This window comes from Streptomyces sp. NPDC046759 (assembly GCF_040645475.1).
Taxonomy (GTDB): Bacteria; Actinomycetota; Actinomycetes; order Streptomycetales; family Streptomycetaceae; genus Streptomyces.
The window spans coordinates 223,950-271,612 of record NZ_JBEYYJ010000008.1 but is presented as its reverse complement, the minus strand read 5'-3'; the positions used below and the strand labels follow the sequence as shown (position 1 = coordinate 271,612).

Genomic DNA, 47,663 nt, shown 5'->3' with positions numbered 1-47,663 from the left:
TTCGTCGCTGCGGTTCTCGCCGGTACGGCCGGAGTCGCCGGCGCTCAAGCCGCTCCTCAGACGGTCAAGGCCGCGCCGAGCGTGGTACGGGACGCGGACCAGGCGAACGTGGACCAGGGCGGCGGCGCTGATCAGGCGAACGTGGACCAGGGCGGGGGCGGCGCCGATCAGGCGAACGTGGACCAGGGCGGCGGCGGCGCCGATCAGGCCAACGTGGACCAGGGCGGCGGCGACGCCAACCAGGCCAACGTCAACCAGGGCGCGGGCGACGCCAACCAGGCCAACGTCAACCAGGCCGGCGACGGCAAGACCAACCAGGCCAACGTGAACCAGGGCGGGGGCGACGCCAACCAGGCCAACGTCAACCAGGGCGACGGCAAGGTCAACCAGGCGAACGTCAACCAGGGCGACGGCAAGGTCAACCAGGCCAACATCAACCAGACCAATGTCAACCAGACCAACAACATCAACCAGACCAACGTGAACCAGGGCGGCGACGGCGCCAACCAGGCGAACGTCAACCAGGGTGGCGGCGGGGCCGATCAGGCCAACGTCAACCAGGGTGGCGGCAAGGTCAACCAGGCCAACGTCCACCAGGGCGGCAAGGTCAAGAAGGGCAAGAAGGCCAAGAAGGGCAAGGTCAAGCAGGTGAACGTGAACCAGGGTGGCGGCAAGGTCAACCAGGCCAACGTCAACCAGGGCGGCGGCAAGGTCAACCAGGCCAACGTCAACCAGGGCGGCGGCAAGGTCAACCAGGCCAACGTCAACCAGGGCGGCGGCAAGGTCAATCAGACCAACGTCAACCAGTAGCAGTCACGCCCCGGGCCGGGAGGCTGAACCGGCACCCGTGCCGACCGGCCTCGACGACGGAACCCGCCACACGACCGTGGCGGGTTCCGTCGTCCTGCCGTGCCGTACCGGACAGCTCCGCCGGCGCGATATACGAGACGTGAATCCGCCGCCGAAACCGTCCATGGAAATTTCAGGGACGGAATTCCGTCGGAAGCTGCCGTCAGGTGCACCCCGACGTGGCCACGAAGATGATCGCGCCAGGATCTCCCGATCACCGGCCCGCCATCGGCCACCACCTCGCGGACGTCGGATCTCAGCCGGCGGCACCACCCGCCGAGACAGCATCCACAACTCATCCGGCACCAGACGCTCCACCAGGTCCGCCACGCCCTCACCAACGATCAGAAGACGGACCAAACAGACCAAAGGGAACGTCGTCGAGCCGCCCGCGCCGCGAGAGCCCCCGGGTGAGTACACGTCGCGCCGGGCGCCTGCCACGCCTGTGCCCCACGGCTCGCGGTGGCGCACAGGCGGCATGCTGACATCTCGCCGATGCAACCCTGGACCGTCTTTCCTGTCGCTCACTGCGGCCCTGCACATGGATGAGCTGGCCCCGGATGCGCCGAGGACACCCTCAAAGCGCTGGGGGAGTGGAGCGATATTCGTGGTACGCGGTCGCCGGGCGCGACGGCAACGCCCGGCTGTGTCTTGCTGGTTGCGGCGGGCCGACGCGTAGGGTGCCGGGATGATCACGATGCCAGAGGAGTTCGTACAGAGCACCGTCGACCGCGAGGGGGAGGCCGGAGCGGCGTGGCTCGCCGAGTTGCCCGGGATCGTGGACGACTTGCTGGGGCGCTGGGAGTGTGTGCCGGACGGCGAGGTCATGCACGGGGGCGTCGGCGTCATCGTGCCGGTACGGCGGCGGGCTGAGGGGAGCGCCGTGCTGAAGGTGTCGTTTCCGCATCCCGGCAACGTCCATGAGCCGGATGCGTTCGTCGCGTGGGGCGGACGCGGAGCCGTCCTGCTGCATGAGCGCGACGACGAGCGGTTCGCGATGCTGCTGGAGCGGGTTCAGCCGTCGACCCTTGCGGAGGTCGAGGACGACGACGAGGTGGTGACGATCGCCGGGCGGCTCAGTCGCCGCCTGGCCATCCCCGCACCGCCCGGTCTGCCCCGGCTGCGTGAGCAAGCGGACGCCTGGGAGGAGCAACTGCGCAACAGCGCTGAGGAGCTGACGCATGCGCTGTCGCGTCAGGTGCTCGATGCCGCCGTGGCGACCGTCCGGGAGCTGGGCCGGGCCCAGCCGGACACCCTCGTCCATGGTGACCTCCACGCCCGGAACATCCTGCGTGCCGACCGCGAGCCATGGCTGGCCGTCGACCCCAAGGGGTACGTGGGAGATCCCGCCTACGACGGCGGCACACTGCTGAAGTCCCGGGCGCTGACGCTCCTCGGATCGGATGACGTGGGAAAGGCTGTCCATCGCGTCGTGGACGTCTTCACCGAGGCCGCGGAACTCGACCGTGAACGCGTGCGACGGTGGGCCCAGTTCCATGCCGTCCAGGCCGCGCTCTGGGGTCGCCGCCACGGTTTCCGCATCGCCCGCAGCGGACCACGGCTGGACTGGCTCACTGAATTCGCCGACCACCTTGCGCAGTTGCTCACCGAACACTCGTAGAGCGTGATGGAGCTGGGCGGGTTCGGTGGGTGGAGGCATGCGGACGTATGCGCAACCCGGCGGACCCCGCTGGCCAGTTGGGTGGACAGACTGGTGAACGCTTCCTGCTCAGTAGGCTCCATCGGCACCGCGAGGAGCTCGACACCCGCGGACGGCACCTGAGTCCGGGCCGGCGGGTCCTGCTCGCTCGCCCACCTCGGCAGTGGCCACCCTCATGCCCAGTACGAGGCCGGCTTCGGCATCGGGACCACGGCCGGACACCGGCCGCCGCCGCGAAGGCTGCCCCGCCGGTGTGAGCGGGCGGCGGCGCCGACACGCAGCAGCGGTGGCTGCGGCGGCCCGCCGTCGGACCTGCCACGGGGCTAGTGTCTGTCCGGCCGTGGTCGCCGCGGACCTGGCGGGCGCCGGACTGACCCTGGCCACCGCCGAGAAGGTCACGCTGGGAGGTGTTGCGGAGTCGGCCGCCTCCGTCGCCACCGGGTTCCTCACCGGCACGCCGGTGAGCGCCGCCGTGGCGGCCCGCGAAGACGCGCGGGCCCTCGAGGCCGCCGTCACGGAGGCGATGACGGACCGCCTCGGCAGCGGCCCGGTGACGGCGCGGATGAGCGCGACCGTCTACGCAGCGCGTCACCAGGCATGGCTCTCCCGGGCTGGTGGGAACGGCCACCGGACCGAGGGGGGAGACGCAGCGGATGGACAGCCGTGTCCGGGTGCTGACGCGTGAGGCGGAGCGGCGATCCCTCCAGGAAGCAAGAGGCTCGGTCACGGCACAGCAGCGGTGCCGGTGGTGTTGTGGGCGATGACGGCATCGATGAGCCGGCCGCCCGGCCAGTCCATGCCGATGACGCCGGTGTGACCCGGGTTCGTGTGCAGGTGGTCGAGCAGTCGCTGGTTCATGCCCTGTTTGCCGCCGTAACCGTTGGCCACTTGGGTGTAGGTGGCGCCGAAGGGCGGACAGCTGGCGGAGAGCCCGGTGCCTCCGAGGATGTTGGTCGTATCGGCCGCGATCTGCTGAAGGCTCGCCGTGACCAGCGACCACCTGGTGTCCAGGTTGCACTCGGTCCACGGGATGAAGGGGGTGGAAAGCCACTGGGAGAGCCCGAACCCGTCGTACACCTGCCCCCTGGGGCCGCTGAAGCCGGTGAGCACGACATGGCCGCGCACTTGGCCCAGGGTGGGGGTGTCGGCCGTGCTGGTGCCGGTCACCGTGGGCGCGTAGAACAGGCCCGGGTAGCGCGCCAGGTAGCTGTCGAAGATGCGGATGCGGTCGGCGCTCGTGGCGTCGGGTGGGTCGTCGACGCACTTACCGATCTGCGGGCCGCCGGTACCACCCTCAGTGGTGTCGCCGTCGCACTCGCCGTGCAGGCTCATGAGCACGGTCTCGCCCGGATGGGCGGTGAGGAAGGCCCGCGCCTTGGTGAGGACGTCGTCGAGGTTGGCGTTCTGGTAGACGTTCGTGTGGTGGATGGCGAACGCGGTGTCGTCGTTGACGATGCGGACGCGGATGTCGATGGAGCGGATGCCCGCATTCAGCTGCGCGGTCAGGGTGTCCCCGCTGTCCCCGTGGTTCTCCTGGGTTTGGTAGTACCACGGTGCGAGCGCGCCGTGGACGGCCATGGTGTCGTGGGTCCCGGGGATCGACATCCGTCCCAGACCTGTCGAGTCGGGGAGCCGGCCCATCCAATCCGGGTTGCTCGCGCCGGTGAGACTGTTGAACGCCGGCGTCGACGGCCCCGGCCACCAGGGCAGGTCGAAGGCCGACGCCGGCACCGAGGCGGCGAACAGACTCAGGGTCATGACGAGTCCACCGAGCACGGAGATCGTGCCTGCGGACGGCCGGAGCGTGTGAGGGGCGGGTCGGCTGTGCCGTGCCAGAAGGTACATGCCTGAGGGACCTCCCGTAGCTGTGGGTTGCCATGCACATGCCACCTCCATGTGGCCGAGAAAGCATTCCCCACGCTGCATCGATAGGCAAGACATGCGCGGCGTCTCCGCAACACGAGCCGATTCCACCATGAGGTTGCAGATCGGTCAGGTAGAGCGGCATGCACCGTTCAGCGAGTGACCCCGGGTGGCTCACCCGGCCTGCCCGTGGCCGGTGAAGAAGGCCACGAGGCTGTGCGGGGCGTTGCCGTCGAGGCACAACGTGTGGATGCGGTACGCCTCGTCGGCAGCGGCGGCGCTGCGGGGGAACAAGGCCTCCTCGTAGAGGGTGAGTGCAGCCTCGATGTCGTCAGGGTGCGCAGCGAGGGCGTTGCCGAGTTCGGCGCCGTCGTACATGGCCAGATTGGCTCCCTCGCCGGAGGGACACATCAGGTGGGCGGCGTCACCGAGCAACGTCACGCCGGGTGCGCGGTTCCAGCGGTGTTCGATCGGCAGGGCATGGACGGTGCGCAGGACCGGGGCGGTCTCGCCGTCCGTGATCAGGGCGGTGAGCGCCGGGGCCCAGCCGTGGAACTCCGCGGCGACGCGGGCCGTGGCCGTGCCGACGTCGGTGAAGTCGATGCCGTCCGTCCACTCCTGCGGTTTGTTCAGCGTCACGTACGTGTGCAGGACGCCGTCCGGCTCACGGTGGGCGGAGATCCCCTTGCCGGGGGCGAGGGCGAACAGTGAGCCCTTGCCTACGGCCTGGGCGCTGGCCGGGTGGCGGGTGTCGCTGTCGAACAGATAGGTCTCGATCAAGGACGTTCCGACGTACTCGGGCTTTGCGTCGGACAGCAGCGGACGGACCCGCGACCATGCTCCGTCCGCGCCGACCAGCAGGCTGGTCGTCACGGTCACCCCGTCCGCGAACGACACCTCGTGCCGGCCGCCACCGAGGGGCCGGCACGAGGTGACCTTGCGGCCCCACTGGATCGTGTCGGCGGGCAGCGAGTCGAGCAGGATCCGTCGGAGGGCCCCACGGGGCACCTCGGGACGCCCGCCGGTCCCGTCGTCGGGCTCGTCCAGCAGGACCGTTCCGTCCTTGTCGAGCACCCGCGTCGCCTCGGCGCCCTTGTGGATGATGTCGAGGAACTCGTCGAACAGTCCGGCCGCCTTGAGCGCGAGCTGCCCGTTGTGGTCGTGGATGTCGAGCAGGCCGCCCTGGGTGCGAGACGTCGGCGACGTTTCCGCCTCGTAGACCGTCGCCGGGATCCCGTGGACGTGGAGGACACGCGCAAGCGTCAGTCCACCGAGTCCGGCGCCGATGATCGTGACGGGAGTGGTCATGTGCTTCCTTCCTGATGGCGGAACGGTGGCGACCGCTGGGCGGACGGCCGGGCAGGCGCCCGGCGGGGCTCTGGAACGCCGTTCCATCACCAGCCTGGAACGGCGTTCCATGCCTTGTCAAGGTGGAACGATGTTCCAAGCCGTCCTAGGATCGGGGAATGGCACCCAGCACACGTCGTGCGGACCGACGGCAGGAACCGCTCTCCCGGGAGCGCATCGTCGGCGCCGCCGTCGAACTCCTCGACACGGTGGGCGAAGGCGGTCTCACGTTCCGTGCACTGTCCGAGCGCCTGGCGACCGGCCCAGGCGCGATCTACTGGCATGTCACGGGCAAAGCGGAACTGCTGGCTGCCGCCACCGACGCTGTCGTCGCCACCATCCCGGGCGGCGACAGCGACGCGACGCCGCAGGAAGCGATCCGCGCCCTCGCGCTCGGCGTGTTCGATGCGATCGACGCCCACCCATGGGTCGGCACGCAGCTCGCCCGGACACCGGGGCAGTCGCCGATGCTGCGGATCTTCGAACGCATCGGACGCCACGTCCAGGCGCTCCGAGTGCCCGAAGCCGCCCAGTTCACCGCAGCGTCCGCGCTGATGAGCTACGTCCTCGGCGTGGCGGGCCAGAACGCCGCCAACACCCGGACGCTCCAGCCGAACACGGACCGGACCGAGTTCCTCGACGCCGTGGCGACCGCATGGACAGAGCTCGACCCCGACCAGTACCCGTTCACTCGTAACGTCGCCGACCAACTGCGCAACCACGACGACAGAGCGGAGTTCCTCGCCGGCATAGACCTCATCCTCACCGGAATCACCGCTGGCCGGCAGTCGACCGGCTGACGCCGGACAGTCCCGGCGGGCATCTCTCGGCCGCCGCTACCTGCGCAACCGGTTGTCGCAATAAATCCCCGCGGGCGCGGGGGACGAGCCTGCCCAAAGGGTCCGGCGAGCGGCCAGTTCCTGTTCGGCACCTCCTGCGAGCCGACGCCTGCGGGCCGTGGACCTGCCGGCGGGACACAGGGCTCCGGCTGTCGTACGACGGGGTCTCGGCACGGCCTGCGGACGGAACCCCCGGCCCAAGATCAGGTGGACCGTTTCGGCGCACTGCCGCTGCTGAGCCAAGCGTGACGCGACGTCCTCGCCGGCCAGGGACAGGAGGCCCCCCACCCGCAGGCGGAGGGCCACTGTCCGTCGTGCTGCCCGCGCGGGCTTTTGCTGGGCGCCGAGGCCGCCCCCCCGTGGCCACGGTCATCGTCGGTGTGCTCGAGTGGTGGTGCGCTCCCGTCCATGCCCGATGGGCCACTCCCACTGCGATGACCGTGGGTCCGCCCGGCGGTATCGTCGCGCCGTCTGATCGTGTCAGCGGCAGTTGACCCACTTGTCGGAGCGAATCGCGATGGCGCTCCTGCCGCTGGGCGCTGTGCCCTTGGCGCCGCGCTCGACGGTGTAGGAGTCTCCGGCGTAGTTCTTCCCGCTGTAGATGGTCACGTCACAGCTCTGGCCGTGGTTGTAGTACGACAGCACGTGGCCGTTGAAGACGGAGTACTGCGTCAGGTCGCTGTTGTCGTACTGGACTTTCTGCATCCGACCCGTGTAGTTCCGGCCGGACCACACGCAGAACCATCCGCTCGGACAATCCGCGGCCGCCTTGATCGCGGGCTTGGCCGAACTGCCTGCCCTGCTCGGCGTATTGTCGCCGACGGCGACGGCGACACCGCTGGCGGCGCTGCTCAGAAGGGCGAGTGAGGCGATGCCGATGCCGATGAGCTTGCGGGTCGTGGTGAATGCCATGTGAGTTCCCCCTGCACGTGGCGGTTGAGCGAGGCGGGTCCCGCTGGCCCCTCCGAGCTGCGGGACCGCGTCCTCGCGTCTGCTTGGTCGACGGGTCATATCCTCGTCATTCGGGCATTTGAAAGTCATTGACTGCCAGCGCAGAAATCGTTGACTTTCCGCGCATGCTCACGGCTCGGACACCTGGAAGCTCGCGGCCGGTGGGCCGGTGGGCCGGTGGGCCGGTGGCCGGTTGACGGCGGAGCGACTTGTCACCCTATGCGGCATCCTGCTACTCCGGTGCTGATGGCGGGGCTGGAGCTTGCTGGAGCGACCGGGGGCGATCGTGATCGAGATGCGCAGCACGGACTTGCCGGTCGCCGATCGATTCGACTGGTGGTGTGCGTGCACCGCTGAGGACCTCGTACCGACACGGATCACCAGGCGGCGGAGCAACGACTTTCCAGCGTCCGTGAGAATGATGCGGTTGGGACAGGTCCAGGTCACGGCGCTCGAGTTCCCGGCGTTGCGGTCGGTGCGCACCGACCGCCTCATCCGGCAGAGCGACCCGGAGCTGTGGATGCTGGCCTACATCAGCGGGGGAGCGCTGGCCCTGGAGCAAGGGCGCCGAGGCACGTCACTGCGCACCGGCGACCTTGTGCTGTACGACACCTCCCGCCCGTTCGATTCTCTCTCCGACGTGGCCGACGGTCTGTCACGGACGATTCTGCTGCATCTGCCGCGGTGTGCGCTGCCCATCCGAGAGCAGCGGTTACGGGACCTCACCGCGCGGCGCATGTCATCGGACAGCGGTCCGGCGGCGTTGCTGGCCGTGTTCCTGCGAGGACTGATGGACCAGGCAGCCGTCCTGACGGAAGCACACAAGGCGTGCGTGGCACCGGCTGCCTTGGACCTGGCCGCCGCTTGCCTGGCGGATGCGGTGGGAGCACCGGAGAAGCTACCGGCCGAGACGCAGCAGGCCGTTCTTGTACGGGCGGTGAAGAGGTTCATCCTCAGCAACCTCGCTGACAGCGGACTGTCGCCTGCCGGGATAGCCGCAGCGCACCACATCTCGGTGCGCCATCTGCACTCGCTCTTCCAGCGCCATGAGGACGCCACCGTCGCCGCCTTCATCCGGGAGGAGCGGTTGCGGCGGTCCCGGGCAGAGCTGGCGGACGTTCGTACGGCAGGCGAGAGTGTCCAGTGCATCGGGGCACGGTGGGGCTTCCACGACGCGGCCGTCTTCAACCGAGCGTTCAAGAAGCGGTATGGGATCACTCCGGGGGCGTACCGAGAAAGCCTGCGGAGCAACTGATTGGCGGATCCGAGGCGGTGCCCACGACAGCGCGGGAATTGCCTGGTGTGCTGACACTGCACAACAACCTGTCTCTGCCCGCCACCGAGCGCTTCGGCTGGTTCTGTGGCCTCGTGGCTCACGACTTGGCGCCGCACGTCATCACCCCGGATCACGCTGGTGACTTCGCCCGAGTGCGCCGCACGTCGGGGGCGGTGGGTGCACCCCGCCCTCCTCGCATCTGCCGTACGGCTGACACTCGTTGCGGTTGGGGAGCACCCAGGCCAGGGCACGCTCGCCCCGCGCCCGATCGAAGTCCTTCCTGTTGAGCCCCAATCGCCATGCGTACGCGGCACCACGAACGCCCGTGTCAGCGCTTGCGCGCCTGGCCCTCGACGGTGGCGGCCGTGCCGCCGTGAAGATGGTCGGCGAGTTCTTCGGTACTGGGGGGCCGAGGCAGGGTGCGCGAGCGGTCGGGGCGTAGCCCGTCGAGGAAGACGCCGAGGTGGCGGGCGGTCAGCGTGGTGGCCTGCTCGTGCGGGAGGTGGGGCAGCGGGCGGCACAGCAGCGCGGCGGTGATGATCAGGTCCACTGCCGTGACGTCCGCGCGGACCGCATGGTGCCGGCGCCCCTCGGCCAGGATCTCCTCCAGCGCGGCGGCGATGTCATGTTGCAGTTCGCGTGCCTCGGGGTCGTCGGTCTGCGGCCCGCCGATCAAGGGCAGGACCAGCAGGTGGCGGCTGTCGATCATGCTCCGCAGGAACGACTCGACGGCCGCGATCGGATCGGCCTGAGCCGTCTTCGCCGCCGACCGGGCCGCGTCCAGGGCGATGCCGAACCCCTCGATGACGACCGCCGCGATCAGCGCGTCACGGTTGGCGAAGCGCCGGTAGAGGGTGGCGATGTTCACGCCCGCCCGACGGGCGATCTCCTCCAGCGGCACGGCGGTCCCCGATTCCAGGAAGGCACCGCGGGCGGCGCTGAGGATCTGGGCGCGGTTGCGCGCTGCGTCCGTGCGCAGCCGCGATGCCGGGCGCCCTCCGGCTGGTCTGGCGGACACCGATTCACCTCTGCTCTCGTCCGGGCCTGCGCACCGAGACTACGTCACACCCACGTAACTGAAGGGTTTCCTGCGCTTAGTGTTAGCCTCGGCGTGTCGCCCTGCACAGCGGACGCGCCACGGTCCCACTCAGGCACTGCCCGGAGTCGCCGAGCGGATGCAGGTGCCCGGTGATGGCTCGATTCACCAGTGGAAGGAGCTCAGTCATGAGTGCGAGGAGCTCAGTCATGGGGGCAGTGCACTGTTCGGGCTTCCAGGAAAGGGCCGAAGGCGCCGCCGTCGTCATCGGCCACCGGGGCGATGAGCAGGCGGCACGGGACCCGTCACGATGCGCGAGGGCGAGCACTTCGACGCGCTGGAGAACGCCGCCCCGGGCGAACGGCACCGCATCTCCGCCATCAACACCCGCGGCCGGCTGTTCCCGGCTGAGCAGGCCGCCGCCCGCCGGATGCCGGCGGCAGGGTGGTGTGCGGAACGCGGAACGCGGAACGCGGATCCGGCTACCGGCACTCGCGTCCCGGCGACACCATGCCGCTGCCCCAGTGGATCGAAGGCCATGGCGCCCTCGGTCTCCGCGCTTCGACATGGCAGAACGCCACCGGGCACCCCCTCCTCGACTCCGCTGACGCCGGCCACATCACCGGCCGTCGCCCCTCGACGGCGACTACTCCCCCCGACCTCATCCTCGGCACGGAGACCGGCACCGATGCCCATCCATCCCGGTCTCCACGCCCCATCCTCGACAAGAAAGTGCCATGTCCTCCCAGAACCCCCAGGCGGCCCTCGAAGAGCCGAGCCGGCCCCGCCACCGCGCAGACGATCAGCCCCACCATCTGGACGACACCGAGCACGGCATACCGGCCCCGGTTCTGGCCGCCGGCGCTCCAAGCCGCAAGGCCATCACCGTTCCTGTGGTCACCTCATTGATCGTCGGCGCCGCTTTCATCGCCGTGTTCCTCGCGGCCTTCCACGCCCCCACCTCCCACCGCCTGCCCCTGGGCATAGCCGGTCCTGATACGACCGCGGCCCGCATCGAACTAGCGGTCAACGACCTCGACGGCCAGGCGATGAGCTTCCACCGGTACCCGGACGCGGCAGCCGCCCGCGCCGCCATCGCGCACGACGAAGTCCCCGCCGCCCTGGTCACCGACGCACACCGACACCTGAAGCTGATGGTGGCCGGCGCCCAGGGCCCCTCCGCCATCGGGTCGATCCAGGCCACCGTCGCTGCCGCACTCGGCCATCCCATTCCCGTCAGCGACACGGTGCCGCTGACCCAGCACGACTCCCGCGGGCTGTCGATCTTCTACTCGTGCTTCGGCGTCGTACTCGCCGGCTACCTCTTCGCCGTGTCCTCGTACCAGCTCGCTCCCCGCATGCCTCTGGCCGCGCGTATCACCAGCATGGCCGCCTTCTCCGCCGCCTCCGGCCTGGTCGTCGCGTCCATAGCCTGTCTCGCCCTCGGCGCGATCCCGGCTGCCTTCGCCACCACCGCGGCCGTTACTGCCTTGCTCGCCTTCTCTCTGGCTGCCTCCGCCGGCCTGATCATGCGCACCTGCGGACCCGCGGGAATCCCCCTGGCCTCCATAGCGCTGCTGATCCTCGGCAACGCATCCAGCGGAGGCATCCTCCCCCCGCAGTACCTGCCCGCATGGCTGACCCCCCTCGCCTACGGCATGCCACCCGGCATCGCCGTCCGTGCCCTGCGTGGAGCGTCCTACTTCCACTCCGCACACCTTGCGACCGGATACACACTGCTCGCCTGCTGGACCGTCGCCTGCCTCACCGCCCAGTACGCACTGGACCGCGCTGCCCGTAGCCGCACCCGGTCCAAGGCCACGATGCCGGGGCTGGCCCAAGCGAGCGCGTGAGCAGCGAGTGTGACGGCCGCCGCCACGCTTCAGCAGGTGAGGGTCCGCCTCGTGCGTGGCGGGATGTCGAGGTCACAGTCGGAGACGTGAGGCCGAGGTAACGGGCCGACATGTCAGGCCAAGGCGAGGGGCCGAGGCGCCGGGCCGAGGCGAGAAGCCAACGCTCGTACCCGGCGATCGAGGCCACGGGGCAGGCAGAGCAGTTCACCGCCGCCTCCTGGAATCCCTCAACGCCGAGGCGTCAGTTGGCCGCGGTGAGGGCGAGCGCGGCGAGGATGAGAGCGTAGGCGGCCACGGTCAGGGCAGTCCGGGCCATGCGCGCGCCGCGTACCCGCTTCCGTGGAGGTGGGGCGAAGCAACAGCAGGCCTTCGGCGGATGCCAGTCGGGAGAGTCCAGCCAGTAGGAGCCCAGGAGCCGGGCATGACCGGGGAATCGGGCTTCGTCGTCCACACGAGGGCCAACGCGGCTCGGATTGGCGGGTTGCGGACGTGAGCGCGGACGGCATAGGACCGTGACCTTGCATAGCCGTCGGGCACCTGCCGGCAGGCGAGAACCCGTCGCCTCGTGACTCCGTCTACGTGTCAGCCATCACGTCACGGTTCCGGGGGCTGGCGCATGTCCAGATAGCAGCGCAGGCGGACTCCCGACTGTCCGGGAATGCGGATGGTGCGTTCCAGGGCGGTCGTTGCCCACATCGCGGCCAGGGCGGCGTGGAAGGCGAAGGCGGTCTGGTCGTCGGCGGCCGTGATGTCGACGACGACCAGACCCGGCTGGGACACGTGGACCCCGTTGATGACTTCCATGCCCGTCACGACGCCGAGCCGTACCTTGCGGTTGGTGCCCGTAAAGGAGTTCACCCGTGCGGCGCAGAGAATCAGTGGACCGGCGGTCACGTCTGTGAGGCGGCGGGCACTACTGCGCGGCACACGCCGCGGTTGACCATCTGGGTGTGGCGTGCGACCACCGGGCGCGCGCTCTTGGCCAGGGACTTCACGAGCGGGTTGGTGCCCGAGGCGATCTCCTTGTCGATGAGCGCGAGGGTCTGCGCATGGGCCGGGTACTGAGCCTTGAGCCACGCGGCATCGTACGCGGCCGTCCCGGCGAGGGACTTGAGGGCGGCGGTCTGCTTCAGTTGCGCATCCGTCTGCCCGGACGGCAGTGCCACGCCGAGTCTTGCCGCGGTCTTGACGACACCGGCATCAAGGGCGTGGTGGTCGCGGATGAACTCGGCGGCGACACGCCTGACGCAGGCGGTGGCCGCGGCGCTCTGAGCTTGCTGGCTGGTCGCGATCTCCCACAGGTTGCCCTGGTGGGCCGCGGTCAGGAGCTGCTTGTCCAGGGTGGAGACCCCATACGGTGAGGGTGACGACGAAGCAGCGAGAGCCGGGAGCGATGGCACGCCCAGCAGACACAAGGTGGCGGCGCAGACGGCGGCGGAACGGGCACGGGATCGAGTCGTGTTCATGAGTCCTCCACAGGTCGAACGTGCAAGCCCCGATGAAAACCCCATCCACATTGCTTGAATGGTGACGTAATCGCTCGAATGGTGATGAGCCGTACCTATGCCATGGTCAACCCGGCCGAGTGGCTCGGCAACTTTCGTGCGGGTCGGCTGACGAAGTCGGCAGACCATGCCGGTGGTGAGAAGAACGGACACCCGGGGCGGGGGACTCCGCGGGGGACAGGGTGCCCGTGCAACCATGCGCATCACGCAAGGTCAGAGCTCACGGAAGCGTGCTGACCAGCAAGAGCCCGTGGGGGCGGCGTCTCGGCGCGCGGTCGGCGTGGCGATCGCGGATCCTGGGAGCATGACCGTGCAGGTCGTCGTCTACCCGCCCGCCGGGGACGGCGGTCGCCGTGTCCGTGTCGGCGATCGTTTCGTCGGCATGGCCTACACACTGCTCGACGTGGCCGAGTTCCTGCAGCGGGCCGGTGTCGACGGCGTCGAGCCGGAGGACGTGGCGGCCGCCGACTGGGTGGAGTGGCGAGGTGATGGGCCGGGTGCCTGGGAGCACTGACGACCTGTCATGTGTCAGGGAGGCCACCAGCCGGTCCGCGTGATGCACTGCGTCCTCCCGGCTGGTCGACGGACTCCTCCGGGGCACTGCCGCGTTCCCGCGTGCAGCGGTCCCGGCAGACGGGGCCTCAGGAGCACGGCCGCCGCAGCGGCCATAGCGGCCACCAAGACGGAAGTCCGTGTCCGTCGACGGTTGGCAGCCGACGCCGTGTGCGGCAGGTCGGCTACCACGGAAGCTTGCGCTCATTAATACGTTTCCGTACTATCCGAAAGCGTGAAGTCCGAATCCGTATCACCTGACCGGTCGCTGCTGCTGACCTTGCAGCGGGCTACCCATGCCACCTTGCAGCTGATCGCCGCCGAGCTCGTCGATCTCGATCTGACCGCCTCCGAAATCAACGCACTGGCCAACCTCGCTGACGGCGACGGCCGTACCGTGTCTCAGCTGGGCGCTGCTGTCGGCACGCGCCCCACCACACTCACCGGCGTGCTGGACCGGTTGGAGCGACGTGGTCACATCACCCGGAGCACGCGGGCCGGTGACCGCCGCTCGGTACTGATCCAGCTCACCGAGTCCGGACGCTCCACAGCTGCCCTGATCAGGCAGACGCTGGCTGACCTTGAGAGCCGCGCGTTGGCCGGACTGCCTGCCGAAGCGGTCGCCGGCTTCTACACCGTGCTGGATGCGTTGATCAAGGAGGGGGCATGAGCACCGGCGAACACGACGCGAATGCGCAGGCTTCGGAGTTCACGGAGCTGATGGCGGAGGCGATGGCCACGGCCGAGCGGTTCGGACACCGCCAGCACGTTCACCTGACCTGGCTGGCCGTTCGGCGCTACGGCACCGACGCCGCGGGGGACCTGATCAGCGACGGTATCCAGCGCACCGCCCGCTACGCAGGCGTCCCGCAGAAGTACAACGCCACCGTCAGCCGTGCCTGGGTCGAGCTGGTGGGCCACCACGCGGGCCGGCCGGACACCGCCGACTTCGACGCCTTCGCCGACCAGCACCCCGCGTTGCTCGACAAGAAGCTGCTCACTCGCTTCTACCGGCCCTCAACGCTGGCCGGCGCCCCGGCCAGGACCGGCTGGGTCGAGCCCGACCTCGCGCCGTTCCCCTGGCAGCACACCGACGGGCGGGGCTGAACGTCGTCGCCGCCTTACCTGGGACCGGGGACGAGTGCGCCCACGGCGCCGGCTCGGCCAGCTGTTGACCAGGTGTAGGGTGCCATACTTCGCCGCGTCCCGGTCGGCCGATGAGGGTCGACCGGGACGTCGGGCTCAGGCGAGGTCGAACCGGTCGAGATTCATCACCTTGTTCCACGCCGCCACGAAGTCACGTACGAACTTCTCTCCCGCGTCCTGGGACGCGTAGACCTCCGAGACGGCTCGGAGCTGGGAGTGCGAACCGAAGATCAGGTCGACGGCGGTGGCGGTCCACTTGACCTCGTCCGTGGCGCGAGCCCGGCCTTCGTACACGTTCTCGTCCGTAGCCGACGCTTTCCACTCCGTGCCCATGTCGAGCAGGTTGACGAAGAAGTCATTGGTCAACATTCCCGGACGGTGGGTCATGACACCATGGGGGGACCCCTTGAAGCCGGTGTTCAGGACCCGCATGCCACCGATCAGGACCGCCATCTCGGGAGCGGTCAGCGTGAGCAGGTTGGCGCGGTCGAGCATGAGGGTCTCCGGCGACAGCTTCTCGCCCGCCGGAAGGTAGTTGCGGAAAGCATCCGCCTTGGGCTCCAGCACGGCGAACGACGCCGTGTCGGTCTGCTCCTGCGAGGCGTCCGTACGGCCCGGTGCGAACGGAACCGTGATGTCGTGCCCGGCGTTCCTCGCGGCCTGCTCGACGGCCGCGCACCCGCCGAGGACGATCAGGTCGGCGAGGGAGACCCGCGTTCCGTCGGTCTGGGAGAGTGCGAAGTCCTGCTGGATCCGCTCGAGCGTAGCCAGTACCTCGGTCACCTCGGGGAGGTCGTTGAGCTCCCAGTCCTTCTGCGGCGCGAGCCGGATGCGTGCTCCGTTCGCCCCGCCCCGCTTGTCGGTACCGCGGAAGCTTGCCGCCGACGCCCATGCGGTGGTGACCAGCTGGGAGATGGAAAGGCCCGAAGCGAGGATGCTGCCCTTGAGGGCAGCGATGTCCTCGTCCCCGACCAGTTTGTGATCGACGTCGGGAACAGGGTCCTGCCACAGCTGCGGCTCGGGAATCCACGGGCCGAGGTAACGCGACACGGGCCCCATGTCGCGGTGGAGCAGTTTGTACCACGCCTTGGCGAACGCCACCGCGAGCTCGTCCGGGTTCTCGTGAAACCTCTTCGTGATCGGGCCGTAGATCGGGTCCACCTTCAGGGCGAGGTCCGTCGTCAGCATCATGGGGGCGTGCCGCTTCGACGGATCATGGGCGTCGGGGACGGTGTTCCTGGCTGCGGGATCCGAGGGAGTCCACTGATGGGCCCCGGCGGGGCTGCTCGTCAGCTCCCACTCATACCCGTACAGATTGTCCAGATACCCGTTGTCCCACGTGGTCGGCCGGGTGGTCCAGGCGCCCTCCAGGCCACTGGTGAGCGCGTCGGGGCCCGCGCCACTGCCGTATGTGTTCCGCCAGCCGAGGCCCTGCTGCTCGATGGGGGCGGCCTCCGGTTCCGGGCCGATATAAGTGGGTTCGACCGCGCCATGACACTTGCCGAAGGTGTGGCCGCCGACGATGAGTGCGACCGTCTCCTCGTCATTCATCGCCATGCGGGCGAACGTCTCCCGAACGTCCCCGGCGGCAGCCAACGGGTCCGGGTTTCCGTTGGGCCCCTCCGGATTGACGTAGATCAGTCCCATCTGTACAGCGGCGAAAGGACCGGTGAGTTCCCTGTCTCCGCTGTAGCGCTCATCCCCGAGCCATGTGTCCTCGGGCCCCCAGAAGATCTCCTCGGGTTCCCAGATGTCCTCTCGCCCGAAACCGAACCCGAACGTCTTGAACCCCATGGATTCCATGGCACAGTTTCCGGCGAAGACCAGCAGATCGGCCCAGGAGATTTTTCGGCCGTATTTCTGTTTGACCGGCCAAAGCAGACGGCGCGCCTTGTCCAGGCTCGCGTTGTCCGGCCAGCTGTTGAGGGGGGCGAAGCGCTGTGCGCCGCTGCCGCCACCGCCGCGGCCGTCGGCGATGCGGTACGTCCCCGCGGCATGCCAGCTCATCCGGATGAAGAGCGGCCCGTAATGACCGTAGTCGGCAGGCCACCAGTCCTGTGATGTCGTCATCACCTCGAAGACGTCACGCTTCAGCGCGTCGACGTCGAGGGTCGCGAACTCTTTCGCGTAGTCGAAGTCCTCGTCCATCGGGTTCGCTCGGGGCGAGTGCTGGTGGAGAACCTGAAGGTCCAGCTGATTGGGCCACCAGTCCCGGTTCGTCCTCGGCCGCCGAGTTGGTGTGGGCGTCGGTGAAGGGATTGCAGGATTCTCGCTCTCACTGCCGGACATGCCCGTCCTTCTTCCTGTCTCGGTGTTCTCTCTGGTTCTCTCTGTCGGCTGTCGCTCTTGACGGCGTTGGTTTTGCTGGCCGAGCACATCGACCCGCACCATCAGCGCACCATGGCGCCCACCGGCTGGAAAATGCGCTGTGCCGCGTCCGTATGGTCGCGCACCGCAGACCACACTTCTATGAAACACGCAGAGCACCCCGGCATGACAGATGTGAGAGAAGGGGTGGCCTTTCTGCTCCCGTGCCGACTGCCGGCGCAAGCCGAATCGAATACGACAGCGCCGGATTCGCCGAACGAGCTGGCTGGTGGTGACCATAAGACGTGGCACGCCTCGATCGGTGGGCGAGCGATCGCCGGTCGCGCTCCGGATCGGGAAGATGGCGGAAGCTCACGCAATGTTCCTGATCCGGTGCGTTGCGTTGTGTTGTGTTGCGCTGGAATACCGCCGTCGTCGTGACGCGGGGAGCCTTCCGCGCCGTGCCGCGGAAGGGGACGGCGGCATCCCGTCATGGTGCGACACCGCCGCCCGCCCTCCGGCCAGCCCTGACCCTTGCTTCACCTATCGAGAATCGATAGATTCCCATCGTAGCTCGATGGAAGGATGGGTCATGGGAAAGCTGACAGTGCGCGCGCTGCGAGCCGTGCTCGTGGTGGTGCTCACCGGCACCGTGTTCGTACAGGCGTTGATGGTGTGGGCGTTGGTCAGCGGGAACGACCCGGAGGACGGGTCGCTCCCGCTGACCCCGCTGCGCGTGATCACGATCTTGGGCATCGGGACGGCCCAGGTCGCCATGGTCTGTGTGTGGCGACTGGTGACGATGGTGCGACGCGGAACCGTGTTCTCCCACGCCGCCTTCCGGTACGTGGACGTCATCATCGGCGCGATCGTTGCGGCTGCTCTCATGTGGTTCTCGGTCACGGCCCTGAATGCGTCCGGCCAGCGGGACGACCCGGGCGTCACCCTCATCATGGGCGGGATTGGCGTGGCCATCCTGGGAGTCGCGCTCATCGTGCTCGTGCTGCGGATGCTGCTCGCCCAGGCTGTCGCCCGCGACGTCGAAGCGGCGCAGATGCAGGCCGAGCTGGACGAGGTGATCTGATGCCGATCGCCGTCGACATCGACGTGATGCTGGCCAGGCGGAAGATGTCCGTGGGCGAACTCGCGGACCGCGTAGGGATCACGCCCGCCAACCTCGCGGTACTGAAGAACGGTCGTGCCAAGGCGGTGCGCTTTGCGACGCTCGCCGCGCTCTGCGAGGTGCTCGAGTGCCAGCCGGGCGACCTGCTTCGCTGGGAGGCCGAGGACACCGCGCGCGAATGAACCGTGCCTGCCGACGACGCTCATCGCCGATCCCGCTTCCTTTGCCGAACTCCGCGAGCATCCGGGAGCCGTCCCCGTCCCTGCTGGCGGTGGGTGAGCGGATCAACGACGCCCCGCCGTACGTCCTGGAGCGTCTCGGCGTACGGCCCGATCCGCTGTCCCCATCCGCGACTGGCTAGTCTTCCGAGCCGGCAGCCGACGGCGGTACCTCGACGACGAAGAACAGGAAATTGGGTTTGGTCGAAAGGTCGTGGAAGCCGTCGGGGAACAGTTCACGGGCGGCCGGCTCGGGCTGCGGCTCGCTGATGAAGGCAAGGCGGAAGCCGGCGGTGGTGAAGGCGTCGATCATCGCGTGCAACGGCCTGCGCCAGAACTTCATCGGGACGGACCGCCCGTTGACGATCCAGTCGAATGTATAGCTGGTCGTCGCGAAATAGTCGGGCCGGGGATCCTCGATGGTGTAGGCCACGAAAGGGTGGTCCACCGAAGCGATCAGCCGGCCGCCGGGCCTGAGCACTCGCCGTATCTCGGCCAGCGTCGGCCCCCAGTCCTCCAGATAGTGCAGGACCAGCGACGCGACCACGTCGTCGAACGCACCGTCGGCGAACGGCAGACGGTCACTCAGGTCGACCTGGTGCAGGGCCACGCCGTCGCCGAGCCGCCGCTTGGCCAACGCCAGCATCCCGGCGCTGGCGTCGATGCCGGTGACGGCGGCACCGCGGTCGCGCAGTGCAGCGGACAGGGGCCCGGAGCCGCAGCCGGCGTCCAGGATTCGGCGGCCGGCCACGTCTCCGGCGAGGGTCAGCATCGCGGGCCGCGCGTAGTACGCGTTCACGAGGTTGTCCTCGGTCTCCGCCGAGTACTCCTCGGCGAAGCTGTCGTAGTCATTCGCCCGGACCGGATCTGCAGACTGGGCGAAGCCTTCGGGCACGTCGGTTACGCGTTCCATCATTGTCGCAGCCTAGTTGTCACGTGATCCGCCGGTCAGGCGTCAACTGTATTGATCACGAGCACCGTTGACGCCGACCGGGCGGTTCGTCACGGTGTCGGGGAAGGTCAGCGTGCGCGGAACGGTGGGCCGTCCGCTCCGATCGGTGGGCCATGAGGCTGAGCAGTCCAAGGAGCGAAACGCGGTGGAGCGTTGCATCGAGGAGATTCGAGCGTGGCAGGGCCTGGGTTCCCGGATGCCGACGTAGCCCACCGCCCGAACGGCGCCGCTCTCCGGAAGTTCCTGAAGGGCGTCCAGGGTCGCCTGCCACTCGGGAACGGCGAACTCCACCACGCGGGCGCTGTAACGAACGACGATCGGCCCTTCCGGCTCGCCCGCCCTCTGCCCCTTGCGCAGCGCGGCGATCTCCTGCTCGTCGTGCGCGGTGCGCGCTCCCGGCGACACCCACGTCAATCGCCGGCCGTGGCGGGAAGGGGGAGCACCCACGTCGATACGGCTTTCATGGGTCTCACCTCCTCGGGCGGCGTATCAGGTCCTCGGGCGGCGTATCAGGGCCAACTGCAAGCTACGAGCCCGAGCACCATCCCGGCCCGTCCCTGTTCCCCGCCATGTGATCACGGCTCCAGTCAGGTCCTAGGCGCGGCGGACGGTGACGCCGCCGATCAGACCCCAGGCGTCGATCCGCACCGTCGGGCCGCCCGGCTCGCTCGGGCCGTCGTCCTTCACTCCTCCCAGGCGCAGCCCGTGAACCTCCACCCGTACATCGCCGGCGACCTTGAGGCTCACGCCGCCGATCAAGCTCAGCTTGGTGATGCGCAGCTCGGCGCCGTCCGGGATGTCGATGTCCGTCAGGTCGATGTCGGCGCCGCCGATGAGGGACGCGGTGACGGTTCGCTCGTGGAGGGTGGAGCCCGCCAAGCGGTGACCACCGATCAGGCTCACCTTGACGTCGGTCTTCTGCGCACCTTTTCCGTTGCTCTTCGTCATGAGAAGTACCGTACGGCCGACGGCGCATGGGCCCCAGTGCCCGTCGTCCGGCGTTGCGCATGACAACTGTCATGCCGTTGAATCCGCTGGCCGACCTGACGTACGTATCCGGTGATGGCTGCTGGTCGCCTGGCTGCTGGGCTTCGTCGTCCGACCCGCGGGCAGCGGCGGCCGCAGGGACCGCTGGTACCGCTGGCAGGCGAAGGCGCCTGAGTGCGAGGAGCACATCACGCCTGACGTGGGAGTGGGGTCCGGCCGAAGCACGGCCGGGCCCCACACGCCTGAGAAAGCACCCCTTTGAGGTGGGTGGGAGAGATCGCTCGTCGTCCCAGCCTGGGCGCTGCTCAGTCGCGCCGGACGGAGAACAGGCGCGCCACCACAGCGAGCACCACCCCGACTGCGAGGAGGTACAGGCCAAGACGTTCTTCGGGTACGGCCGGGGACCACACACGCGTCGTCGTGAGCGTATTCTTGCTGCCCGTACCGGTCATGTCCGCGTCGGGATCGGCGAAGGGCCGGAGCGAGGGACCCGTGACGTTCCATCACTTCACCGGTTCGCCCCGTGGCTGCCTGGGTGCCCCGGCGTATTCCTCACTGATGGTCTCCGGAAGGGCCGAGACGAGTCCTCGTTCGACCGCCTCGTCCCCAGTCCGTTCTGGAGAAGGGCAAGACCCGGCCTGCCGTGTCCGCAGCCGTCGACTCTGTCGCTCGCGGGGTGCCGGGACGTCGGCTCTCCTAGACGGGGCGGGTGCTTCCAAGGCGTCAGAGCATGAGCAGCAGCCGCGTGTTCGGGACGAGCTTGCGGTTCACGCTGGTGCTCTGCACGAAGATCGTGAACCCGTCGTTGTGGTCCGGCCTTACGCGCACTTCGACGTCCGGCAGGCCGAGCAGGGCTCGGGCCTCGGGCCCCGTGTACACCCGGTCGGTCTTCTTCTCGAGCACCGCAATCTGCTTCCGCGCCTGGATCTTCTCCGACTTGCTCAGCTGGTAGAAGGCACCGCCGGTACGGTAGGTGTGCCCGCATGCTATGACCCAGTCCCGGATCGCCGCCTCGCGATCGACGGGGATGAGGTGGTACTGCGACGAGTCCACCGGGGTGAGGCCGGCCGCCTTGATGGTGTCCTTGTTGACCGCCTCTGCACCCATGGAGAACACCGCCCGCGATCCCCGGATGCCCTGGGTGCGGCCCACCATGAACTTTTCGGTCGCCTGCTGGATGACCTGGCCGGCCTCCTGCAGACCCTGTGTGCTCGTGGCGTCCCAGATGGCGATGTTGTCCTTCGGGAAACCGCACTGCATGGCCTCGCGCTTGCCCATCTGGTCCGGCACAAGGACGGCCAGCGTCCAGTTGTCCTGCTGCGTCGCGATCATGCCGGCGACGGCGTCGACCAGTTCACGCGGATCCCTGGCAGGGGCATCCGGGCAGCGATGACTTGCGTTCTCCTGCCCGTCGGTGAGCACGAACGTCAGGAAGCTGTGGTCGCCGTACAGTTGAGCCGTCTGTGCCAGCTCCCGCTGTGACTTCAAAGCGGCCGCCAGCAGGGCCGTCATTCCACCCACCCGGTACAGCTGCTTCAGCGACGGCATGCGCAGTACGTCCTTGTCGTAGATGACGCACTCCACCTTGTCTGCGAAGACGTACACCGTGACGCGGGTTTCCTGGTCCAGTTCCCTCGATCGGCGGGCGAGATATGCAATCTGCTGGTCGGCGACCTCGACGACCTTGCGGCTCAGATGCTGCATCGACGAACTGGCGTCCAGCACTAGAGCAACGTGGTTGATGTAGTTCTGGTTTCCGGACATGACAGCTCCCCCTCGTTCCGACTCGATGCTCCTACCGTCTCACGCACCACTGACAATCGATCTTGGCTCCCACTCCCACTCCCACTCCCACTCGTAGTCGTAGTCGTAGCCGCGGTCCGCGAACCGCCGCCCTGGCCGGTGACGTGGCCGGCCGTGCGGCCCGGGGATGAGTGGCATCGTGTCCAGCAGGGGCATGACCTGCGCGACATCGGGGCGATTCCCGCTTGGCAGTGATACGGCCAGAAGAGAGCCGTGCCGGTCGGCGATCAGGTGGTGCTTGGCGCCGGACAGGGGTCGCCCGACGGGCGAAGGTCAGGTGTGGGCCCCCTCCGGCGCTCGGACGAGCCGTCGATCCGGGCGTCGTCCGTGTCCAGCAGACCGGCCACCGCAGCTCAGCCAGCAGTACGTCCTGCGGCTGCGGCCAGACGCCGGCCTCGGTCCAGTCCCGCAGGTGCCGCCAGGCCGTCACGCCAGTGCAGCCGACCTGTTCCGCGGGGAGCGTCGCGTCAGCTCACACCATTGCACGGCACGTGAACCCGGCATCGCCACGCGCCTGCCGCGTTTGAGCGGTTCACCGACCTGAACCGGCACGGCATCGTGCTCGCGACGGAGGCCGCCCGAACACACCGGCACGACCGCGCACTACAAGGTGTCTGGCGACGTTGGGCGAGGGGTTGGCGGCACGAGCGCCTCGTTTCGAAGCCGTCAGTGAGAGAGGTCCATGGGAGACGCCCCCCACCTCGCCGGCTCGCGGACGCTCAGTCGAGGCAGAACTCGTTGCCCTCGATGTCCTGCATCACGATGCACGACTCGTTGTCGTCATCGGCAGGCAGCAGTCGCAGGCGTACCGCGCCGAGCGCGACCAGGCGTGCGCATTCCGCCTCGAGCGTGGCGAGGCGCTCGTCACCCACGAGCCCGGTGCCGACCCTCACGTCGAGATGCAGCCGGTTCTTGACGACCTTGCCTTCGGGAACGCGCTGAAAGAACAGTCGCGGGCCCACACCCGTGGGATCACTGCAGGCGAACCATGAACCCTGCTCCTCAGGGGGCAGGGAGCGGTTGAAATCGTCCCACGTGGCAAACCCCTCCGGTGGGGGTGGTGCGACGTGGCCCAGCACCTCACACCAGAAGCGAGCGACGCGCTCGGGTTCCGCACAGTCGAAGGTGACTTGGAACTGCTTGGTCGACGACATCGGCGCACCATATCAGGGGTCCTGCTTACTCATCTCCCGGTGTGGATCCGCACGTTGGCGGGAGGGCGGCGGCCTGCTGGTTCCGTCTCTCGGGACGTCATCGTCGTGTCCAGATGAAGACGGAGGTCAGGTGGAGTCATGCGCGCTGATCTCGTGAGCGCTGATCTCCTGACGGTGCGGATTGCCGAAGACCGAGCCGGGCCGATCGACGGGACAGGTCTAGGCGCTCGGCGCACCAGGTGGAGCAGTGAATTTGGCGAGGCTGCGGAGATAGGACAAGCCGGGGTGGCCGGAGAGCCGTGTCTCGCCGACCACGGCGAACCCCGAGCGGGTCAGTACGGCCCGTGAGGCCGCGTTGTCGAGCCTGGCCGCGGCGCGCAGGACGGTCAGCCCGTACCTGTTGGCGGCAAGGCCGCAGATCTCCCGCACGGCCCAGGTCGCCAGTCCCCGGCCCGCGGCACGCCGGGCGATCCGGTATCCGAGTGCGGCGCCGCCGTCCATGACATCGACGAGGTTGATCCGACCCACCACCTGGCCTTCGGTGTCGACCAGCACATGGAAGAAGCAGATACCGGCACCCTGCTCGGCCAGCAGGGCGCGGTGCCGCTCGTCGAACCGGGCGAAGTAGTCGTCCCCACGGTCAGGGACGGACGCGGCGAAGTAGGCCCGGTTCTGCTGCTCGAAGGCGAGTAGTGCGGGTGCGTGATCGGGGCGGAGCAGCTGTATCTCGGGCATGGACCGGACTATAGGCAAGCGGCTGGGGGTGCGGCGGCCGTTCGCATCCGGCCGTCCGGCAGGACGGCCCCAGGAGGACCTCCGCGTGCCGCAGGAGGGCCCCGGAGGGCCGGACAGATGCCTGCTGATTCGTGTAAACCATAACGATCTCGGCCAAGCTCTTGTGCGCCCGCGGATCCCGCCTAGCCTCCGGCCATGGCATTTCTTTCAAGTCGCCGCAGACGAGTCCGCCTCGCTCCGGAACTCGACGACCAGGAGCTGGGCAAGCTGCTGAAGTCACTCGTGGCGACCACCAGGACCGGTACCATCGCGACCACGGACCTGTGTGTGGCGCAGATGTCCCGCGTCCTGGAGCAGGACCCGGGCGACTGGGACCGCCGGACGCATCGCATGGACGTCCTGGCGGGATACCTCGCCGGTTCGCATCTGCCGCGGGCCTGGGCCACGCGCGAGCCCCGCAGCGCCAACGCACTCGTCCTGCATGCCTGGACCCAAGTCGCACAGGGCCGCCTCCAGGGGCACCTGGAAGACCCCGCCGGGGCCGTCGACAGCTGTCTGCGCGCTGCCGAGCTCGCCCCGGCAGACCCCACTCCCTGGGTGGCCCTCCTCGGCGTGGCACGCCTGGAGCGCCGCGAGCAGAGCCAGGTCTTCGGGGTGTGGAACGAGGTGCTCGCTCGTGATCGCTGGAACCGCGAGGCCTATGTGAACATGCTGGGCTACCTGAGCCCGGGAGAGGGCGGCTCACGCCTCCAGGTCCTGGACTTCGTGGACTCACTGCGCGCCCGCATGCCCGCCAACGCACCATGTGCGGCGATCGAACTCACCGCCCAGGTCCACCAGTACCACGCCATCCTCGACCGCGGCGGGGTCGAGGCGCTGGTCGCACGGAGCCACTGGTCCCAGCTGATGGCCGCGCAGGCCCTGGACCGCGCGGCGCACACATGGGGCCAGCCCGGGTTCCTCCGCCACGCCAAGGCGCTCGCGGACCTCAATCTCCTCGCTTACGCCCTGATGGCGGCCGAACGCCGCGCCGAGGCGGGTTCCGTCTTCGAGGTGATCGGCGGCGTCGTCACCGCCTGGCCCTGGCGGACCGGCGGTGACCCGGTGACCGAGTTCGACCAGATGCGACAGAGAGCCACTGCGGGCCAGTGAGTTGAGTACTCGCTTCTGACGCATCGTCCCTGCAGCTCGGTCGGTCGGCGGCGAGAGGAGGACGACCGCGGGGCGGGAGCAGCCCTGTCCGCAACCCGGTGACACCCGTCGGTGCGGCCCGGCACGTTGGGACGGCCGCACCTCATTCCGCGGTGTCGGACCCGGACTCCTCGCCGCTCGGCGCCGCCGGTGCGGACGCGCCGGCGAGGGTGTAGAAGACGGACGAGCCCTGCTTGGTGCGCTGGGCACTGTTGCGGGCCACCAGGTTCTCCAGGGTGGTGCGGACGACCTTCGTCTGGATCTCCCGGTCGGGATGTGCCGTGCCGAGCGCCTCGGTGACCTCCGCGGCGGAGCGGGGCTCCTGCTGTTCCGCGAGATGGCGCCGGACGAGTTCGATCAGCGTGGGCCGGCCCGGCTCGCCGCTTGTCTTCCCCGTGACAGCCTGGGCCGCAACAGCCTTCGCCGTCGCAAGCTTCTTCGGCGCGGACTTGGTGGCGGCCGGCTTCCTGGCGGGCTGATTCCTGCGCTCGGACGGCTCCGCGGACGCCTTCTTCGCCGTCCGGCGCGTTCCGGGGACGGGCGTGTTCTTGTCCCGGGGTGCGGGCACCACGGCGACCTCGGTGGTTGCGGGCGAACCGACGGAGGGCGCGACGCCGAGCGCCTGCTGCATGTTCACCAGGACGGTCTGGTCGTGCTGCAGGGCAGCCAACTGTTCCTGCAGCGCGTCGATTTCCGCGGTGATGCGTTCCTGTTCCTTGACGTTGTGCTCGAGGTCGTTGGTCACCTGGCTGACATATTGCGACGTCAACTCGGTGACGGGTGTGGTGGGCTCGGACATCTGTGGCTCCAATCGTGGCGGTGACGCGCTCCTTTGCCTCCGGTTGCGGCAGGCCGGGAGCGGGAGTTGTGGGGCGAGTTCCCCGGCGGTTCGACGGTTCGGCGGATGGGTGGATCAGCGGTTCGGTGGATCGGCGGATCCGCGGTTGAGGAATCGACGGATCCATGAGGTTTCGGAGGTGTAGGAGGTGCGTGCCGCCGAAGTCCCTGACACAGGGATGATACGGATGGGCCGGCCGGTTTACACCGAGTGAATCCTGTGCGTTGTGCGGTGATACCCCCTTCCTTGTCATGTCTTCATGTCGAATAAGCGGTGGGCGGGAGGAGTTGAGGCCAGGCAGAATGCCGCCGTGGGATCCTTCATTTCGTACGACGGCGTCGAACTCGCCTACCGTGTCTTCGGGGACGGTGCCCCTGTGGTGTGTCTGCCCGGTGGGCCACAGCAGTCGACGTATCTGGGCGAGCTGGGCGGACTGTCCACGCACCGGAAACTGATCCTGCTGGATCTTCCTGGCACCGGGCGGTCGGCCATCCCTCAGGACCTGTCCCGCTGCCGCTGTGACCGGCTCGTCGACGACGTGGAAGCCCTGCGCCTGCATCTGGGTCTGGAGCGCATGGACCTCCTGGCGCACTGCGCCGGAGCCAATCTGGCCGTGCAGTACCTGAGCCGCCACCCCGACCGCATCGCACGGCTCGTGCTCGTCACACCGAGCGTCAGGGCGGTCAGCCTGACCATCACCGACCGGCTCCGGCGCGAGACCGTACTGCCCCGTCGGCGCGAGACGTGGTTCCCGGCGGCGTTCGCGGCACTGGAGGCGATCGGAGCGGGAGCGGCCACGAGCGAGGACTTCCGCGCCATCGCGCCCTTCTCCTACGGCCGTTGGGACGAGGTGGCCCAGGCGCACAAGGCCGCCGAGGACGAGCAGGTGAACCGGGACGTCGTAGCCGCGTTCGGTGCCGAGGGCGCGTTCGATCCCGAGGCCACCCGCGCCGCGCTCGCCCGCTTCGGGGCACCGGTGCTGCTGCTCGCCGGTGAGGTCGATCCGGGCGCTCCGCCGCCCGCCATGGCGGAGTTCGCCGCCCTGTTCCCGGACGCCGAACTCGTCGTACAGCCCGCGGCCGGACACTTCCCCTGGCTGGACGACGCCGACCGGTTCGTGTCGACCACCGTCGCGTTCCTGCGGGAAGCGGCCGCGTCCGCGCCCTGAAGCCACCGATCCCCGGGCCGGTGGGTCCGGCGGGCTACCATCGCGATCACGGCTGCGCAAAGGTCACACCATGTGCCTCGCACACGGCCACGATCTCCCTGGTCCGCCGCAGGATCTCCGGGGAGGCAGCGGCGTAGTCGAAGGACGCTCCCTCGGCGGGACGGGGCGTGGCGAGCAGGCCGGAGTCGAGGATCGAAGCGGCGGGCACGGCCACCTCGCGTTCGATGGAGGCCGCCGGCAGGTGGCGGCAACCAATCTCGCCCTGAGCGCAGTTCCGGCGGCGCCGGATGCCCCTCGCCCACCGCGTCCTCGACGACTCGTCCGCGTCGTGGGAACAACAGGTCCAGGCGTGCCACGCCCAGCCGTGCGAGGAAGTCCTCGCCACTGCGCAGGACGCCGTCGCGCGAGAAGTCCACACACCGCGGTGCGTGGCGGGCACAGGGAACGGCTCGTCCTGGCGCCCGGCCGGGTGCTGCTCCACGCGGAGCCGCCCGACCTCGGTCGGGAGCGTGTACCCCCTTCCGGGCACGACCGGAGGAACCCGTCGGTCCGCCGCTCGGAGTGTCCGATGCCGTGGCGGGCGGTGTGTCGAAGCAGCGAATGCCGTAACTCCGGCTCGTCGCAGGTGCGTTCGCGGCGGACTCGTCGCCCGGCGGCGCGCCGGGGCCACTGCGAGGGCCGCCGCCGAAGCCCGGCTCCGTGACCTCCTCCGCGCTGCGCCTTCCCCTGCCCGCGCACAGGGAACTGCCGCCGGCGAGCGCTGCGGAGCCGCGGGCGGCCGTCCCCGCCGTCCTGCCGGTGCAGCGGTGCCGGGACGAGCGGAACCGACCGGAGGACCTCTCGGGCCTCATGCCGAGCCGCCATGAGGCCCTCCGGCGCCGAGCAGCTCGGGCCGGACCTACGAAACGACGCCGGTGGACCGGTCCTGCGCCGGCAGCGGGTGCTCGTGAAGCCACGTCAGGACCTGTCCCGCGTGCTCGTTCGGCGGGAAGACCGGGTAGAAGACGTGCTCGATCACACCGTCCCGCAGGACGAGCGTCAGACGCTTGAAGAGGCGCATTCCCTCGACCTCGAACGTGGGCAGGCCGAGCGTGTCGGCCAGGCCGAGGGCCGGGTCGGAGAGCATGCCGAAGGGCAGCCCGAGGCGTTCCACGACCTCGCGTTGATAGTCGGTGTCCTGGCTGGACAGTCCGTAGACACGGCCGGCGCCGGCTTCGAGGAGGTCGTGGAAGTGGTCACGGAAGCCGCAGGACTCGGGTGTGCAGCCGCGGGCGCCGGGAATCGAGTTCCAGCCCTCCGGCAGGTCGGTTCCGGGTCGGCCGGTCAGCGGGTAGACGTACACGACCGTGCGACGGGGCCCGAGCTGGTCCAGGCGGACCTCCCGCCCCGCGGTGTCCAGCAGGGTGAGGCCCGGCACCTGCATGCCTGGCAGATGGTCCGCCGCGCCGTCGTCCGCGGGGACGGGCAGGTCCGTCGGCAGCGTCAGATAATCCATGACTCCTGTGCCTCTCTCGTTGCGCGGTACGACGCCGCTGCCCCGGTGGGCGGCGGTGTTCAGGCGGGCGATCAGCGTCGCGCGGCGGGCGGTCAGGGCCTCGATACGTCCGGTGAGTTCGTCGATGGCCTCGCGGTAGCTCGCGAGCGAGGCCGGACAGTCGTCCGCGTACGCGCGTCCGGCCGCCAGGCACTCCAGGAACGGCCTGGTGCGCTCGACGGGGATACCCAGCCGGTGGAGCGCCCTGATCTCCCGCACCAGGTGTACGTCGTCCTCGTCGTAGTCCCGGTAGCCGTTGGCGAGGCGCCCGGGTGTGACCAGCCCCAGCGACTCGTAGTACCGAACCGCTTTCGCCGTCGCACCGGCCTGCCGCGCCAGCTCACCGATTTTCATGCCGCTCACCTCGCTCACACGCTAAACCTTGCCCTCGGGGGCAGGGTCAAGGCGTTCCCGGCACGGTGAGGGCGGGAGCACTGCGGGATGCGCATCCGCTAGCGGCGCCGGGCCCGCAGCAGCTGGACGATCACAGGGTCTGCCGGATCGGGTCCGGTGAGGAGGGCGACCTCCTCCACCTCGAAGCCCTGGGCAGACAGCAGGTCCTCCCACAGCTGCGGGGACAGGCACCACATCTGTGTCGGGATGGGTTCCTCGTCACGCAGCCGGATGTACTCCCGGCGCGGCGCCACCACCCCGGACGGCCCCTGCCCGTCGGCATCGGTGTGCAGGGCCGAGAAGACGAGCGGTGCGCCGGGGAGCAGGCCGTTGCGAAGCGCCGGAAGCAGATGGGCCGGGTCGATGCAGGCGAGAGTGCGCAGTGCGCAGGCGGCTTCGTACGGCTCCGTCCTCCGCAGATGTTCGGCGACGTCCGCGCACACGAAGCGGACACCGGGCTCGTCCCCGTGATCGCCGACGGCACGCCGGTGCTGGGTGGAAGACAGGTCGACGCCGTCGACACGCGCACCGTGTGCGCGGGCCAGGTGGACCGCGTGATGGCCGGGCCCGGACCCGATGTCGAGGATCCGCCTGCCCCGGATGTCTCCGAGGACTTCGGTACCCGGGCCGACCCCGGGCCAGAACCCCCAGTCGATGCGGTCGGGTACCGGCGGGGAGTAGCCGCGCTCGAGCTGCCGTTGGCCGTAGACGGTCCAGGCCGGTACGTCGGGCGGGTGTGCCGTCACGGTCGGTCCTCCGGTGGGGATGCGGCCGCGTGTTCGGCGCGGGTCTCGCGCACGGCGTGGCACAGGGTGGCGAGCGCCTGCTCGCACCGGGCCCGGGGCACGACGTGACGATCGACGCGAGACGGGGGGTGTGCCGCCGACGCGTGCCCTGCTGTCGTGCATCAGGTGTGGGCCATGGGGCTTGAGGACTTCAGGAGGAGGCGCGGGCGAGGTTCCGCAGGACCTCCATCGCCCGCTCGGTGTCCTCGTACGGCACGAACAGGTGGTCGTGGTGGAAGCCGGCGACGACGTTGCAGCTCAGGTCCGCGTCGGCGAGGGCACGGGAGAAGGCGGCGGTCAGTCCGACAGCGGCCAGTGCCGAGTGGACCCGCAAGGTGATCCACCCGGCCACATAGTCGTACGCCATCCCCGCCGCGTCCGCCTCGGCCTGCGGCACGACGAGGGTCAGACCCTCCTGCTCGGCCACGGTCACCACCGGGGTGACACCGGACGGCACGCCGCCCTCCGCCATGGTGAAGACATAACGCCCCGGATTCAGCTCCGGACGCATACCGCTGAGCAATGTCTGCAGATCAGTCTCGCCGGTCACGGTTCCCACCCTACGGGCCGGCCGTCCGCTCGTCCCGCAGGTGAGAGGTCGCGGTCGTGGCGTCGCCGGCCCTCGCTCCTCCGCGACCGGTTCGACCGGCGGTCGGCGACGCCCGGACCGCCGTCACGGCCATCGGCTCCCGGCGATCAGCATCTACGGCCGTGGCGTCGAGCCGGCTGATCTGCCGATCGCCCGTCGTCCGCCGTGAGGCAGCCGTTGTGTGCGCAGGGGTGTCCGTCGTCCGCCCTGAGGCAGCCGTCGTCCGTCGTGGGGCAGACGTAGCCTGCCCCACGACACCCGCTGCCCGCCCTCGCGGCGGATTACTGCCGTCAGGCGCTGCCGGCGGGGGCGGAGAAGTAGTGCCCCTTGTCGAAGTCCTCGAGGAGGCCCGGCTGGGCAGGCTGCCAGCCCAGGAGCTCGCGGGTAAGGGCGCTCGACGCCGGCACGTCGAGGCCGATGAAGCCGGCCAGCCAGGTGAAGTGCCGGGCCGCGCCCTCGGGGGCCACGGAGACCACCGGCACGTCGAGGTTCCTGCCGATCACCTCGGCGACGTCCCGGATCGCGATGCCCTCCTCCGCGACCCCGTGCAGCACCGATCCGGCCGGTGCCCGCTCGACCGCGAGGGCGAACAGGCGCGCGGCGTCGAGGCGGTGGACGGCCGGCCAGCGGTTGGTGCCGTCGCCGATGTAGCCGGAGACCCCCTTGTCGCGGGCGATGGAGACCAGCGTCGCCATGAACCCGTTGTCTCCCTCGCCGTGGCAGGTCGGCGAGAGCCGCACGACGGTGGAGCGGATCCCGCGCGAGGCGAACCCGAGCACCTGCTGCGCGGTGGCCGCTCGGATCGTGATCGCGGAGTCGTCGGGCGTGGGCATGTCCCGCTCGGTCGCCACGCGCCCGGGCGCGAGACCGGCCAGCCCGGAGGCGAGGACGAAGGGCCGGTCGCTGCCGGCCAGCGCGTCGCCGAAGACGTCGACCGCGCGGCGGTCGGCTTCGGCGGCGCCCTTGAAGTCGCCGCTGAAGGCGATGTCGTGTTTGAACGCGAGGTGGATCACCCCGTCCGACGCGGCGGCCGCGTCCCGCAGCAGGTCGAGGTCGTCGACGGTGCCGCGGACGACCTCCGCGCCGGCCACGGTGAGCGCGGCGGCTGAGGCATCGGAGCGGGCCAGGCCGACGACCTGGTGTCCCGCGTCGAGGAGCTCGGGTACGAGGGCGGATCCGATCCAGCCGGAGGCGCCGGTGACGAAGATGCGCATGGGAGGCCCCAAACAGTCGATGTCAGTGACTGTCATAGACGCTACACCCGATGTCAGTGTCTGTCATCACGTAAGATCTCGGCATGGGTAGATGGGAGCCGGACGCGCGCGGACGGCTGGCGAAAGCCGCACTTGAGCTCTACGCCGAGCGCGGGTACGAGCAGACCACCGTGGCGGAGATCGCCAAGAGCGCCGGGCTCACGGAGCGGACCTTCTTCCGGCACTACGCCGACAAGCGCGAGGTGCTGTTCGCCGGCGCCGGTGAGCTGGAGGACCTGTTCGTCCGGGCGGTCGCGGGCGCTCCGCAGTCCGCCGCGCCGCTCGACGCGCTGACGGTCGGTCTGGAGGCGGTCGCCGACATGTTCGCCGACAGGCGTGAGTTCGCGCGCCGGCGGCACGCCGTCATAACGGCCAACGCGGAGCTCCAGGAACGCGAACTGATCAAGCTGGCCTCGCTGGCGGCCGCGCTGACCGGCACCCTTCGCGGCCGTGGTGTCGCGGAGCCGACCGCGAGCCTGGCCGCCGAGGCGGCGGTCGCCGTCTTCAAGATCGCCTTCGAGCGCTGGATCGCGCCGGCCGAGCAGCGCCCGATGCAGGAGCTGATTCGGGAGTCACTGGCCGAGCTGAGGGCTGTGACCTCGGGCGCCTAGACACGGTCTTCGGCTGTGGTCGATCGGCTTCCATGGACCGGCGCCGTGCGTGACGCGCCCGCCCCCGGCTGCCGCGGTCAGGAGCCGGGTTCCGCGATCCGCCCAGGATGCGCGGCTGTTCGCGGCGAGTCCGGCGCCCTTCGTACGTCCGCCGCGTCCGAGCCGGTACGGCTGAGGTCGTCTGCGACGGCGATGGGGGAGGCGCGCACCGCGGTGCTCCAGGCGGGGGTGTCCCGGTCCGGCGGCAGGACCGAAGTGCGGGCCGCGGACGGGGTGGACGCGGCGGGTGATCGCCGAATGCCCACCACCGAGACCTTCGCGACCACGACGTTCCCCGGGCTCCAGGCGTACTGCCTCGTCGACGCGGGAGGACGGCGGCGGGCGTTCCGCTGCCGCTGGGTCCCGGAGGCCGGTGAGGCGGCGATCCGCCCCGAGGACGACCGACTGCTGCCGCCGCAGTACCTCATCGGTGAGATCAAGCAGCGCGTCGAACAGGCGCCGGCTGCCCGGCGGCTGGTCTTCCAACCAGCCGCCGGGCCGCGCACCGGCCCGCACGCCCAGCCGCCACCGGGAACCCGGGGAACCGCCTTCCGCTGCGATCAAGGCCGGGACGCTACGGCAGACCCCATGCCGGTCCCGGCTCGCCGACGGCGACGGGTGCGATGACGAGGTCCGGCCGGGAACCGGGGTGCACGAGCACCTCGCGGTCCTTCGGCAGATCGATGGCGAGGGTGCCGTCGCCCAGATCCCGGGTGCGGGCCGGGGTGCCGTCGTCCAGCACCACGGTGAGCAATCCGCTCAGGTCGTGCCGGAGCCTGAGCGGTTCGCCCGCAAGGCTCCTGACCCGGACGAACCGCGTGGCGCCCGCCTTGCGCACGGCGCTGACCAGGAAGGCGCCCTGGGTGCGGAAGTTGTGCAGGGTCACGTCCTTCCAGGCCGACGGGACGGCAGGGAAGACGCGGACGACACCGCCCCAGCTCTGGCAGAACATGTCGTGCAGGGACTGTGAGGCGGACAGCGGCGTCTCGATGACCGGACCGGCCTCGGTGTAGTGCGTGTTGGCGCGACAGGGGTAGCGGGTGCCGGGGTCGAAGAACTTCCGCAGGTACCCGATCGCGGTGTCGCCGTCACCGGTCATGGCGTACATCGAGGCGGCGCCGGTGTAGCTGTAGCCACGGTGGGCTCCCGTCAGCGCGTGCCAGCGCTGCACCGACTTCGTGATCAGGTCGCGGTGCTCGGGCTGGTCCCAGTTGACCAGGTACAGCGGGTAGACCATCAGCAGGTGCGAGTAGTGCCGGTGGGACTGCGCGTACGGGGTCTCGGCGCCGATCATGAAGCCGTTGTCGTCGACCGGGTACGGCGTCAGCCGGGCCAGCACCTCCTGCCAGCGCGGCTTCAACGTGTCGTCGATCCCCAGCAGTTGGGCCGACTCGACGAGGGTCTGGCAGCCCCAGCGGATCAGTGCCAGGTCGTAGTTGGTGTCCTGCGGGGGCACCACGGGGTACTCCGGCGAGAGGGTGCTCGGCAGGTGGAGTCTGCCGTCGCTGCCCGGGGTGAGGAAGTGCAGGTAGTAGTTGATCGCCCGGCGCAGCACGGGGTAGACGGTGTCGCGGAGCAGCGACCTGTCCATGGAGTGCCGGTACGACAGCCACACGTTGTGCAGCGCCCAGGTGAGGTCGCCGGTCTCCGCTCCGGTACCCGGTTCGCCCACCGCGCGGTTGGCGAACATGTCGGAACTGCGCCCGATGCCGGAGCTGTCCGAACGGTAGGCGGCGGGCACGTTGACGGCAAGCTGTTCCCGGCTCTGGCGCAACGTACTGGTGAGCGAGTCGAGTTCGGGATGGTTGAAGCCCTGGATGAGCCAGTACTCCAGCTGGACGTTGAGGTTCCACCAGACCGCGGGCCAGGGAGTGGGCTCCAGCCACGGTCCGGAGGTGGCCATCACGGGGCCGCCCGCGCGGCTTGCGCAGGCGACCTTGTACAGCTGGATCCAATGGAAGCTCTGCAGCCGCTGGTCCGGGAACGACACGAAGCTCTTCCGGTAGAACGCGTGCCACCACCGCGTGTGCCGGCGCCGTAGGGCGTCGTACGACGGCGCGCGCCGCAGGTTGCGCAGTGAGTCGGCCTCGGCGGCGGAGGGCGAGGGGAAGCTGTGGCCGACGCTGAGCAACAGGTCCTCGCCCGCACGGCGGTAGGACGTCGCGGTCTGACCGCCGCCGGTCAGGGGCTGGAGCACCTGCGCGGTCCCGTCCGCGGTGGTCGCGGTGGTCCAGGGCGGGTTGGCGGTGTACCCGGCGGGTGGGGCCTCGCTGATGTGCCGGGGGCTGACGGCCTCCTCGGGGTGGAACGTCCAGGTGACCTCCTCGCCGCCGGCGGCGGTCACGCGGGCGGCGAAGACTCCGTCATGGACGAGGGCGGACAGGGTGAGGGTGCCGGCGGTGGTGGTGACGGTTCCGGTGAGTTCGGCGTTCCACAGGCTCAGCCGCCAGTCGACGGCGGTGATGGTGCCGACCGGATCGAGCGTGAGGTGCCCGACCGGCAGCCGGCAGGTGCCCCAGCCGCTGCCGAACTCGGGGCGGTGGTCCTGGACCCGGCCGTGCTGGACCGTGAAGCGGATCCGGTTGGCGTCCGGCTCCCGGTAGACCATGCTGCCGAGCAGTCCGTCCCCGAGGAAGGGGCCCTCGTACCAGAGCGTCGGCAGCCTGGTCCACACCAGGTCCTGGCCGTGCAGGAATCCTTCCCAGGCAGGGTCGGAGGTCATGGTGTCGCGGAGTTTCCAGGGCAGCGCGGCACCGACGCCGGCCGGCCCGTTGTCACCGGAGGGACCGGCCGGCCCGGACTGCGCGGCGCGGGCCGTGCCGGGCAGCGCCGCCACCGCCGCCCCGACCAGCGCGCCACCGAGTACGGATCGGCGCGGAACTGGCGAGCGCTTCTCCGGATGCGAGGTCATCGTCGCCCTCCAAACCTGACGGGTTATCAAAACATCGGGTGTATTCGGGAACGTAGGGAGGCTGCGTGCGCATGTCAATCCATTCGGCGGTGGTGACTCCTCGACACATCCGATGTATGGCGGCTGTCTTTGAGGGCGGAAGCGGGGACGTGACGGCGGGCCGGTGCGGTGGCGCGCGGATGGGGTGGCGGCATGAGCGGCCGTCTGGCGTTCCGGTAACGATCTGCCGACAATCGGCACACCTTTTCATGGAACATACATACGATCTTTCGTATGAACAGAGCTGTGAAGATCGGCCTTGCCGGTACCTGCACCGCACTGCTCGCCCTCGGGGGGATCGGTACGTACAACATCGTGCATGGCCTGACCTCTGGCTCCACCGGCGACGACAACGCGCAGAACGCACGCGGATTCGACTCGTCGGCGGTGTCGAGCACGCCCCCGTCGGACGCGGAGGCGGTGAAGAGGGCCCGCGCGTTCCTGGACAGTTGGTCCCGCGAGCACCTGGACGGCGCGGCGAGTGAGACCGACGTACCCGACACCGCGCTGCAGGCGCTGCGGGACTACGCCGACGGCCTGCACCTGAAGAAGCTGTCGTTCGGTCACATCGTGTCCGTGGGTCCCTCGTCGGTGACGCCCGGAGCGGCCAAGGTGACCTTCGACGTCACCGCTCAGGTCGCCGGCGGCACCTGGAGCTACCCGAGCGCGGTCGCCGTGCTGAAGAGCACGAACGGTCAGCTGGCGGTCCACTGGAACAAGTCGGTGCTCTATCCGGGCCTCGCCGACGGCCAGTCGCTGACCGCCGGCAAGCTGCCGGCCGGCTCCGACGGTGCGAAGGTGGTCGCGAGCGACGGCAGGACCGACCTGTCCCGCTTCGCATCGCTGCGCGACATCGCGGCGACGATCGGCAAGAACGGCAAGCCCACGGGCGGCAGCCCCGGCACGGGCGTGGCCGTGGTCGACGCCGACGGCACGGGAGTGAAGGCCCTGAAGGTCTTCGTCAAGGGCCGTCCGGCGGTCGTCAGGACGACGATCGACGCCGGCCTCCAGGCGGTGGCCGAGCACGCGGTGCAGGACGCCCATCTGCAGCAGAAGCCCGCCGGGACCGTGGCGCTCGACTGGCGCAACGGCCACATCCTGGCACTCGCGCACTCGGGCGACGACGGCGACATCGCCATCAACGGCATCAAGTCGCCCGGTTCCACGATGAAGATCATCACGTCGGCGGCCCTCTTCGACAAGGCGGGCCTCACGCCGGGCAGTCCGGCGCCGTGCGCCGACTCGCAGATGGCCAACAGCCAGTTGTTCCACAACGACTCCGGCGTGCGCCCCGACGCCGGCTCCTCCCTCGCCCAGGCGTTCACGGTGTCCTGCAACACCTCGTTCATCAAGGACGGTTTCCGCTACCTGGTGCAGGGTGGAGACGCCTCGGCCCTGCACGACGAGGCGGCGAACGTCTTCGGCATGGGCAGCTGGTCCATCGGCGGCGGGGTCGCCACCACCGACCCGAGCATCCCGCCGGACGTCCAGGGCGGCGACCAGGCGGCCCAGTTCATCGGACAGGGCAAGGTGACGGCCACCCCGCTGTTCATGGCGTCCGTGGCGGCCACGGTCCGCAACGTCGGCTTCGAGCAGCCGATCATCCTGCCGGGACAGCACCAGCAGAGCGCGCCCCGGCCCATCGCCGCCCGCACGGCGGGCTATCTGCAGTCCATGATGCGCAGCGTGGCCACCAGTGGTACGGCGGCTCCGCGGCTGGGCGGGCTGATGGGTGTCGGCGCCAAGACCGGCACCGCCGAGGAGGGCGACCACACGAACGGCTGGCTGACCGCCTACAACTCCCGCGTCTCGGTCGCGGCACTCGTCGAAGGCGGCAGCTCCGGCGTGGACTCCGCGGGATACGTCGTACGACAGCTGCTGACCGGCGGCTGACCGCCGGCACCCCGGGCGGGCGGTGGTCCGTCCTGCCCGGGACGGCGTCCCCGGTGTCCCGGCCGGCCTCGCCGGGCCGCCGATCCCCCGGAGTGCGGGCTCCACCCTGGAGAACCGCCAATTCCGTGCGGTCTGGCCCGAGTCGCGGCGGCGGGCATCGCCGTCCATGGCGTGAGCACCCGGGCGCCGGAGGAGCAGGCCGCCTTCGCCACGGCCGAGGTGCTGCCCTTCCCGCTGCTGTCCGACACACAGCTCCAGCTCACCGCGCACCTGCGTCTGCCGGCCTTCCGGGCCGGACAGCGGCTGCGTATCGAACGCCCCATCCTCGTCATCGGCCCCGAGCGCACCGTATGGCACACGCTGTTCCCGTCACCGGCTGTTCCCGGTCACCGACATCCCGGCGGCCGTGGCGCAGGCGTTCGGACTCGCCGCCGGCCGCCCGCCCGCGTCAGCGTGGCGCCGCGCGCGGAGGAGGAGGCGTCCGGCTCCCCGCTGTCGTCGTGACCTCCGTATCCACGAGTGCCGGGCGGACGACGTCCGCGCGCCGGCCTGCCCGAAGGATCCGCTTGTGTGCCGGGCTATGCATGGGCATGCGTCATGATGCATACTCTTCCTATGTCCAAGGTCCTCACCTCCCTTCCGGTCGGCGAGCGCGTCGGCATCGCCTTCTCCGGCGGCCTCGACACGTCGGTCGCCGTCGCGTGGATGCGCGACAAGGGCGCCATCCCGTGCACCTACACCGCCGACATCGGCCAGTACGACGAGCCCGACATCGCCTCGGTGCCCAGCCGTGCCGCGACCTACGGTGCCGAGATCGCGCGCCTGGTCGACTGCCGCGCCGCCCTGGTCGAGGAGGGGCTGGCCGCACTCGCCTGCGGCGCGTTCCACATCCGCTCCGGCGGGCGTGCCTACTTCAACACCACGCCCCTCGGCCGCGCCGTCACCGGCACTCTCCTGGTGCGGGCGATGCTCGAGGACGACGTACAGATCTGGGGCGACGGCTCCACCTTCAAGGGCAACGACATCGAGCGGTTCTACCGCTACGGCCTGCTCGCCAACCCCCACCTGCGGATCTACAAGCCCTGGCTCGACTCCGACTTCGTGACCGAGCTCGGCGGCCGCAAGGAGATGTCCGAGTGGCTGGTCGCCCACGGGCTGCCCTACCGCGACAGCACGGAGAAGGCGTACTCCACCGACGCCAACATCTGGGGCGCCACCCACGAGGCCAAGACCCTGGAGCACCTGGACACCGGCATCGAGACCGTCGAGCCGATCATGGGTGTGCGGTTCTGGGACCCGTCGGTCGAGATCGCCGCCGAGGAGGTGACGATCGGCTTCGACCAGGGCCGCCCGGTGACCATCAACGGCAAGGAGTTCGCCTCGCCGGTCGAACTGGTCATGGAGGCGAACGCCATCGGAGGCCGGCACGGCCTCGGCATGTCGGACCAGATCGAGAACCGGATCATCGAGGCCAAGAGCCGCGGCATCTACGAGGCGCCCGGCATGGCGCTGCTGCACGCTGCCTACGAGCGCCTGGTCAACGCGATCCACAACGAGGACACCCTCGCCCAGTACCACAACGAGGGCCGCAAGCTCGGCCGCCTCATGTACGAGGGCCGCTGGCTGGACCCGCAGGCGCTCATGATCCGCGAGTCGCTGCAGCGCTGGGTCGGCGCGGCGGTCACCGGCGAGGTGACACTGCGGCTGCGGCGCGGTGAGGACTACTCGCTCCTCGACACCACGGGCCCGGCCTTCAGCTACCACCCGGACAAGCTGTCCATGGAGCGCACCGAGGACTCCGCGTTCGGCCCGTCGGACCGGATCGGCCAGCTGACCATGCGCAACCTGGACATCGCCGACTCCCGCGCGCGCCTCGAGCAGTACGCCGGCCTGGGCATGGTCGGCACCGAGCACCCGGCCCTGATCGGCGCGGCGCAGGCCGCCTCCACCGGTCTGATCGGCGCGATGCCGCAGGGCGGCGCCGAGGCGATCGCCTCCCGCGGCGAGGTCTCGGAGGAGGACGAGGCACTGGACCGTGCCGCGATGGAGTCCGGTACCGACTGACCCGGAGCACCGGTCGTACGCCTTGGGCGGCGGGCCCCGTCGGTTCCCCACCGGCGGGGCCCGTCGGCGTACGGCCGCTCTCGTACCCTGTGTGCCGTGCCGTCCCCCCGTCTGCAACATGTCGCCGTCCTGGTGCTCGAAGGCGCCAAACCGCTCGATGTCGGGATCCCCGCGCAGGTGTTCACGACCCGGGCGAGCATGCCGTACGAGGTGCGCGTGTGCGGTGCCGGGCCCGGGCTCGTGGCCGGCGGTGACGGCCTGTCGTACCACGTCGCCCATGGCCTCGACGCGCTCGCGTGGGCGGACATCGTCTTCATCCCCGGATACCGGTTCCCGGACCGCGAGGATCCGCCGCGGTCCGTCGTCGACGCGCTGCTCGCCGCCCACGCCCGGGGCGCACGGCTCGCCGCCATCTCGACAGGTGCCTTCGCGCTCGCGGCGACGGGACTGCTCGACGGCAAGCGGGCGACCACGCACTGGCACTACGCACGGGCCCTCGCGGCGAAACATCCGCGCGTCCGGGTCGACGAGAATGTGCTCTTCGTCGACGAGGGCAGCGTGCTGACGTCCGCCGGCGCCGCCTCCGGCATCGATCTGTGCCTGCACATCCTGCGCAAGGACCTCGGCGTCGCCGTGTCCAACCACGCGGCGCGGCGCCTGGTCGCCGCCCCCTACCGCAGCGGAGGCCAGGCCCAGTACGTGCCGCGCAGTGTGCCCGAGCCGCTCGGCGAACGGTTCGCCGCGACGCGCGAGTGGGCGCTGCACCGCCTCGGCGAGCCGCTCACCCTCACGGCGCTCGCCCGGCATGCGGCGGTCTCGCCCCGCACCCTCTCCCGGCGCTTCGTCGAGGACACCGGGTACACCCCGATGCAGTGGGTGATGCGCGCCCGCATCGACCTGGCCCGCGAACTGCTCGAGCGCTCCGAGCGCGGCATCGAGCAGATCGCCTCCGACGTCGGACTCGGCACCGGCACCAATCTGCGCACCCACTTCCAGCACATCCTCGGCACCACCCCGAGCGAGTACCGGCGCACCTTCACCCAGGGCGAGTAGCCGCCCCCCGCCGCCGGCGGGGGGCGCCGGGCACGCTGGCGCGATCCTTGCGAACCGTGGCGCTCCGGACACGGTCATGGGCGAGGACGGCACGCCACGCTGGTGGGGAAGCGAAGGGACACCATTCATGACGCGCATAGCCATCAACGGATTCGGTCGTATCGGACGCAACGTGCTGCGCGCACTGCTCGAACGCGACAGCGCTCTCGAGGTCGTCGCCGTGAACGACCTCACGGAACCCGCCACCCTGGCACGGCTGCTGGCCTACGACACGACGGCCGGCCGGCTCGGCCGTCCCGTCACGGTCGACGGGGAAACCCTCGTCGTCGACGGCCGTCGCATCACCGTCCTCGCCGAACGCGAGCCGGCCCGACTGCCGTGGACCGACCTCGGTGTGGACCTGGTCCTCGAGTCGACCGGCCGCTTCACCTCGGCGAAGGCCGCCCGCGCACACCTCGACGCGGGCGCGAGGAAGGTCCTCGTGAGCGCACCGTCCGACGGAGCCGACGTCACCGTCGCGTACGGGGTCAACACCGACGCGTACGACCCGGCCCTGCACACGATCGTCTCGAACGCCTCCTGCACCACCAACGCGCTCGCGCCGCTGGCCGCCGTGCTGGACCGACTCGCCGGGATCGAGCACGGTTTCATGACCACGGTGCACGCCTACACGCAGGAGCAGAACCTGCAGGACGGTCCGCACCGCGACGCCCGCAGGGCCCGTGCCGCCGCCGTCAACATCGTGCCGACCACCACGGGCGCGGCGAAGGCGATCGGTCTGGTGCTGCCGAACCTCGACGGAAAGCTGTCGGGCGACTCGATCCGTGTCCCCGTGCCGGTGGGATCGATCGTCGAACTCAACACGACCGTCACACGGGACGTCACCCGTGACGACGTCCTGGCCGCCTACCGCGCGGCGGCAGAGGGGCCGCTCGCCGGGATCCTGGAGTACTCCGAGGACCCGCTGGTGTCGTCCGACATCACCGGCAACCCGGCATCCTCGATCTTCGACTCGGCCCTCACGCGCGTCGACGGCCGGCACGTCAAGGTGGTCGCCTGGTACGACAACGAGTGGGGCTTCTCCCACCGCGTCATCGACACACTCGAACTCCTCGCCGGGCGCTGACCGCACACCCCTTCCACTGAGAAGGCCGAGGCCAGCGGCTCGGAATGGTGGCAACACCCCGCTACGCGGTAGGGGAAGCCCCCTGAAAGGTCCGGTGACTGACCGGCTGTCGGGGTCCACCGGGCCCGCCGAGACTCGACGGCATGACGATTTCCACGCATGCCTCGTCCCACCAGGCCTCGTCCGAGCAGGCCTCGGCGGCCCATGCCCCGTCCGACCACGCCTCGGCCACCGCCGGGGCGCCGGCCGCCCGTTCCGGTACGACCGGATCCGGAGCCGGCAGCGACTTCGCGCGACTGTCCCGGCGCATCGCCGAGGCGGGGCTGATGAAGCGGCGCCCCGGTCACTACACGGCACGGCTCACTCTGGTGATCGCGCTGCTGGGGGCGGGCTGGGGGGCCTTCCTCGCCCTCGGCGACACCTGGTGGCAGTTGGCGGTGGCGGCCTTCCTGGCGTTCATGTTCGGCCAGGTGGCCCTGGTCGCACATGACTTGGCTCACCGTCAGGTGTTCCGGCGGGGCGGTCCGAGCGAGACATGGGGCCGGCTCTTCGGCAATCTCGGGATCGGCATGAGTTACGGCTGGTGGATGAACAAGCACACCCGCCACCATGCCAACCCCAACCACGAGGAACTCGACCCGGATGTCGCTCCGGACATCCTGGTGTGGTCCACCGCCCAGGCCCGCGAAAGCCGCGGTCTCGCCCGTCTCATCGGGGGACACCAGGCGTGGCTGTTCTTCCCGCTGCTGACGCTGGAGGGCTTCAACCTGCACGTGGCGAGCGTGCGGGCGCTGCGGTCGCCGTCGATGAAGCACCGGGTGCTGGAGGGCGGGCTGCTCCTCCTGCACCTGGCGGCCTACGGGGCCGCGCTGTTCCTGGTGCTCCCGCCGGGCAAGGCGGTCGCGTTCCTCTTCGTGCACCAGTGCCTCTTCGGCGTCTACCTCGGCTGCACGTTCGCACCGAACCACAAGGGCATGCCCACCTTGAGCGGTGACGAGCGGCCCGACTTCCTGCGTCGCCAGGTCCTCACCTCCCGCAACGTGCGCGGCGGCCGGCTCACGGACGTACTGCTCGGCGGCCTCAACCACCAGATCGAGCACCACCTGTTCCCGAGCATGCCCACCCCGCATCTGCGGCGGGCCCGGGACATCGTGCGCGCGTACTGCGCGGAGATCGGCGTGCCGTACCACGAGACCGGGCTCGTCCGGTCCTACCGGGAGGCCCTCGCCCACATGCACCGGGTCGGCGAACCGATCAGGCGGCAGCGCACGCGGGCCTGACGACACCGGCCGAAGCCCCGACGGCCGCTCCGGCCCGCGAGCGGCATGGTGACCCCCACCCCACCCAGCAGCACGAGGTACGTCCAGGCGTGGGCGCGCTCCGGATCCTGGCGGCGCCGCAGCCCCGCGATGCTCGGCACGGCGCCGAGGAGCAGCGCGGCGGCGGCGCGCAGGTCGAGGAGGCCGGCCTGGTGCCTCGTCGACGCCGGTCGCGGCCGGGCTACCCGTCCGGCGCTCAGTTCGACGGCGTGACCAGCCCCGTCTCGTAGGCGGTGATCACGAGCTGAACCCGGTCCCGTGCGCCGAGTTTGCCGAGCAGTCGCGAGACATGGGACTTCGCGGTGGCCACCGTGATGAAGAGGTCCTGCGCGATCTCGGTGTTGGACCGCCCGCGTCCGACCAGGGTCAGCACTTCCCGTTCCCGTTCGGTGATGCCCTCCAGTGCCCGGGCCGAGCGCTCGGGAGCGGCCGTGCGGCGTTCGACGAAGTCCGCGATCAGGCGGCGCGTCACGCTCGGCGCGATGAGCGCGTCGCCGGCGGCGACCACGCGGATCGCGGCGAGGATGTCGTCCAGGGCCATGTCCTTGACGGTGAAACCGCTGGCGCCGGCCCGGAGTGCGCCGTGGACGAGGTCGTCCTCGTCGAAGGTGGTGAGGATCAGCACGCGGGTGGCCGCCTGACCGCCCGTGATCCGGCGTGTGGCCTCGATGCCGTCCATCCCCGGCATCCGGATGTCCATGACCACCACGTCGGGCTCGGTCTCCCGGACCAGCCGGACGGCCTCCTCGCCGGTGGCGGCCTCGCCGACGACCTCCAGTCCGGGATGATCGGCCATGAGGACCCGTAGACCGGACCGTACCAGGGGCTGGTCGTCGGCGAGGACGACCCGCACGCTCATCGGGTGTCCGCCGCGGCATCGACAAGCTCGGGCAGCGGCAGCCGGGCCACCACCCGGAAGCCGCCCCCGGGGCGCGGACCGGCGCTGAACCGCCCGTGCAGCAGGGCCGCCCGCTCCCGCATGCCGACGATGCCGAAGCCGTGGCCCGGGCCGTCCTCGGGAATACCGCGACCGCCGTCGACGACCTCCACGGACAGTTCCCCGTCCCCGTAGTCGATGTCGACCGTGCAGTGCCCGGTGCCCGCGTGGCGGACCACATTGGTCAGCGCCTCCTGCACGATCCGGTAGGCCGACAGGTCCACGTCGGCGGGCAGGGGACGCCGCTCCCCGCCGATGCGCACCTCGACGCGCACTCCTGCGTCCGCCGTCGCCGCCGCCAGCCGTTCGACGTCCGCGAGACCCGGCGAGGGCGCGAGCGGCGCCGTGCCGCCGGTGGCCGTCTCCGGCTCGGTCTGACGGAGCGCCACCAGGGTGCGTCTGAGGCCGGACAGGGTCTGTCTGCTGGTGGTCTCGATGGCCCGCAGCGCTGCACGGGCCTCCTCGGGCTGGGTGTGGATGACCCGGCTGCCCACCCCGGCCTGGATGGCGACGATGCCGACACTGTGCGCGATCATGTCGTGCAACTCCCTCGCGATCCGCAGCCGTTCGGCGGTGACCGCCTCGGCCACCTCCTGCGCCCGCAGCGCCACCGTGTGCTCCCGGCGCTCGCGGCTCAGCAGCCCGAGCATGCAGGACGCCGCCATCGCCAGAAGACCGATCACCGCGTCGACGATCAGGAAGTCCGGGCCGTGCGCGAACAGGCCGATGGCCAGGAACTGCAGGCAGAACGAGAGCGACATGGCGACGACGGCGGCCCGGCGCCCGCAGGTGGCGACGATGTACCCCAGGACGAGGTCCGCCGCCAGGTAGGACAGGAACTGGCCCTGGTACGCCAGCGTCAGGCTCGCGGCGGGGGAGCGCTGCGGGACCACCACCACGGCGGTGGCGCCGAGAAGCGTCAGCAGCAGGGCAGTCAGCGGCGCCCGGCGCAGTACTCCGACGAGCAGACTGACGGCCGGCAGCGAGCCGACGGCGACGAGGGGGCCCGAGCTCCGCGGCGCGCCCCCCACCAGAATCAGCAGCAGGAGGATGTACAGCACGCCGCCCGCCCAGGCCGTGGCCGCCGCTCTCGTCATCGCCAAGGGGCCCTTCTCGGGCCTGCGCTGCACGGCGAAGGACGTGCCGGCAGCCGGCTGGTGGGTGGTGGTCATGCCGTGAGACTAACCAGCCGCCCGAGCGCACGGCATCGGCCCGGGGTCGTACGCCTGTGGACCAACTCGCCGCGAGTCTTTGGCGCCCACGGCCTCATGCGCGGCCCGGGCACCTCCCGCCACCGTTGTCGCCGTGATCGAAGTCAACGAACTCACCAAGCGCTACGGCGACAGGACGGCCGTCGACCGTCTCACCTTCACCGTGCGGCCGGGCCGGGTCACCGGCTTCCTCGGCCCCAACGGTGCCGGCAAGACCACCACCTTGCGAACGGTCCTCGGCCTGGACAGTCCCGACGGCGGCACGGCGAGGGTCGGCGGGGTCGACTTCCGCAGCCACCCGCGCGGTCTGCGGCACGTCGGTGCCCTCCTGGACGCGGGCCAGGTCCATGGCGGGCGCAGCGCGGCGGCCCAGCTGTCCGCCCTGGCACGCAGCAACGGCATCCCGCCGCGCCGGGTCGCGGAGGTGCTGGAGGAGGTGGGACTGGCTCAGGCCGCGCGACGACGCATCGGCGGCTTCTCGCTCGGGATGAAGCAACGGCTCGGCATCGCCACGGCCCTGCTCGGCGATCCGCCGGTGCTGGTCTTCGACGAGCCCATCAACGGCATGGACCCGGAGGGTGTCCTGTGGGTACGGCGCCTCTTCCGCCGCCTGGCCGCCGAGGGGCGCACGGTCTTCCTCTCCAGCCACTTGATGTCGGAGATGGAGAACACCGCCGACCAGCTCGTCGTCATCGGCCGGGGCCGGCTGATCGCCGCGGAGTCGCCGGCGGACTTCGCGGCCCGCAGCACGCGCCGCAGTGTCGTCGTGGGCAGCCCGCGGGCCACGGAGCTGGCGGCGGTCCTGGCGGCCGCCGGCGCATCCGTCGAGCCGCAGGTCCCGGCGGGCGACGGGAGGCTCGCCGTGACCGGGTTGCCGGCGGAACGGATCGGAGCACTCGCCCTGGAACAGCGGATCCCGCTGAACGAGCTGACCACGCGAACGGCCTCGCTGGAGGAGGCCTTCATGCAACTCACCGCCGACAGTGTCGAACACCTGGCAGGACAGTCCCGATGACCACACCCACCGCCCCCTCGCCCGTCCGGTTCGCCGACCTGATCGCAGGCGAGTGGATCAAGACGCGATCCCTGCGCTCCATTTGGTGGACGATCGCACTCGCCGGCCTGTTCGTGATCGGTTCCGCAGCCGTCGCGGCGGTCGCGGACCGCCACAACCTGGCGGCCACCGGCACGACACCGCGCGGCCCGGCCGACTTCCTGGCCTTCGACGCCTGTCCGAAGCCCGGCTACATGACGCTGATGCTCGTCGCAGGCAGCGTCGGCGCCATCACCGTCGTGAGCGAGTACAGCAGCGGCCTGATCCGCACCACCACCGTGGCCGTCCCTGCGCGCGGCTCGCTGGTGCTGGCCAAGGCGACCGTCATGACCGCCCTGTGGGCCGCCGTCGGCACAGTCGTCGCCACCGGCTCCTTCCTCGTGTCCCAGGCCATCCTGAACGGACGGCACGCGGGCGTCTCGATCACACACCCCGGCGTGCCACGGGCGCTCGTGGCATCCGCGCTGCTGGCCCCCGTCTGCGCACTGATCGGACTCGGCCTGGGCGTGCTGATCCGCCACAGCGCCGCGACCATGGCCACCTGCGCCTTCACGCTGCTGATGCTGCCCCCCGTCTTCTCGCAGAACAAGCGGTGGTCCGCCGACGTGAACCACGCCATGGTCGCCACAGCCTGGCAGCGCCTGGTCCAGAACTGGGAACCGGATCCGGGCTCGCGCGCCTTCAGCGCCACCGTCGCCGGCTCCTGGCTGGTGTACGGGCTGTGGCCGCTGATCGCGGTCGTGGTCGCGGTGCTGGTCGTCAGGAGGCGGGACGTGTGAACGCCCGCTCCGGAACGCACCGGCGACCGCGGGCCTTCGTGTCCTTCGGAGGCCTGGTGCGAGCTCGCCCCGCGGCACACCGGGGACCGCGGGAATGCCCCGGGACCCCTGCGTCGTTCTCCCTTCGCGTCCGAGCCCGCTGCCTGGCCGGCGGGCGGCAGTACGACAGCACCGGGAATGTCGGAGCACCCTGCGCTGTTGCAAGACACTGCTGACATGCCCGGGTCAATCCGGGGGTGTGGGTGAAAGGAGATTCTCATGGCACGCAGCACCGTGCGTCCCGTCGTCAGGCTGAAGTCCACGGCGGGTACCGGCGTCACCTACGTGACGCGCAAGAACCGTCTGAGCGACCCCGACCGGCTCGTCCTGCGCAAGTACGACCCGGTCGCCGGCCGGCACGTCACCTTCCGCGAGGAGCGCTGACACCCGGCCCCCCCTCCCGGGCCGACCGCCACGAGGAGGCACACCCCTGAGGCCAGGTATTGCGGCGCTACGGCCGTCCCGCGACGCCCCGCAGCTGACCGCCGTGTGGTCCTGAGCACGAGGAGAACCCGCCATGAAGGTGCGCAAGTCCCTGCGTTCGCTGAAGTCCAAGCCCGGCGCCCAACTGGTGCGGCGCCGCGGTGTGGTCTTCGTCGTGAACAAGAAGAACCCCCGTTTCAAGGCACGCCAGGGCTGACAGCCCCCACCGAGCAGACATGGGCACGGTCCTGCCCCGCG

At 70.0% G+C, this 47,663-nt stretch carries 49 protein-coding genes and 3 pseudogenes; 27 read left to right on the top strand and 25 right to left on the bottom strand.

Annotation, left to right across the window (positions count from 1 at the left end):
- Positions 1-810 (top strand): hypothetical protein (locus tag ABZ919_RS14300; protein WP_361247076.1); only part of this gene is annotated, 810 nt, incomplete at its 5' end.
- Positions 811-1,015: 205 nt separating this feature from the next.
- On the opposite strand, the pseudogene ABZ919_RS14295 reads toward ABZ919_RS14300, so the two are convergent.
- A pseudogene (locus tag ABZ919_RS14295) lies at positions 1,016-1,137 on the bottom strand (IS5/IS1182 family transposase); the annotation flags it as partial.
- A 400-nt stretch (positions 1,138-1,537) separates the two neighbouring features.
- Here ABZ919_RS14295 and ABZ919_RS14290 point away from each other — a divergent pair.
- Together ABZ919_RS14290 and ABZ919_RS14285 are read left to right on the top strand one after the other, a co-directional pair.
- Positions 1,538-2,470, top strand: coding sequence for an aminoglycoside phosphotransferase family protein (locus ABZ919_RS14290; protein WP_361247073.1), 933 nt, complete (start codon positions 1,538-1,540; stop codon positions 2,468-2,470).
- 379 nt (positions 2,471-2,849) lie between these two features.
- On the top strand, positions 2,850-3,194 hold the full coding sequence (locus ABZ919_RS14285) for a hypothetical protein (protein WP_361247071.1): 345 nt from the start codon (positions 2,850-2,852) through the stop codon (positions 3,192-3,194).
- Between the two features lie 38 nt (positions 3,195-3,232).
- Here the strand turns inward: ABZ919_RS14285 and ABZ919_RS14280 are convergent, their stop codons facing one another.
- Positions 3,233-4,267 carry a phosphatidylinositol-specific phospholipase C domain-containing protein gene (locus tag ABZ919_RS14280; protein WP_361247068.1) on the bottom strand — a complete coding sequence of 345 codons (1,035 nt, stop codon included), beginning with the start codon at positions 4,265-4,267 and terminating at the stop codon, positions 3,233-3,235.
- 279 nt (positions 4,268-4,546) lie between these two features.
- The gene (locus ABZ919_RS14275; RefSeq protein ID WP_361247066.1) at positions 4,547-5,680 is read right to left on the bottom strand and encodes an NAD(P)/FAD-dependent oxidoreductase; all 1,134 of its coding nucleotides are present in this window, start codon (positions 5,678-5,680) and stop codon (positions 4,547-4,549) included.
- 158 nt (positions 5,681-5,838) lie between these two features.
- Here ABZ919_RS14275 and ABZ919_RS14270 point away from each other — a divergent pair, with 158 nt between their 5' ends.
- On the top strand, positions 5,839-6,519 hold the full coding sequence (locus tag ABZ919_RS14270) for a TetR/AcrR family transcriptional regulator C-terminal domain-containing protein (RefSeq protein WP_361247063.1): 681 nt from the start codon (positions 5,839-5,841) through the stop codon (positions 6,517-6,519).
- A 519-nt stretch (positions 6,520-7,038) separates the two neighbouring features.
- On the opposite strand, the gene ABZ919_RS14265 is transcribed toward ABZ919_RS14270, so the two are convergent.
- Positions 7,039-7,470: a peptidase inhibitor family I36 protein gene (locus ABZ919_RS14265; RefSeq protein WP_361247060.1), complete on the bottom strand. Its 432-nt coding sequence runs from the start codon at positions 7,468-7,470 to the stop codon at positions 7,039-7,041.
- 334 nt (positions 7,471-7,804) lie between these two features.
- On the opposite strand from ABZ919_RS14265, the gene ABZ919_RS14260 reads away from it, so the two are divergent.
- Positions 7,805-8,764 carry a helix-turn-helix domain-containing protein gene (locus ABZ919_RS14260; protein ID WP_361247057.1) on the top strand — a complete coding sequence of 320 codons (960 nt, stop codon included), beginning with the start codon at positions 7,805-7,807 and terminating at the stop codon, positions 8,762-8,764.
- Between the two features lie 349 nt (positions 8,765-9,113).
- Here the strand turns inward: ABZ919_RS14260 and ABZ919_RS14255 are convergent, their stop codons facing one another.
- Positions 9,114-9,803 (bottom strand): helix-turn-helix domain-containing protein, encoded by a 690-nt coding sequence (locus tag ABZ919_RS14255; protein WP_361247054.1) that lies wholly within the window; start codon positions 9,801-9,803, stop codon positions 9,114-9,116.
- 755 nt (positions 9,804-10,558) lie between these two features.
- Between ABZ919_RS14255 and ABZ919_RS14250 the strand changes: the two genes are divergently transcribed.
- Complete coding sequence (locus tag ABZ919_RS14250; protein WP_361247052.1) at positions 10,559-11,674, top strand: ABC transporter permease; 1,116 nt, start codon at positions 10,559-10,561, stop codon at positions 11,672-11,674.
- A gap of 241 nt (positions 11,675-11,915) precedes the next feature.
- Here the strand turns inward: ABZ919_RS14250 and ABZ919_RS14245 are convergent, their stop codons facing one another.
- The 3 genes from ABZ919_RS14245 to ABZ919_RS14235 all read right to left on the bottom strand — a co-directional run bounded on the left by ABZ919_RS14245 (position 11,916) and on the right by ABZ919_RS14235 (position 13,140).
- Positions 11,916-12,125, bottom strand: a complete 210-nt coding sequence (locus ABZ919_RS14245) for a hypothetical protein (RefSeq protein WP_361247049.1) — start codon at positions 12,123-12,125, stop codon at positions 11,916-11,918.
- Positions 12,126-12,268: 143 nt separating this feature from the next.
- On the bottom strand, positions 12,269-12,532 hold the full coding sequence (locus ABZ919_RS14240) for a DUF6207 family protein (RefSeq protein ID WP_361247047.1): 264 nt from the start codon (positions 12,530-12,532) through the stop codon (positions 12,269-12,271).
- A 32-nt stretch (positions 12,533-12,564) separates the two neighbouring features.
- Positions 12,565-13,140, bottom strand: a complete 576-nt coding sequence (locus ABZ919_RS14235; protein ID WP_361247044.1) for a DUF4142 domain-containing protein — start codon at positions 13,138-13,140, stop codon at positions 12,565-12,567.
- Between the two features lie 343 nt (positions 13,141-13,483).
- Here ABZ919_RS14235 and ABZ919_RS14230 point away from each other — a divergent pair, with 343 nt between their 5' ends.
- The 3 genes from ABZ919_RS14230 to ABZ919_RS14220 all read left to right on the top strand — a co-directional run bounded on the left by ABZ919_RS14230 (position 13,484) and on the right by ABZ919_RS14220 (position 14,838).
- On the top strand, positions 13,484-13,693 hold the full coding sequence (locus ABZ919_RS14230; protein WP_361247041.1) for a hypothetical protein: 210 nt from the start codon (positions 13,484-13,486) through the stop codon (positions 13,691-13,693).
- A gap of 273 nt (positions 13,694-13,966) precedes the next feature.
- Entirely contained in the window at positions 13,967-14,401 is a 435-nt protein-coding gene (locus ABZ919_RS14225) for a MarR family transcriptional regulator (protein ID WP_361247039.1), read from the top strand.
- Positions 14,398-14,838, top strand: coding sequence for a hypothetical protein (locus ABZ919_RS14220; RefSeq protein ID WP_361247038.1), 441 nt, complete (start codon positions 14,398-14,400; stop codon positions 14,836-14,838). The genes ABZ919_RS14225 and ABZ919_RS14220 overlap by 4 nt, the downstream gene beginning before the upstream one ends.
- 135 nt (positions 14,839-14,973) lie before the next feature.
- Here the strand turns inward: ABZ919_RS14220 and katG are convergent, their stop codons facing one another.
- On the bottom strand, positions 14,974-17,166 hold the full coding sequence (gene katG / locus ABZ919_RS14215; protein ID WP_361247036.1) for a catalase/peroxidase HPI: 2,193 nt from the start codon (positions 17,164-17,166) through the stop codon (positions 14,974-14,976).
- Between the two features lie 610 nt (positions 17,167-17,776).
- Here katG and ABZ919_RS14210 point away from each other — a divergent pair.
- From ABZ919_RS14210 to ABZ919_RS14200, 3 genes are read left to right on the top strand one after another with little or no spacing between them, the layout of a single operon-like run.
- On the top strand, positions 17,777-18,268 hold the full coding sequence (locus tag ABZ919_RS14210) for a DUF2975 domain-containing protein (RefSeq protein ID WP_361247033.1): 492 nt from the start codon (positions 17,777-17,779) through the stop codon (positions 18,266-18,268).
- Entirely contained in the window at positions 18,268-18,489 is a 222-nt protein-coding gene (locus tag ABZ919_RS14205; protein WP_361247031.1) for a helix-turn-helix transcriptional regulator, read from the top strand. The genes ABZ919_RS14210 and ABZ919_RS14205 overlap by 1 nt, the downstream gene beginning before the upstream one ends.
- A 41-nt stretch (positions 18,490-18,530) precedes the next feature.
- Entirely contained in the window at positions 18,531-18,668 is a 138-nt protein-coding gene (locus ABZ919_RS14200; RefSeq protein WP_361247028.1) for a hypothetical protein, read from the top strand.
- On the opposite strand, the gene ABZ919_RS14195 is transcribed toward ABZ919_RS14200, so the two are convergent.
- The 3 genes from ABZ919_RS14195 to ABZ919_RS14185 form a co-directional block, all read right to left on the bottom strand.
- Positions 18,665-19,438, bottom strand: a complete 774-nt coding sequence (locus tag ABZ919_RS14195; protein ID WP_361247121.1) for a class I SAM-dependent methyltransferase — start codon at positions 19,436-19,438, stop codon at positions 18,665-18,667. The two genes, ABZ919_RS14200 and ABZ919_RS14195, sit on opposite strands and share 4 nt — an antisense overlap.
- A 42-nt stretch (positions 19,439-19,480) precedes the next feature.
- Positions 19,481-19,891, bottom strand: a complete 411-nt coding sequence (locus tag ABZ919_RS14190) for a hypothetical protein (protein ID WP_361247026.1) — start codon at positions 19,889-19,891, stop codon at positions 19,481-19,483.
- A gap of 180 nt (positions 19,892-20,071) precedes the next feature.
- Positions 20,072-20,425 (bottom strand): hypothetical protein, encoded by a 354-nt coding sequence (locus tag ABZ919_RS14185; RefSeq protein WP_361247024.1) that lies wholly within the window; start codon positions 20,423-20,425, stop codon positions 20,072-20,074.
- 118 nt (positions 20,426-20,543) lie between these two features.
- Between ABZ919_RS14185 and ABZ919_RS14180 the strand changes: the two are divergent.
- Positions 20,544-20,621 (top strand): annotated as a pseudogene (locus ABZ919_RS14180) (hydrophobic protein); the annotation flags it as partial.
- Positions 20,622-21,187: 566 nt separating this feature from the next.
- Here ABZ919_RS14180 and ABZ919_RS14175 read toward each other — a convergent pair.
- From ABZ919_RS14175 to ABZ919_RS14160, 4 genes and pseudogenes are all read right to left on the bottom strand, one after another.
- Positions 21,188-22,228 (bottom strand): vWA domain-containing protein, encoded by a 1,041-nt coding sequence (locus ABZ919_RS14175; protein WP_361247021.1) that lies wholly within the window; start codon positions 22,226-22,228, stop codon positions 21,188-21,190.
- A gap of 96 nt (positions 22,229-22,324) precedes the next feature.
- Positions 22,325-22,712, bottom strand: a pseudogene (locus ABZ919_RS14170) (IS5/IS1182 family transposase); the annotation flags it as partial.
- A gap of 274 nt (positions 22,713-22,986) precedes the next feature.
- Positions 22,987-23,421: a VOC family protein gene (locus ABZ919_RS14165; RefSeq protein ID WP_361247018.1), complete on the bottom strand. Its 435-nt coding sequence runs from the start codon at positions 23,419-23,421 to the stop codon at positions 22,987-22,989.
- Positions 23,422-23,640: 219 nt separating this feature from the next.
- Positions 23,641-24,156 (bottom strand): GNAT family N-acetyltransferase, encoded by a 516-nt coding sequence (locus ABZ919_RS14160; RefSeq protein WP_361247016.1) that lies wholly within the window; start codon positions 24,154-24,156, stop codon positions 23,641-23,643.
- 195 nt (positions 24,157-24,351) lie between these two features.
- On the opposite strand from ABZ919_RS14160, the gene ABZ919_RS14155 reads away from it, so the two are divergent.
- The gene (locus ABZ919_RS14155) at positions 24,352-25,308 is read left to right on the top strand and encodes a hypothetical protein (protein ID WP_361247014.1); all 957 of its coding nucleotides are present in this window, start codon (positions 24,352-24,354) and stop codon (positions 25,306-25,308) included.
- 142 nt (positions 25,309-25,450) lie between these two features.
- Here the strand turns inward: ABZ919_RS14155 and ABZ919_RS14150 are convergent, their stop codons facing one another.
- Positions 25,451-26,146, bottom strand: a complete 696-nt coding sequence (locus ABZ919_RS14150; protein WP_361247011.1) for a hypothetical protein — start codon at positions 26,144-26,146, stop codon at positions 25,451-25,453.
- A gap of 349 nt (positions 26,147-26,495) precedes the next feature.
- On the opposite strand from ABZ919_RS14150, the gene ABZ919_RS14145 reads away from it, so the two are divergent.
- Positions 26,496-27,353, top strand: a complete 858-nt coding sequence (locus ABZ919_RS14145; RefSeq protein ID WP_361247008.1) for an alpha/beta hydrolase — start codon at positions 26,496-26,498, stop codon at positions 27,351-27,353.
- 46 nt (positions 27,354-27,399) lie between these two features.
- Here ABZ919_RS14145 and ABZ919_RS14140 read toward each other — a convergent pair whose 3' ends face one another.
- The 5 genes from ABZ919_RS14140 to ABZ919_RS14120 form a co-directional block, all read right to left on the bottom strand.
- Entirely contained in the window at positions 27,400-27,561 is a 162-nt protein-coding gene (locus ABZ919_RS14140; RefSeq protein ID WP_361247006.1) for a hypothetical protein, read from the bottom strand.
- A gap of 690 nt (positions 27,562-28,251) precedes the next feature.
- Positions 28,252-29,259, bottom strand: coding sequence for a MerR family transcriptional regulator (locus ABZ919_RS14135; protein ID WP_361247003.1), 1,008 nt, complete (start codon positions 29,257-29,259; stop codon positions 28,252-28,254).
- Between the two features lie 80 nt (positions 29,260-29,339).
- The gene (locus ABZ919_RS14130) at positions 29,340-30,026 is read right to left on the bottom strand and encodes a class I SAM-dependent methyltransferase (protein WP_361247001.1); all 687 of its coding nucleotides are present in this window, start codon (positions 30,024-30,026) and stop codon (positions 29,340-29,342) included.
- 190 nt (positions 30,027-30,216) lie between these two features.
- Complete coding sequence (locus ABZ919_RS14125; protein ID WP_361246999.1) at positions 30,217-30,615, bottom strand: ACT domain-containing protein; 399 nt, start codon at positions 30,613-30,615, stop codon at positions 30,217-30,219.
- Positions 30,616-30,944: 329 nt separating this feature from the next.
- A complete protein-coding gene (locus tag ABZ919_RS14120; protein WP_361247118.1) occupies positions 30,945-31,868 on the bottom strand; it encodes an SDR family oxidoreductase in 924 nt (307 codons plus the stop codon).
- 83 nt (positions 31,869-31,951) lie between these two features.
- Here ABZ919_RS14120 and ABZ919_RS14115 point away from each other — a divergent pair, with 83 nt between their 5' ends.
- Positions 31,952-32,518: a helix-turn-helix domain-containing protein gene (locus tag ABZ919_RS14115; protein ID WP_361246997.1), complete on the top strand. Its 567-nt coding sequence runs from the start codon at positions 31,952-31,954 to the stop codon at positions 32,516-32,518.
- A 297-nt stretch (positions 32,519-32,815) separates the two neighbouring features.
- On the top strand, positions 32,816-33,184 hold the full coding sequence (locus tag ABZ919_RS14110) for a hypothetical protein (RefSeq protein ID WP_361246995.1): 369 nt from the start codon (positions 32,816-32,818) through the stop codon (positions 33,182-33,184).
- Here ABZ919_RS14110 and ABZ919_RS14105 read toward each other — a convergent pair.
- The gene (locus tag ABZ919_RS14105; RefSeq protein WP_361246992.1) at positions 33,132-35,468 is read right to left on the bottom strand and encodes a Tat pathway signal sequence domain protein; all 2,337 of its coding nucleotides are present in this window, start codon (positions 35,466-35,468) and stop codon (positions 33,132-33,134) included. The two genes, ABZ919_RS14110 and ABZ919_RS14105, sit on opposite strands and share 53 nt — an antisense overlap.
- A gap of 273 nt (positions 35,469-35,741) precedes the next feature.
- Between ABZ919_RS14105 and ABZ919_RS14100 the strand changes: the two genes are divergently transcribed.
- The 6 genes from ABZ919_RS14100 to ABZ919_RS14075 all read left to right on the top strand — a co-directional run bounded on the left by ABZ919_RS14100 (position 35,742) and on the right by ABZ919_RS14075 (position 42,923).
- The gene (locus ABZ919_RS14100) at positions 35,742-37,400 is read left to right on the top strand and encodes a penicillin-binding transpeptidase domain-containing protein (RefSeq protein WP_361246989.1); all 1,659 of its coding nucleotides are present in this window, start codon (positions 35,742-35,744) and stop codon (positions 37,398-37,400) included.
- Positions 37,401-37,571: 171 nt separating this feature from the next.
- Positions 37,572-37,904, top strand: coding sequence for a hypothetical protein (locus ABZ919_RS14095; RefSeq protein ID WP_361246986.1), 333 nt, complete (start codon positions 37,572-37,574; stop codon positions 37,902-37,904).
- A 111-nt stretch (positions 37,905-38,015) separates the two neighbouring features.
- Positions 38,016-39,464, top strand: a complete 1,449-nt coding sequence (gene argG, locus ABZ919_RS14090; protein WP_361246983.1) for an argininosuccinate synthase — start codon at positions 38,016-38,018, stop codon at positions 39,462-39,464.
- 96 nt (positions 39,465-39,560) lie between these two features.
- The gene (locus tag ABZ919_RS14085) at positions 39,561-40,517 is read left to right on the top strand and encodes a helix-turn-helix domain-containing protein (protein ID WP_361246980.1); all 957 of its coding nucleotides are present in this window, start codon (positions 39,561-39,563) and stop codon (positions 40,515-40,517) included.
- A 127-nt stretch (positions 40,518-40,644) separates the two neighbouring features.
- Positions 40,645-41,643 (top strand): type I glyceraldehyde-3-phosphate dehydrogenase, encoded by a 999-nt coding sequence (gene gap, locus ABZ919_RS14080; RefSeq protein WP_361246978.1) that lies wholly within the window; start codon positions 40,645-40,647, stop codon positions 41,641-41,643.
- A 143-nt stretch (positions 41,644-41,786) separates the two neighbouring features.
- The gene (locus ABZ919_RS14075) at positions 41,787-42,923 is read left to right on the top strand and encodes an acyl-CoA desaturase (protein ID WP_361246976.1); all 1,137 of its coding nucleotides are present in this window, start codon (positions 41,787-41,789) and stop codon (positions 42,921-42,923) included.
- 235 nt (positions 42,924-43,158) lie between these two features.
- On the opposite strand, the gene ABZ919_RS14070 is transcribed toward ABZ919_RS14075, so the two are convergent.
- Both ABZ919_RS14070 and ABZ919_RS14065 read right to left on the bottom strand, forming a co-directional pair.
- Complete coding sequence (locus ABZ919_RS14070; protein ID WP_361246973.1) at positions 43,159-43,821, bottom strand: response regulator transcription factor; 663 nt, start codon at positions 43,819-43,821, stop codon at positions 43,159-43,161.
- Positions 43,818-45,071, bottom strand: a complete 1,254-nt coding sequence (locus tag ABZ919_RS14065) for a sensor histidine kinase (protein WP_361246970.1) — start codon at positions 45,069-45,071, stop codon at positions 43,818-43,820. The genes ABZ919_RS14070 and ABZ919_RS14065 overlap by 4 nt, the downstream gene beginning before the upstream one ends.
- Before the next feature lie 133 nt (positions 45,072-45,204).
- Here ABZ919_RS14065 and ABZ919_RS14060 point away from each other — a divergent pair, with 133 nt between their 5' ends.
- From ABZ919_RS14060 to ykgO, 4 genes are all read left to right on the top strand, one after another.
- On the top strand, positions 45,205-46,125 hold the full coding sequence (locus ABZ919_RS14060) for an ATP-binding cassette domain-containing protein (protein ID WP_361246967.1): 921 nt from the start codon (positions 45,205-45,207) through the stop codon (positions 46,123-46,125).
- Positions 46,122-46,943, top strand: coding sequence for an ABC transporter permease (locus ABZ919_RS14055; RefSeq protein WP_361246964.1), 822 nt, complete (start codon positions 46,122-46,124; stop codon positions 46,941-46,943). The genes ABZ919_RS14060 and ABZ919_RS14055 overlap by 4 nt, the downstream gene beginning before the upstream one ends.
- A 258-nt stretch (positions 46,944-47,201) precedes the next feature.
- Entirely contained in the window at positions 47,202-47,366 is a 165-nt protein-coding gene (gene rpmG, locus ABZ919_RS14050; RefSeq protein ID WP_153537563.1) for a 50S ribosomal protein L33, read from the top strand.
- Positions 47,367-47,499: 133 nt separating this feature from the next.
- Complete coding sequence (gene ykgO, locus ABZ919_RS14045; protein WP_153537567.1) at positions 47,500-47,622, top strand: type B 50S ribosomal protein L36; 123 nt, start codon at positions 47,500-47,502, stop codon at positions 47,620-47,622.
- Positions 47,623-47,663: the final 41 nt, after the last annotated feature.

Coding starts and splice junctions, on each gene's coding strand:
- ABZ919_RS14280 (WP_361247068.1), bottom strand. CDS start 4,267: ATGACCCTGAGTCTGTTCGCCGCCTCGGTGCCGGCGTCGGCCTTCGAC.
- ABZ919_RS14120 (WP_361247118.1), bottom strand. CDS start 31,868: ATGCGCATCTTCGTCACCGGCGCCTCCGGCTGGATCGGATCCGCCCTC.
- ABZ919_RS14100 (WP_361246989.1), top strand. CDS start 35,742: ATGAACAGAGCTGTGAAGATCGGCCTTGCCGGTACCTGCACCGCACTG.
- ABZ919_RS14070 (WP_361246973.1), bottom strand. CDS start 43,821: ATGAGCGTGCGGGTCGTCCTCGCCGACGACCAGCCCCTGGTACGGTCC.
- ABZ919_RS14195 (WP_361247121.1), bottom strand. CDS start 19,438: ATGGAACGCGTAACCGACGTGCCCGAAGGCTTCGCCCAGTCTGCAGAT.
- ABZ919_RS14265 (WP_361247060.1), bottom strand. CDS start 7,470: ATGGCATTCACCACGACCCGCAAGCTCATCGGCATCGGCATCGCCTCA.
- ABZ919_RS14185 (WP_361247024.1), bottom strand. CDS start 20,425: ATGACGAAGAGCAACGGAAAAGGTGCGCAGAAGACCGACGTCAAGGTG.
- ABZ919_RS14290 (WP_361247073.1), top strand. CDS start 1,538: ATGATCACGATGCCAGAGGAGTTCGTACAGAGCACCGTCGACCGCGAG.
- ABZ919_RS14160 (WP_361247016.1), bottom strand. CDS start 24,156: ATGCCCGAGATACAGCTGCTCCGCCCCGATCACGCACCCGCACTACTC.
- ABZ919_RS14220 (WP_361247038.1), top strand. CDS start 14,398: ATGAGCACCGGCGAACACGACGCGAATGCGCAGGCTTCGGAGTTCACG.
- ABZ919_RS14155 (WP_361247014.1), top strand. CDS start 24,352: ATGGCATTTCTTTCAAGTCGCCGCAGACGAGTCCGCCTCGCTCCGGAA.
- ABZ919_RS14235 (WP_361247044.1), bottom strand. CDS start 13,140: ATGAACACGACTCGATCCCGTGCCCGTTCCGCCGCCGTCTGCGCCGCC.
- ABZ919_RS14275 (WP_361247066.1), bottom strand. CDS start 5,680: ATGACCACTCCCGTCACGATCATCGGCGCCGGACTCGGTGGACTGACG.
- ABZ919_RS14075 (WP_361246976.1), top strand. CDS start 41,787: ATGACGATTTCCACGCATGCCTCGTCCCACCAGGCCTCGTCCGAGCAG.
- ABZ919_RS14055 (WP_361246964.1), top strand. CDS start 46,122: ATGACCACACCCACCGCCCCCTCGCCCGTCCGGTTCGCCGACCTGATC.
- ABZ919_RS14175 (WP_361247021.1), bottom strand. CDS start 22,228: ATGTCCGGAAACCAGAACTACATCAACCACGTTGCTCTAGTGCTGGAC.
- ykgO (WP_153537567.1), top strand. CDS start 47,500: ATGAAGGTGCGCAAGTCCCTGCGTTCGCTGAAGTCCAAGCCCGGCGCC.
- ABZ919_RS14250 (WP_361247052.1), top strand. CDS start 10,559: ATGTCCTCCCAGAACCCCCAGGCGGCCCTCGAAGAGCCGAGCCGGCCC.
- ABZ919_RS14270 (WP_361247063.1), top strand. CDS start 5,839: ATGGCACCCAGCACACGTCGTGCGGACCGACGGCAGGAACCGCTCTCC.
- ABZ919_RS14230 (WP_361247041.1), top strand. CDS start 13,484: ATGACCGTGCAGGTCGTCGTCTACCCGCCCGCCGGGGACGGCGGTCGC.
- ABZ919_RS14110 (WP_361246995.1), top strand. CDS start 32,816: ATGCCCACCACCGAGACCTTCGCGACCACGACGTTCCCCGGGCTCCAG.
- ABZ919_RS14210 (WP_361247033.1), top strand. CDS start 17,777: ATGGGAAAGCTGACAGTGCGCGCGCTGCGAGCCGTGCTCGTGGTGGTG.
- argG (WP_361246983.1), top strand. CDS start 38,016: ATGTCCAAGGTCCTCACCTCCCTTCCGGTCGGCGAGCGCGTCGGCATC.
- ABZ919_RS14205 (WP_361247031.1), top strand. CDS start 18,268: ATGCCGATCGCCGTCGACATCGACGTGATGCTGGCCAGGCGGAAGATG.
- ABZ919_RS14165 (WP_361247018.1), bottom strand. CDS start 23,421: ATGTCGTCGACCAAGCAGTTCCAAGTCACCTTCGACTGTGCGGAACCC.
- ABZ919_RS14260 (WP_361247057.1), top strand. CDS start 7,805: ATGCGCAGCACGGACTTGCCGGTCGCCGATCGATTCGACTGGTGGTGT.
- ABZ919_RS14065 (WP_361246970.1), bottom strand. CDS start 45,071: ATGACCACCACCCACCAGCCGGCTGCCGGCACGTCCTTCGCCGTGCAG.
- katG (WP_361247036.1), bottom strand. CDS start 17,166: ATGTCCGGCAGTGAGAGCGAGAATCCTGCAATCCCTTCACCGACGCCC.
- rpmG (WP_153537563.1), top strand. CDS start 47,202: ATGGCACGCAGCACCGTGCGTCCCGTCGTCAGGCTGAAGTCCACGGCG.
- gap (WP_361246978.1), top strand. CDS start 40,645: ATGACGCGCATAGCCATCAACGGATTCGGTCGTATCGGACGCAACGTG.
- ABZ919_RS14105 (WP_361246992.1), bottom strand. CDS start 35,468: ATGACCTCGCATCCGGAGAAGCGCTCGCCAGTTCCGCGCCGATCCGTA.
- ABZ919_RS14150 (WP_361247011.1), bottom strand. CDS start 26,146: ATGTCCGAGCCCACCACACCCGTCACCGAGTTGACGTCGCAATATGTC.
- ABZ919_RS14115 (WP_361246997.1), top strand. CDS start 31,952: ATGGGTAGATGGGAGCCGGACGCGCGCGGACGGCTGGCGAAAGCCGCA.